The sequence below is a fragment of the Streptomyces sp. NPDC058001 genome (genome assembly GCF_042886315.1).
Classification (GTDB): Bacteria; Actinomycetota; Actinomycetes; order Streptomycetales; family Streptomycetaceae; genus Streptomyces.
Genome location: NZ_JBHVQT010000012.1, coordinates 151106 through 208279, shown reverse-complemented (window position 1 = coordinate 208279; position 57174 = coordinate 151106). Strand labels below are relative to the sequence as shown.

Here is a 57174-nt window from a genome sequence, read left to right as displayed (position 1 = left end):
CTGGAGCAGCCGGTGCATCGGATGCTCGGTCGCCAGGTCGTCGAAGATCTCCTGGGTGACCTTGCGCTGGCCCTCGGTGAGGGTGAACGGCAGTGTGGCGTCGAAGGCGTCCAGCATCCCGTCGGGCGTGGGGCGGCGGGCGGTGGCGGGGAGCTGGGTGTCGGCGAACCGGCGCCGGGCCAGGGCGACTTGGAGGACGAACGCCTCGTCCCACTTCAGCCGCGCGCGGGCGTCCTCGATGTCGGCCTTGGTGTGCGGACGGTGGATCTTCAGCAGCGCCTCGGGCAGCGGGACGAGCGCGCGCCCCTCGCGCAGGTTCGGCGGCAGCGGGTCGACGGCCTCCCGCGCGCTGGGCAGCACCGCGTCGACCGCTTTGGCGAGCTTCCAGGACTCCAGTTTGGCGGTGGCCGGATAGATCGGGATGAGCGCGCCGGCCCAGGAGTCCACGGCGCTCTCGGGGCTCTCGGCGCCCTCGGGGTCGTCGGGGCGGGTGCGCAGCAGTTCGTATGCCGGGTGGGCCAGTTGGAGTTTGCGGTTGAAGAGGGACACCTTGCCGGCGAACATCGCGCGGGTGCCGGGCAGCAGGTCCTTGTGCGGTTTGTGGACTCCTCGGCCGAAGAAGACGAGTTGGAGCCGGCCGCTGCCGTCGGTGATGACGACTTCGAGGCGCTGCCCACTGCCGCCGTTGAACCTCAGGACGCGGGCGGTCTCGACCTGGGCGACCACCGTGACGTGCTCGTCCAGCGGCAGTTCGGCGAGGCGGGTCAGCTCACCGCGCTCCGCGTACCGCCGGGGGTAGTGGTGCAGGAGGTCGCCGACGGTGTGCAGGTCGAGATGCTCGGCCATCACCTTCGCGGTGGCGGATCCGAGCACCTTCTTGAGCGGTTCTTCGAGCACGGGCACGAGATCCATTGCACACCACCGCACTGACATCGCCGCGTACGTCCCGGAAATCCGCTGGTCGGCGCGGGGGTCACTCCACGCCGATCAGCAGCAGCGCCGCGTGACGCCCACCCCGGTAGACCACCGTGTCGACCGCGAGATGGGCGTCCCGCACATGCCGCTCCAGCCGGTGGGCGACCGTGTCGGGCAGGTCGTCGCCGACGACGAGGGTGACCATCTCGCCCCCGGCGGCGAGCATCCGGTCCAGGACGGTGACGGCGGTCTCGGTCAGGGCGGCGTCCGCGAGCGTGCCCCGGTCCTCGCCGGAGGTGCCGATGACGGCCACGTCTCCGTCGATCAGGCCCAGTACGTCCCCGGCCTGGCAGACGCCCGCCGAAGTCCAGGACTGCCGCTCGGCGAGGGCCAGTTCGGCGTAGCGGGTGGCTCCGGCCGCCGAGGTCATCGCGACCACGTCCTCGTCGAAGCGGCGGTCGGGCTGGTGGACGGCGAGCGCGGCAATGCCCTGTACGGCGGACCGGGTCGGGATCAGCGCGACGCGCACCCCCTCGGTACGGGTCTGCTCGGCCGCAGCGGCGGCGGTGTGCCGCAGGTCGGCGTCGTTCGGCAGCAGTACCACCTCGCGCGCGTGGGCGCGCCGGACCGCCTGGACGAGTTCACCGCTGGCGGGCGGTTCCCCGGGGCGCGCGAGCACGGTGGTGGCGCCCGCCTCGGCGTACAGGGCGGCCAGACCCTCGCCGGGCACGACGGCCACAATGCCGCGCTGCGCCCGCTCGCCCGGCGGCCTGCCGTCACCGCCCAAAGGCGCCGTGTGCACGTCCCCGACGCCGAAGTGCGTGATCCGGATCCGGTACGGCCGGCCGGCCTCGACCCCGGCCTCCACGGCGGCGCCCGCGTCGTCGACATGGACATGGACGTTCCACAGCCCGTCCCCGCCGACCACGACAAGGGAGTCCCCCAGGGCGTCGAGCCGGGTCCGCAGCCGGTCGACGGCACGGTCGGCGGCCTCCAGGAGATAGATCACCTCGTACGCGGGCGCACCGGCCGCTCCTCCGGCCGCGGGCGCCGTCTCCCCACAGGGCTCGGGCACGCGCGCGTGGACCTCGTCCCCGGCGAAGTCACCCGCAAAGGCGCCCGCGAAGGCGCCCCGCGCGCGTACCGGCACCCCGGCCGTCGGCCGCTCCCCCGTGAACGTCTCCACGAGCGCCCCCAGCACCGCCACCAGGCCCCGCCCACCGGCGTCCACGACTCCGGCCCTGCCCAGGACCGCGAGCTGGCCGGGGGTGGCCTCCAGGGCCACCCGGGCGCCCGCGTAGGCGGCCCTGGAGACGGCCGCGCAGTCACCGTCGGCTGACGCGGCGGCGTCCCCGGCCGCGGTGGCCACGCTCAGCACGGTGCCCTCGACGGGGTGCGCCACCGCCTCGTACGCGGACTCGGCGGCCTGTCGCAGCGCGTGCCGCAGCGTCGTCGCGTCGCCGGCCGCGCCCTCCGCCGACAGCACCTGCGCCATCCCGCGCAGCAACTGCGCCAGGATCGTGCCGGAGTTCCCGCGCGCGCCGATGAGCGCGCCGTGCGCCATCGCGCGGACCGCCTCGGCGGCGGTCGGACGCTCGGGCTCGTGCCCCGCGAAGGCTGCCTCGACGGCCTGGACCGCCGACTCCAGGGTCAGATACAGATTGGTGCCGGTGTCCCCGTCGGCGACGGGATAGACATTGATCGCGTCGATCTCCTCGCGGGCCCTGCCCAGCGCCTCCAGGGCGAGTCCGCACCAGGCACGCACCGCGACGGCATCCAGGGTCTGCGGCACCCGCGCCTCCTCGGTCACTTCCCGACGATCACTCCCGATGACCACGCCTGGGTCAGCCGGACTGCGACGCAGCGTAGACCCCGCCCGGGGCCCGGCGGGAAGAGGGCCGAGGCCGGGGCAGGGGGCCGGATCAGCCATGGTAGTTTCGTTGTACGGACGCAGTCGTTGTATGCTGCTCCGGTTGCCCGATCCACATCGGGCCTTCCCCCTGGCACCGCCACTCGGATCATTGATTCCGGCATGCCGGGATCAACCGTAAGTGCATCTGAATGCATCTGAAGTCTTTGGAGTGACCCGTGGCTGCCAACTGCGACGTCTGCGGCAAGGGGCCGGGCTTCGGCAACAACATTTCGCACTCGCACCGCCGTACGTCCCGTCGCTGGAACCCGAACATCCAGCGCGTGCGTGCCGTGGTCGGTCGGACGCCGAAGCGGCTCAACGTCTGCACCTCGTGCATCAAGGCCGGCAAGGTCTCGCGCTGACGTAACGCTCAAGCGCGGCCACCCTTCCCGGTTGCTGCACAGCCGGTCCACCTCACGGTGGACCGGCTTTTTCACGTGCCCCCACCCAACGCTTCCGCGCGCCTACGCCCCCGCCCGGAACCGCCACCCGTGATCCACCGGCCCGATCCCGCGCCCCAGCGCGAATCCGGCCGCGATCGCCCCGGTCACGTACTCCTTCGCCGCCGTCACCGCCTCCGGTACCGGCAGGCCCTGTGCGAGTCCCGCCGCGACCGCGCTCGCGAGCGTGCAGCCCGTGCCGTGCGTGTGCCGGTTGTCCAGACGTGGCGCGCGCAGCCAGTGCTCCGCCGAGCCGTCCGTGAGGAGATCCACGGCGTCCCCGGCGAGATGCCCGCCCTTGATCAGCGCCCACCGCGGCCCGTACGCCAGAATCGCCGCCGCTGCCTCGCGCAGACCGTCCTCGGACGTGACCTCGACGCCGGTGAGTTGGGCGACCTCGTCCAGGTTGGGCGTGGCCACGGTCGCCGTCGGCAGCAGACGGGTACGGACCGCGTCGAGCGCGGACGTGGCGAGCAGTGGGTCGCCGTGCTTCGAGACACCGACGGGATCCACGACGATCGGCGCGTCCGTGCCCGCGAGCAGATCGGCGACGGTCTCCACGAGTTCGGCCGACGACAGCATGCCCGTCTTCACAGCTTGCACCCCGATGTCGTCGACGACACTGCGGTACTGGGCGCGCACCGCGTCGACGGGCAGCGCCCAAACTCCCTGGACGCCCAGGGAGTTCTGCGCGGTGACGGCGGTGAGCACACTCATCCCGTGCGTCCCGAGCGCCAGCATCGTCTTCAGGTCGGCCTGGATGCCCGCGCCGCCACCGGAGTCGGACCCCGCGACGGTCAACACCCGGGGCGGCGCGGTCGGTACGGAACCGGCCATGATCAGTCCTCGATGTCGCTGAAGTGGTCCCAGCCGCCCTTGTCGGTCCACGGCGCCCCGTCGACCGTCACCCGGGGCAGCGCCGACGGGTTGAGTACCTCACCGATGATCTTCCAGCGCGCGGGCAGCTTCACATCGGGCGGGAACGTCGCCACGATCGCGTGGTCCTCGCCGCCGGTGAGTACCCACTGGAGCGGGTCGACGCCGACGGCCTGCCCGATGTCGTTCATCTGCGAGGGCACGTCGACCGCGCCGGACCGGATGTCGATGCGGACCTTGCTCGCCTCGGCGATGTGCCCGAGGTCGGCGATCAGTCCGTCGCTGACATCGGTCATCGCGGTCGCTCCGAGCCCCGCGGCGGCGGGTCCCGCGTGGTACGGGGGCTCCGGCCTGCGGTGTGCCTCGACGAACGCGCGCGGCGAGCGGAACCCGCGGGAGAGCACCGCGTGTCCGGCCGCCGACCAGCCCAACCAGCCGGTGACGGCGACGACATCGCCGGGCTGCGCACCGGCCCGGGTGACCGGCTCGTGGTTGCGCAGATCGCCGAGCGCGGTGATCGCGACGGTGATGGTGTCGCCGCGTACGACATCGCCGCCGACGACGGCTGCGCCGGCCACCTGGCACTCGTCGCGCAACCCGTCCATCAGCTCGGACGGCCAGGTCGCGGGCAGTTCGGCGGGCACCACGAGCCCGAGCAGCAGCGCGGTCGGTACGGCGCCCATCGCGGCGATGTCCGCGAGGTTGGTCGCCGCCGCCTTGCGGCCCACGTCATAGGCGGTGGACCAGTCACGGCGGAAGTGCCGGCCTTCGAGCAGGATGTCCGTACTCGCGACGACCCGCCGGTCCGGCGCGCTCACCACCGCGGCGTCGTCGCCCGGCCCGAGCCGTACCGCCGGGGTGGTGGTGAGCCGGGAGGTGAGTTCCCTGATGAGCCCGAACTCCCCCAGCTCTCCCACGGTGCCCTTCATACGTGTGCTGCCCCTTCTGCCCCGGTCTGCCTGCCGGATATGGCCGCGCTTCCCTTGCGGTAGCGGGCCGTCCTTGTCGTCGGTACGGTCGACGTGACCGTCAACGTGTGTTGTCCGTACCACCCGGTGTGTACGCCACAGCACTCGCGGGTCTCCCCGCTGCGCGCGACGACGCGATACCGTGGCGTCTCTTCTCCCCACATGATCCTCGTGGCCGCCCTGGAGGTTCCGTGGTACAGGCGTACATTCTGATCCAGACGGAGGTCGGCAAAGCGTCGACCGTCGCCGATACGATCAGCAAGATCCCGGGGGTGATCCAGGCCGAGGACGTGACAGGACCGTATGACGTGATTGTCCGTGCCCAGGCCGACACCGTAGATGAGTTGGGCCGCATGGTGGTCGCCAAAGTCCAGCAGGTGGACGGCATCACCCGCACACTGACCTGCCCGGTCGTCCATCTGTAACCCCCGTCTACCCTTGGCCGATGAGCTTCTTCCGCCGTCGGCCCGTAACGTCGCTCGTCGGGCCGTCCGCCCTCGCCCTGCTGCTGATCACTGTCGCGGGCTGCTCCTCAACGGACGGCCCGGCGACGGCGGCGGTTCCCTCCCCGGACGGGAAGGTCACCCAGCTGTGCCGGAATCTGCACAAAGAGCTGCCGAAGCGGATCGACGGGCTCGCCAGGAAGGATCCGGCGCCCACGTCCGAACTCACCGCGGGGTGGGGTGATCCGGCGATCATACTGCGCTGCGGTATACCGAAACCCGCCAAGATGAGCGACCCCGAGGCCGACGGAATCACGGCGGACGACGTCGGCTGGCTCCTTGAGCGGCAGGACGACGGTTCGTTCCTCTTCACCACGACCCTGCGCCGCGCGTACGTCCAGGTGAGCCTGCCGAAGTCCCGTACGGACGGCGGCCTGAGTCCCCTCATCGACCTCGCGGCCCCCATCAAAAAGGCGATCCCCGAGGGAATCGCCGACTGAGTCGAGCACGCGCGCGGGGTGCGCCGCCGGGCGGGCAACACCCCCACGCGTGCGTGCGTGCCGCTAACGGAGCCCTGTGGGACGGTTCAGGGCCGCCTGGATGAGCCGGTCGACCAGTTCCTGATAGTCGACGCCGCTCTCCTGCCACATCCGCGGGTACATGGAGATCGGTGTGAAGCCGGGCATCGTGTTGATCTCGTTGATCACGAACCGGCCGTCGTCGGTGAGGAAGAAGTCCGCGCGCACCAGGCCCTCGCAGGACGCGGCCTCGAACGCGGCCACGGCGAGCGCCTGCACCTCGGCGGTCTCGTCGGCGGTGAGCGGCGCGGGCACGATCCCGGACGCCGAGTCGATGTACTTCGCCTCGAAGTCGTAGAAGTCATGGGCCTGGACCGGCGGGATCTCGGCGGGCAGGCTCGCGCGCGGCCCGTCCTCGAACTCCAGGACCCCGCACTCGATCTCCCGGCCGCGCAGCAGCGACTCGACGAGGATCTTGGGGTCGTGGCGCCGTGCCTCCTCGATCGCCTCGTCCAGGCCGTCGAAGGAGTCGACCTTGCTGATGCCCATCGAGGAGCCCGCGCGCGCGGGCTTGATGAACAGCGGCCAGCCGTGCTCGCCGGCGAACTCGGCGATCCGCTTACGGGCCGTGGCCTCGTCGCGCTCCCACTCACGGGCGCGGATCACGACATACGGGCCGACGGGCAGGCCGAAGGAGGTGAAGACGCGCTTCATGTACTCCTTGTCCTGGCCGACGGCCGACGCGAGCACTCCGGAGCCGACATACGGCGTCCCGGACAGCTCCAGGAGCCCCTGGAGGGTGCCGTCCTCACCGTAGGGGCCGTGCAGCACCGGGAAGACGACGTCGACCTCGCCGAGCGCCTTGGGCACCGCACCCGGTTCGGTGTAGACGACCTCGCGGCTGGACGGGTCGACGGACAGCACCACGCCGCCGTCGGACGACTCGGCGAGCTGCTCGACGCTCGGCACCCGGCGGTCGGTGATCTCCATCCGTTCCGGCTCGTCGGCGGTGAGCGCCCAGCGGCCGTCCCGGGTGATCCCGATCGGCAGCACGTCGTACTTGGTCCGGTCGATGGCACGCAGGACGGCACCGGCGGTGACGGTGGAGATGCCGTGCTCGGAACTGCGCCCGCCGAACACGACGGCCACGCGCGGCTTGCGGTGTCCAGGGCTCTGGGGTGAGGTGTCGCTGCTCATATCGCGTTGAGGGTACCTGCTGGTAGCCGCCTCGTCAGCGACGCTCGGGCTTGGCGCTGCGCGACATCAGTTCCTTCAGGGCGACGACCGGCGGCTTGCCCTCGTGGACGATGCCTACGACGGTTTCCGTGATCGGCATGTCGACACCGTGCCGGCGTGCCAGATCCAGTACGGACTCGCAGGACTTGACGCCTTCGGCGGTCTGCCGGGTGACCGCGATGGTCTCCTGAAGGGTCATGCCCTTGCCGAGGTTGGTGCCGAAGGTGTGGTTGCGCGAGAGGGGTGACGAGCAGGTCGCCACCAGGTCGCCCAGGCCCGCGAGTCCGGAGAAGGTCAGCGGGTCGGCGCCCATCACCAGACCGAGGCGGGTGGTCTCGGCGAGACCGCGGGTGATGAGGGAGCCCTTGGCGTTGTCGCCGAGGCCCATGCCGTCGGCGATGCCCACGGCGAGCCCGATGACGTTCTTGACGGCGCCGCCGAGTTCGCAGCCGACGACGTCGGTGTTGGTGTAGGGCCGGAAGTACGGGGTGTGGCAGGCGGTCTGGAGGCGCTGGGCGACCGATTCGTCACGGCAGGCGACAACGGCCGCGGCGGGCATCCTGGCGGCGATCTCGCGGGCGAGGTTGGGTCCGGTGACGACGGCGACGCGGTCGGGGTCGGCCTTGGTGACGTCCTCGACGACCTCGCTCATCCGCATGGTGGAGCCGAGTTCGACTCCCTTCATCAGGGAGACGAGGACCGTGTCGGGCGCGAGCAGCGGCGTCCAGGCGGCGAGATTGCCGCGCAGGGTCTGCGAGGGCACCGCGAGCACGGTGAAGTCGGCGTCGGCCGCGGCCTCGGCGGGGTCGGTGGTCGCCCGCAGATTCGCGGGGAGTTCAACGCCCGGGAGGTAGTCCGGGTTGGTACGCGTGGAGTTGACGGTGTCGGCGAGTTCGGCGCGGCGGCCCCACAGGGTGACGTCGCAGCCGGCGTCGGCGAGCACCATGCCGAAGGCCGTACCCCAGGATCCGGTGCCGAACACGGCCGCCTTGACGGAGTTGGTCACGTGCCGCCTTCCGATTCGTCACCGCTGCCGCGCGGGACGGTGGTGCTGCTGGGGATGGTGGTACCGGGCGTGGTGCTGGGCGTGCTGCTGGGGATGGTGGCGCGCGTGGTGCCGGAGAGATCGGACGGAGCTGTCACGTCCTGCTCGTTGGCCCCCGCCTTGCGCCGCTGTTCGATCCGCACCTGGCGCGGATCGTAGACGGTCGCCGGTGCCTGCTGGCCGCGCAGCACCTCCAGCTGCTCGGTGATCGCGGCCATGATGACCTCGGTGGCCTCCTTGAGGAGGTCGGGGGTCATCTCACGGTCGTAGAACCGCGAGAGGTCGACGGGCGGTCCGGCGAGCACCTGGTGCGTCTTGCGGGGCAGCACATGGGGCTTCTTGGCGTACGGCGGCAGCAGCAGGTTGGCGCCCCACTGGGCGACCGGGATGACCGGGCACTTGGTCTCCAGGGCGACCCGGGCCGCACCGGTCTTGCCGGTCATCGGCCACTGGTCGGGGTCGCGCGTGATGGTGCCCTCGGGGTAGAACGCGACGCACTCACCGCGCTCGACGGCCGCGATGGCGGCCCGGAACGCGCTCAGCGCGTCGGTGCTCTCGCGGTAGACGGGGATCTGTCCGGTGCCCCGCATCGCGGCACCGACGAAGCCCTTCCTGAATAGGCCGTCCTTGGCCAGAAAGCGCGGTACGCGCCCGGTGTTGTACTGGAAGTGGCCATAGGCAAGCGGATCCACATGTGAATTGTGGTTCACCACGGTGATAAAGCCACCGTCGGGCGGAATGTTCTCCATTCCGCGCCAGTCCCGCTTGATCAGAACCACCAGGGGCGGTTTGCACAGGACCGCCGCGAGGCGATACCAGAAGCCGATTCTGCGGCGGGACACGCGGACACCTTCCTCCAAGGACCTGGTCAGCCGCACAAGTGTCGCTCCAGGCCGCCTCTCTGTCGAGAACACCGTACGCCCGGGGCCGCGCGGTCACCTCCTGCCCGCGACGGGAATTCCGTCGGGCCGTGACGGAGCGGGGTCGACCGGCGGGTCACAATGGGCGCGGAGCGAAGGGACGGAGCGCTTGTGCAGTGGACCCTGGTCATCCCGCTGAAACCCTTGGTGCGGGCGAAGAGCAGGCTCTCGGACACCGCGGGCGACGCCGTGCGTCCGGCGCTGGCCCTCGCCTTCGCGCAGGACACGGTGGCCGCGGCGATGGCCTGTAGGGCGGTGCGGGATGTGGTGGTCGTCACGGACGACGCCGTCGCCCGGCGGGAGCTGGGCCTCATCGGCGCCCGGGTCGTGCCCGACACTCCGGCCGCCGGACTCAACGCCGCGCTGGCACACGGCGCCTCCTCGGTACGGGCCGACCACGCCGGTGCCCATGTCGCCGCGCTCAACGCCGATCTGCCCGCCCTGCGCCCCGCCGAATTGGGCCGGGTCCTGAACGCGGCGGCACAATTCCCGCGCGCTTTTCTGCCGGACGCCGCCGGAATCGGTACGACCCTGCTTTCGGCACGTTCCGGCAGTGAATTCCGGCCGTGTTTCGGTACGGATTCACGGGCCCGACATCTCGCGTCGGGCGCCGTGGAACTCACCGTGGACGGCGTCGGATCGGTGCGGCAGGACGTGGACACGGGCGACGATCTGCGGGCGGCGCTCGCCCTGGGAGTGGGCCCCCGCACCGCAGCGGCGGCGGCACGGCTCCTGATCGCGGACTGAGCGGCGTGAGGGCGGGCCGAGCGGTCGGCGCGTACAGGCCCTAGGGTGCAGTCATGCAGGCGACCGCGTACACGTACGACCCCGAAACCCGCAGTGGCAGTGTGCTCCTGGACGACGGGACGCCGGTGCCGTTCGACGGCCCGGCGTTCGACGCGGGCGGGCTGCGGCTGCTGCGGCCGGGGCAGCGGGTGCGGATCGAGGTGACCGGCGAGGGCGGGAACCGCCGGATCACGCTGGTGACGTTGCAGACGTTCTGAACCGGCCGCCGGGCGGCCGACAAAGCCCGGACACGCCGCGGGCCGGGCTCCCCGAGGGGAGTCCGGCCCGACGCGTGAGTGCCTGGTGCCCTGATGACTAACGGGCGGTGGCCTTCTTGGCGGTGGTCTTGCGGGCGGCCGACTTCTTGGCCGGCGCCTTCTTGGCGGTGGCCTTCTTGGCCGGCGCGGTCTTCTTGGCGGTGGCCTTCTTGGCGGTGGTCTTCTTCGCCGTGGCCTTCTTCGCCGTCGTCTTCTTGGCGGCGGTCTTGGACGCGGCGCGCGTGGCCGTCGTCTTCTTGGCCGTGACCTTCTTGGCGGTGACCTTCTTCGCCGTGACCTTCTTGGCGGCGACGCGCTTCGCCGCCGTCGTCTTGGCCGCCGTCGCCTTCTTGGCGGTGGCCTTCTTGGCCGCGGCCTTGGCAGTGGTCCGGGTCCCGCCCGTCAGGCTTCCCTTGGGGGCCTTCTTGACGGCCACCTCGCCACCCCGGGGCAGCTTCTTCGAGCCGCTCACCAGGTCCTTGAAGCCCTGGCCAGCGCGGAAACGGGGCACCGAGGTCTTCTTGACCCGGACGCGCTCCCCGGTCTGCGGGTTGCGGGCGTAGCGAGCAGGGCGGTCGACCTTCTCGAACGAGCCGAAGCCGGTGACCGAAACACGGTCCCCGGCGACAACTGCGCGCACGATGGCGTCGAGTACGGCGTCGACCGCCTCAGCGGCCTGCTGACGTCCGCCGACCTTGTCGGCAATCGTTTCTACGAGCTGCGCCTTGTTCACGTCTTCCCCTTCGGAGACATTGCCAGAACGAATGTGTTCAAGCTTTTTCGCACGTTAGGCAGATATATACCGCAAATCAAACACGAAACGGGCTAATCACCCTTGTGCCGCAACGAAGTCGACCGCGAGTCGACTTCGCCACTGCCCCGATACGGCGTGAAGCTCAGGCGTCTTCGGGGAATCGACCGTCGTCAACCCCGTCGAGTTCGTCCAGCTCCACGCTCAATCGCTCCAGACGCCTTGCCGCATCGGCGAGATCGTGCTTGGCCGCGGCCGTGATGACCAGCAGCTTCCGGGTCAGCGCCATCCGTACGCCCTCCGGGACTTGCAGTGTGCGCACCCTTGTGTGCGCTTCCTTGAGTTGGTCCGCGAACGCCCCGTAGAGCTGGAGTTGGTCGTCGCGATCCATGCACCGATTGTGCCATCTGGGGCGAGTTGTCGCCTCCGCAGGGGGCAACTGCCCAGCTCCGGGCCGTTTTCCGGGAGTGTCGGGGGCTCATCCCACAAGGCGTCTTTCGGCCTCTTCTCACCTTGCACTCAAGGGAGTTGGGATGCCATCCGGCGCGCCCGGGGTGGTGCGCGGGCGCGAAAAAGAGCGCACATGGATGTACCCCCAACCGTGGCACGGATGGGGGTACATCGGGGTCGGGCGGAGCGGTCAGACCTGCACGGTGCGCGGCTTGTAGGAGGGCCGGCGGGACTCGTACGCGGTGATGTCCGCCTCGTTCTGGAGGGTGATGCTGATGTCGTCCAGGCCGTTCAGCAGCCGCCAGCGGGAGTTCTCGTCCAGCTCGAAGGGCGCGGTGACGCCCTGGGCGCGGACTTCGCGGTCCTGGAGGTCGACGGTGATCTCGGCCGTCGGGCCGTCCTCGACCAGATCCCACAGGGCGTCCACGACCTTCTGGTCGAGCACCACGGTGAGCAGGCCGTTCTTCAGCGAGTTACCGCGGAAGATATCGGCGAAGCGGGACGAGATGACCGTCTTGAAGCCGTAGTTCTGGAGGGCCCAGACGGCGTGCTCGCGCGAGGATCCCGTACCGAAGTCGGGGCCCGCGACCAGGACGGTGGCGCCCTGCCGCTCGGGGCGGTTGAGGACGAACTCAGGGTCCTTGCGCCATGCCTCGAAGAGGCCGTCCTCGAACCCGTCCCGGGTGACCTTCTTCAGCCAGTGGGCGGGGATGATCTGGTCGGTGTCCACATTGCCGCGGCGCAGCGGTACGGCCCGGCCGGTGTGCGTGGTGAAGGCTTCCATGTCTCTCAGACTCCTGCGGGCGTGGCGGCGTCGGCCTCGGACAGATCGGCCGGGGAGGCCAGATGCCCCAGGACCGCGGTGGCGGCGGCGACCTGCGGGGACACCAGGTGGGTCCGGCCGCCCTTGCCCTGCCGTCCCTCGAAGTTGCGGTTGGAGGTGGAGGCGGAGCGCTCCTTGGGGGCGAGTTGGTCGGGGTTCATGCCCAGACACATGGAACAGCCCGCGTGCCGCCACTCGGCGCCGGCCTCCTTGAAGACCTTGTCCAGGCCCTCGTCGACGGCCTGGAGACCGACCCGCGCTGAGCCGGGCACGACCAGCATCCGTACGCCGTCGGCGACTTTGCGGCCCTCGACGATCGAGGCCGCCGCGCGCAGGTCCTCGATACGGCCGTTGGTGCAGGAACCTACGAAGACGGTGTCCACCTTGATGTCCCGCAGCGGCTGTCCGGCGGTCAACCCCATGTATTCCAGGGCCTTTTCGGCGGCGAGCCGCTCCGAAGCGTCCTCGTACGAAGCGGGGTCGGGGACGTTCGTCGACAGGGGCGCGCCCTGGCCCGGGTTGGTGCCCCAGGTGACGAACGGCGCCAGCGCGCTCGCGTCGATGACGACCTCGGCGTCGAAGACCGCGTCCTCGTCCGTCTTCAGCGTCTTCCAGTACGCGACCGCCGCGTCCCAGTCCTCGCCCCGCGGCGCGTGGGCGCGGCCCTCGATGTAGTCGAAGGTGGTGCGGTCGGGGGCGATCATGCCCGCGCGGGCGCCGGCCTCGATGGACATGTTGCAGATGGTCATGCGGGCCTCCATCGAGAGCTTCTCGATGGCCGGGCCGCGGTATTCCAGGATGTAGCCCTGGCCGCCGCCGGTGCCGATCCTGGCGATGATCGCCAGGATCAGGTCCTTGGCGGTGACGCCGTCGGGCAACTCGCCCTCGACCGTGATGGCCATGGTGCGCGGGCGGGCCAGCGGCAGCGTCTGGGTGGCGAGGACGTGCTCGACCTGCGAGGTGCCGATACCGAAAGCCAGCGCGCCGAACGCGCCGTGCGTCGAGGTGTGCGAGTCGCCGCAGACCACCGTCGTACCGGGCTGGGTGAGGCCGAGCTGGGGGCCCACGACATGGACGACGCCCTGCTCGATGTCGCCGAGCGGATGCAGCCTGACCCCGAAGTCGGCGCAGTTCTTGCGCAGGGTCTCCAACTGGACGCGCGACACCGGGTCGGCGATCGGCTTGTCGATGTCGAGGGTGGGGGTGTTGTGGTCTTCCGTGGCGATGGTCAGATCGAGCCGGCGCACCCCTCGGCCGTTCTGACGGAGCCCGTCGAACGCCTGGGGGCTGGTCACCTCGTGCAGCAGGTGAAGATCGATGAAGAGGAGATCGGGTTCGCCTTCGGCGCGCCGGACGACATGGTCGTCCCAGACCTTCTCCGCGAGTGTCCTACCCATCGCTTTCCCTTCGGTCGGCTTCTTCTTGAGCCGACCCAACTAGAGATGTGTGCGCCGTCATCCGTACCCCTCGTACCGGACGTCGTCCGCCGGGCCCGCTGGTCGTGGGGGCCGCGTGTATGTACAGGGTGACAAGTTCCCTGGAAAATTGAACTTGCGTTTCACAGAGTGAGACGCGAATATCGTTGCATGGACAACTCTAGCGGCGTCGGCGTTCTCGACAAGGCTGCTCTGGTACTGAGCGCCCTGGAGTCCGGTCCGGCCACCCTCGCCGGGCTGGTCGCGGCGACCGGGCTCGCACGGCCCACGGCCCATCGTCTCGCGGTGGCCCTTGAGCATCACCGGATGGTGGCTCGAGACATGCAGGGCCGCTTCATTCTGGGCCCGCGCCTCGCCGAGCTGGCCGCCGCCGCCGGCGAGGACCGGCTCCTCGCGACGGCGGGCCCGGTGCTCACGCATCTGCGGGATGTGACGGGTGAGAGCGCGCAGCTCTATCGCCGCCAGGGGGACATGCGGATCTGTGTGGCCGCCGCCGAGCGGTTGTCCGGGCTGCGGGACACCGTGCCGGTGGGGTCGACGCTGACCATGAAGGCCGGTTCGTCGGCGCAGATCCTGATGGCGTGGGAGGAGCCGGAGCGGTTGCACCGGGGACTTCAGGGAGCGCGCTTCACCGCCACGGCGCTTTCGGGGGTGCGGAGGCGGGGCTGGGCCCAGTCCATCGGGGAGCGGGAGCCGGGCGTCGCGTCCGTTTCGGCGCCGGTACGGGGGCCTTCCAACCGGGTGGTCGCCGCGGTGTCCGTGTCCGGACCGATCGAGCGGCTTACTCGGCATCCTGGGCGGATGCATGCGCAGGCTGTCATCGATGCCGCTTCTCGTCTTTCCGAGGCTCTGCGTCGGACTGGTTGACGGTTCCTTTTGGGGAGCCGGTACATGGGGCTGTGCCCACCCGTTCCGCCCTGCGGAACGCCTGCCCACAGCGGGGTGGGCGGGGTGGGGCGACTGCCCACAGCGGGGGTGGGGGTGGATTTATGCCGTGAGTCGGTCTGCTGCTCGGTCGCCTCGGTGTCCCACCGGGATCGTGCCGTATGCCCTGCCCAGGCCGTAGTTCGGCATGTGGACGTAGATGTTTTCGTAGTTGCCTTCGGGGATCACGTAGGTCTCGTGCCAGATGCCCGTGTGGCGGTTGCCTTTGCGGGTGTGGCGGTTGAAGGCTGCCCAGGCCGGGCGGTGCTCCTTGGTGGGGTCGGAGGCGTAGGCGAAGAGCTTGTCCTGGTTCTCCCAGTACTGGATGACGCCGAAGTCGCGTGGGCCGCCGAGTGTCAGACGGAAGCCGCGCAGGCCCGCCTCCCGGTCGCGGGACAGTTCCCGCAGCATGCGCGGCATGGCCAGCAGTACGGGCAGCCAACTCCACGGCGCCCAGAAGTGGTTGATCCGCATACCGATGAGGAAGACGACGACGTCACCCTCGACGTCGGCCGTCATCCGACCCCGCGTGGATGTGTTGCCCATGACCGGTCCCCCTTGAGACGATGGACACGAGTGTTGGATAGTGACGCTATCCCTCTTGGATAGTGTCACTCACCAAGAAAGGGCGCAAGCGGAGATGCGACTTGCCGAGCTGAGTGAGCGCAGCGGGGTCTCGACGGCCACGATCAAGTACTACCTGCGGGAGAAGCTGCTGCCGCCGGGCCGCCGGGTCAGTGCCACACAGGCCGAGTACGACGAGGCGCATCTGCGGCGGCTGCGGCTGGTGCGGGCGATGATCCAGGTCGGCAGGATCCCGGTGGCGCGGGCCCGCGAGGTCCTGGCCGCTGTCGACGACGACTCGCTGGATCACCATGTGCGGATGGGCGCGGCGGTGTGGTCGCTCCCCCACCATCCGGACGCGGCGGCGCCGGCGGACCCGGACGATCCGGTGACGGAGGCGGCGCGCGCGGAGGCGGCGGCGCTGGTGGCGAAGGTCGGCTGGACGTTCGCCGGTGAGCAGGGCGATCAGTCGCCCGCGTACCGGATGCTGGTCGGGGCGCTGACGGAGCTGGCGCGGCTCGGATATCCGTGGGACGTCGCGCACTTGACGCCGTACGCGCGGCTCGCGGAGCGGCTCGCGGTGGCCGATCTGGACATGGTGCAGGCGTACGGGTCGGCCGAGGAGCAGGTGGAGGCGGCGGTGGCGCTGACGGTGCTGTACGAGCCGGTGCTGCTGAGTCTGCGGCGGCTCGCGGACGCGGAGGAGTCCAACCGGCGTGTCGGCGGCGGAAGTTGAGCCCCGCAGCACGTCCAGGGCCACGGAAAAGACCCTCCCCGTATGGGGAGGGTCTTGACTTGTACCCCCGACCGGATTCGAACCGGCGCTACCGCCTTGAGAGGGCGGCGTGCTAGGCCGCTACACAACGGGGGCCTCACGGATACGAGATCCGCAGTTGCAGATAAGCTCTGCGAGCTGGCCTACCAGGACTCGAACCTAGAATGACGGTACCAGAAACCGTAGTGTTGCCAATTACACCATAGGCCAAAGTGGTTTAGACCATTACGGCCTAGACCATCTCGTACCCCCGACCGGATTCGAACCGGCGCTACTGCCGTGAGAGGGCAGCGTGCTAGGCCGCTACACAACGGGGGCCTTGGCGATCCCACCCGGCTCGTCGCCGGGTGATGTCACCGCTGGATCAACGGGAGCGACCCGAACTGATCTCGCGGGATGGATCTGTACCCCCGACCGGATTCGAACCGGCGCTACTGCCGTGAGAGGGCAGCGTGCTAGGCCGCTACACAACGGGGGCTTTGCAGATAAGCTCTGCGAGCTGGCCTACCAGGACTCGAACCTAGACTAACTGAACCAGAATCAGTCGTGCTGCCAATTACACCATAGGCCACCACAACGCAACCCCCTGCGGGGATTTTGTTTGGTATGACGCCTCCCGGCCGGACCTCTCGGCCCTTCTCGGGCGGCGCAGGAAGAACATTACCCGAAGGTGGACGGCGCTCCAAAACGGGTATCGGCGCGCAGCAGCGCGGGGAGTTCGGCCAGCGAGGAGATCCTGCGGAGTCCGGCGGGGGCGCCGTCGGCCCGTTGTCCGCGGTCGAGCCAGACCGAGAAGAGGCCGGCCGCCTCGGCGCCCGCCCCGTCGATCTCCGGGTGATCACCGACGTACGCCACGTCCCGCGGCGGCAGGCCCAGGGCGTCGCAGGCGGCGTGGAAGGCTTCGGCGGACGGCTTGGAGACCCCGAGTTCGGCGGCGCACAGGACGGTCTCGAAGCGGTCGCGCACCCCGAGGATGCGCAGCTTGCGGTCCTGGTTGTGGAGGCTGGAGTTGGACAGCACTCCGTGCCGGTGGCTGTCGGCGAGGGTGTCGAGGGCGGGCAGGACGTCCGGGAAGAGCGCCCAGCCCTCCTCGTAGTGGGCGATGTACCGGTGGAACCAGGCGTCGGCCTCGGGGTCCGTGAGGGGCTGGTCGAGGAAGGCGCGTACGCGGTCGCGGCGCTGGTCCTCGAAGGTGGCCTCGCCGGCCGCGAAGCGGGCCCACTGGACGTCGGTGATCTCGCGCCACAGCAGCAGGGCCCGCTCGGCGGTGCCGTACCGGTCGAGCAGGCCCTCGGCCGCCAGATGCAGCCGCATGCCCCTGCGGTCGGCCGTGGTGTAGTCGAAGAGGGTGTCGTCGACGTCCCACACCACGGCCTGAATGCTCATGCCACGACCGTACCCGGAGGTCCGGCGCCCTCGCCTCCCCCGGCGGACGGCCGCGCGCTTCAGCCCGCGAGCTTGGCGAGTGCCAGGTCGATACGGGCGAGGGTGCGGTCCTTGCCCAGGATCTCCAGGGACTCGAAGAGCGGGAGACCGACCGTGCGGCCGGTGACCGCGACGCGGACCGGGGCCTGGGCCTTGCCGAGCTTGAGTCCGTGCTCCTCACCTGCGGCGAGTACGGCCGCCTTGAGGGACTCGGCGCTGTTCCAGTCCGCCGTCTCCAGCTTGCCGCGGGCGGTGCGCAGCAGGTCGGCCGCGCCCTCCTTCATCGCCTTCTGCCAGGACGCCTCGTCCTCGACGGGCTCCTTGAGGAACAGGAAGTCGACGTTGGCGGTGATGTCCGACAGGACGGTCAGCCGGGTCTGGGCGTAGGGCGCGATGGCCTCCCAGGCGGACGGGTCGAAGTCCTCGGGCGCCCAGTTCGCGTGCGGGGCCTTCAGCCAGGGCTCGCACGCCTCGGTGAAGGTCTTCACGTCGAGCAGGCGGATGTGGTCGGCGTTGATCGCCTCGGCCTTCTTGAGGTCGAAGCGGGCCGGGTTGGCGTTGACGTCGGCGATGTCGAAGCGCTCGACCATCTCAGGCATGGTGAAGACGTCCTGGTCGGCCGAGAAGGACCAGCCGAGCAGCGAGAGGTAGTTGAGCAGGCCCTCGGGCAGGAAGCCGCGCTCGCGGTAGAGGTTGAGGGACGACTGCGGGTCGCGCTTGGACAGCTTCTTGTTGCCCTCGCCCATGACGTAGGGCAGATGACCGAACTGGGGCACCGCCTTGGCGAGGTCCAGCTCGATCAGGGCCTTGTAGAGCGCGATCTGGCGCGGGGTCGAGGAGAGCAGGTCCTCGCCGCGCAGGATGTGCGTGATCTCCATCAGGGCGTCGTCGACGGGGTTGACCAGGGTGTACAGCGGGGCGCCGTTGGCGCGCACGATGCCGTAGTCCGGGACGTTGTCCGGGGTGAAGGTCAGCTCTCCGCGTACGAGGTCCGTGAAGGTGATCGTCTCGTCGGGCATCCGGAAGCGGACGATGTGGATCCGGCCCTCGGCCTCGTAGGCGGCCCTCTGCTCGGCGGTGAGGTCGCGGCAGTGGCCGTCGTACCCGGAGGGGCGGCCCGCGGCACGGGCGGCGTCGCGGCGGGCGTCCAGTTCCTCGGTGGTGCAGTAGCAGGGGTACGCGTATCCGCCGGCGAGGAGCCGGTCGGCGACGTCGCGGTAGATGTCCATCCGCTGGGACTGCCGGTAGGGGCCGTGCGGGCCGCCCTCGCCGCGGCCGGTCGCGGTGTCGAACGCCGCGGGGCCCTCGTCCCAGTCGAGCCCGAGCCAGCGCAGCGAGTCGAGCAGCTGCTCGTAGGACTCCTCGGAGTCGCGGGCCGCGTCGGTGTCCTCGATACGGAAGACGAGGGTGCCCTGGTGGTGGCGGGCGTACGCCCAGTTGAACAGGGCGGTGCGGACCAGTCCCACATGGGGGTTGCCGGTCGGCGAGGGACAGAAACGGACGCGGACGTTCGCGTTAGTCACGCTTGATCACCTTGTTGGTGAGAGTGCCGATGCCTTCGATGGTGACGGCGACCTCGTCGCCGACGTTGAGCGGGCCGACCCCTGCCGGGGTGCCCGTGAGGATCACGTCGCCGGGGAGCAGCGTCATGGCCTCGGTGATGTTCACGATCAGATCCTCGATGGAGTGGATCATCTCGCTGGTGCGGCCGAGTTGGCGTTGCTGCCCGTTGACGGTGCACTGGATGGTCAGGTCCGACGGTTCGAGGTCGGTCTCCACCCAGGGGCCGAGGGGGCACGCGGTGTCGAAGCCCTTGGCGCGGGCCCACTGCTTCTCGGCCTTCTGCACGTCGCGTGCGGTGACGTCGTTGGCGCAGGTGTAGCCGAGGATGACCTCACGGGCGCGCTCGCGCGGCACCTCGCGGCACATCCGGCCGATGACCACGGCCAGTTCGGCCTCGTAGTGGACCTCCTGCGAGAACGACGGGTAGGCGATGGCGTCGCCGGAGCCGATCACGGAGGTCGACGGCTTGAAGAAGGCGAAGGGGGTGTCCGGGACCTCGTTGCCCAGTTCCTTCGCGTGCGCCGCGTAGTTGCGGCCGTAGGCCACGACCTTGTTGGGCAGCACCGGGGGTAGCAGGCGGACCTTGCTGAGGGGAACCTTGGTGCCGGAGAGTTCGAAGTCGGCGAAGGGGATGCCCTTGATGATGTCGAGGACGAGGCCCTCGGTCGACCCGGGAGGGCTGTCACCCTCGACCGCGCCGAAGGCGACATTGCCGTCGATGGAGAACCTGGCGATCCGCACGGTGTGGCTGCGCCCCTCTTCAGATATATGGCTGAGGTCTGACCTCCAGGCTATCGCCGTCCAGCGGGGACGCCGTGCGGCAGGCTTGACCGGGCGCCTGCGGCGGGCTTGAGCGGTGGCCTGCGGCGGGCTTAACCGGGGTACCTCTCGCCTGCGGCGGGATGAGCCGTGGGCGCCAGCGCCTGCGGCGGGCTTGAACAGCAACACGGGCGCCTGCGGCGGGCTGGAGCGGCGGCACACGCGCCCGCAGCGGGCTCGCCTGGCATGGGCGCCTGCAGCGGGCTTGAGCAGCGGCATACGGGCGCCTGCGGCGAGCTGACCGACGGCACGAGCGCCAGCGGCGAACTGGGGCGCCGCATGAGCGCCTGCGGCGGGCTTGAGCAGCGGGATACGGGCGCCTGCGGCGGGCTGACCGGCCACACCATCACCAACGCCATACGGCGCGGCTGACCGGCGGCGGGCGGCGACTCTGCCGCCGGACACTCCGTGTCGGGGCTGAGACCCAGATCTCTCCGTGAGCCGCTGCGACCCAGGTCCCACGACGAGCCGAACAGACCATGTCCCGCCGTGAACCGCTGAGGTCCAAGTCCCATCACGAGTCGCTGAGGTCCAGGTCCGACCACGAGCCGTTGCGATCCAAGTCCCGTCATGAGCCGGACAGACCCCGGTCCCGCCGTGGGCCCCTGCGGGCTGCGGGCTGTTCGGGCCTAGAGCGGAGCGGCTGCCGTGTTTTCCGGGGTTTCCATCAGGATGGTTCGGCGGGGGTTCGCCGTGCGGTTCGGGAGTTCTGTGGTGTGGTCCGGCAGCTCCGCGCCGGTCTCCAGCGCCCCGGCGTCCTCCAGGTGCGCGAGGGTGGTGCGGCGGGGGTTGGCTATGTTGCGGAACATTCCTGACGTCACGGTCGTCTTCATGGTGAGGTGCGGAACCTGTCGTTACGGGCGTCGAGGCCGCCAAGAACCGGCTCGCGGACGCGGGTTGTCGTTTTTGCCATCCTTGTAAAGCGACAGGCTAGACAAGCAATTCCCTGGCAAAGGCAGGAAGACTCGGGGATCGGCATGTGAGTTTGCTCACGAAGGAGGGGACAAAGCTGGCAATTCGGCCCGCGTGCGTCGACCCGTGAAACGGACATGCCTCGCTGAAGCAACCATTCCGCTCCCGATCATGGCGACTGGGGCACCCCGCACGCGCTTGAGGAACGTCGACAAAGGTCCGGTATGTACGAGAAGGCTTTCTACGTCTCGTGACACGATCCTTACAACGCGTCACCGAGGTCACAGGCTGGCACATGGGCCTTGTTGGAGATCCGGCACTGTGCTGGAATTCCCGGGACCGCCGCGGGATCGAAACCGGCGCGCAGAGGCGCAACGCAGCGCCGAGTGGCGGCGGGAAAGGGGGAACAGCGCCGGTCACTCACGACCACCACAGGGGCGCGGCTGCGCCCTGTTGACGCCGACACCGTCCCGCCGTACGCGGAGGGGCGCCTGGTCCAGAGGTTGCGACGCTAGTGCAGGGACGTTTCAAGAGGGATGGCAGCGCTGCGGCGGAGCCGGAGCCGCGCGGCGGGACCGACCGCGGCTCCTCGCCCCAGCACGCCCAGAACCCCGGACCCGTATCTTCCGGCTCCCCCGGTGACCGTGGTGACGGCGCTCCGCGCCCGTCCGGCCCGGGTGTGAGCACACCTCCGCCACCCAAGGCGAAGCCGAAGACGCCGACCGGCCCCGGCTCGCGAATAATGCTGCGGAACTGGCGTATCTCCACCCGCCTGGTCTCGCTCCTCGCGCTCCCCGTGGTGGCGGCGACCACACTCGGCGCGCTGCGCATCAACCAGTCCATGGACGACATCCAGCAGCTCGACAACATGAAGCTGCTGACGGACATGACCAAGCAGGCGACCGAGCTGGCCGTGGCGCTCCAGGACGAGCGGGACAAGTCCGCCGGTCCGCTGGCGCACGGTGCCAAGTTCGACGACTTCGACGTCAAGGGTCCGCGCGACCGGACCGACCGGGCCCGCCAGTCCTTCCTCGAAGGCACCCAGGAGATCGACGACGCCGGTGACCGCGAGGGCATCCTCGGCGTGCGCACCAGCATCCTCACGATCTCCGGCCAGCTCGCCAACCTCAAGGGCATCCGCGAGGAGGCGTACCGGGACCCGTCGTCCTCCTCACAGACGGTCGACGCCTACAGCCAGCTGATCGAGCAACTGCTCGCGCTCTCGCAGGACATGGCGCAGGCGACCAGCAACCCGGAGATGATCCAGCGCACCCGCGCCCTGGCGGCCTTCTCGTCCGCCAAGGAGTACGCGTCCGTGCAGCGCGCGGTCATCGCGGCGGCCCTCCCGCCGAACAACACGGAGGTCGGCAAGCTCTCGGAGACCGACCGGCGGTACGCGCTCAACGCGTTCGGCAAGGAAGACGCGCAACTCGGCAGCTTCAAGGGCATCTACGGGACCGGCGCCGCCGAACTGCTCAAGCCGATCGACGACGGCAACCCGACGATCAAGGACGCGTCGAATTACGCGCAGCGGGTGCTGATGCAGGAAAACGGGATGAAGACCCGTGAAAAGCGCTCGTACAAGGACTGGATCGACGCGGACTCCACCAAGATCCAGGCGATGTCCACGATCGAGCTGACGCTTCTCAACGAGATGGAGCAGAAGGCCCGCGAGCTGCGCAACGAGTCCGAGCGCGGCGCGATCATCAGCGGTGCCCTGATCCTGGTCGTGCTCGGTGTCTCGCTCGTCGGCGCCTTCGTGGTGGCCCGCTCCATGATCCGCTCGCTGCGGCGCCTCCAGGACACGGCCACCAAGGTCGCCCAGGACCGGCTGCCCGAGCTGGTCAAGCAGCTCTCCGAGACGGACCCGCAGGACGTCGACACCTCCGTCGAGTCGGTCGGTGTGCACTCCCGGGACGAGATCGGCCAGGTCGCCGCGGCCTTCGACGACGTGCACCGCGAGGCGGTCCGGCTGGCCGCCGAGCAGGCGCTGCTGCGAGGCAACGTCAACGCGATGTTCACCAACCTGTCCCGCCGTTCGCAGGGCCTCATCCAGCGTCAGCTGTCGCTCATCTCCGAACTGGAGTCCCGCGAGGCCGACCCGGACCAGCTCTCCTCGCTGTTCAAGCTCGACCACCTCGCGACCCGTATGCGCCGTAACGGCGAGAACCTTCTCGTCCTCGCCGGTGAGGAGCCGGGCCGCCGGTGGACCCGTCCGGTCCCGCTGGTCGACGTGCTGCGCGCCGCCGCGTCCGAGGTGGAGCAGTACGAACGCATCGAGCTGTCCGCCGTGCCGTCGACCGAGGTCGCGGGCCGGGTCGTCAACGACCTCGTGCACCTGCTCGCCGAGCTGCTTGAGAACGCCACCTCGTTCTCGTCGCCGCAGACCAAGGTGAAGGTCACCGGTCACGCCCTGCCGGACGGCCGGGTCCTGATCGAGATCCACGACACCGGTATCGGCCTCTCGCCCGAGGACCTCGCGGCGATCAACGAGCGTCTCGCGTCGCCGCCGACCGTGGACGTGTCGGTCTCCCGCCGCATGGGTCTGTTCGTGGTCGGCCGTCTGTCGCAGCGCCACGGCATCCGTATCCAGCTGCGCCCGTCCGACTCGGGCGGTACGACCGCGCTGGTCATGCTGCCCGTCGATGTCGCCCAGGGCGGCAAGAAGATCCCCGGCAAGCCCGGTGGTCCCGGCGTTCCGACCGTCGGTCCGCCCGCCGCGCAGGTCGCGGCCGGTGCCTCGGCGGCGCGCCGCGGGGTCGGTGCCGGCGCTCCCGGCAACCCGGCGGTGGGCGGCGCGCCCGCGCCCGCCGGACGGCTCGGTGCCGGAGCCACGGGCCCCCGTGCCGCGCTGCCCAGCAGGGACGGCGGCCAGGGCCGGCAGGGCGGTGGCTTCGGCGGTCCGCCCGCTCCCCCGACCGCGCAGGGCCGGCCCGCTCCGGCGGGTGCCGGTGCCTTCGGGCAGGGTCCGGCGGGTCCGGGTGGCTTCCAGTCCACGGGCACCGGAATGACCGGCGCCGGACGCCCCGGCGGGTACGACAGTGCCCAGGGCGGTCGCCCGACGGCGGGTGGCAACGACTTCCGGCCCACCCAGGGTCCGGGTCAAGGGCAGGGTCAGGGCGGTCCCGGTGCGCCGGGGCGTCCGGACGGCTCCGGTGACCGGGGTCGCAGGCCGCAGCTGCCGCCGCGCGGTGGTCCGCGCGCCGAGCTGCCCGGCGGCAACCAGCAGCCCCGGCTGCCCAGTTGGAGCGACGACAACGCGCAGCCGCCGGTGCCGCGCAACCCGATGGACGCCCCGCGCGGCCATGAGGAGCCGGACTCCACACAGCAGTTCCCGGCCTTCGACGAGCGTCAGGGTCCCGGCTCCACCTCGGAGTTCGCGCGGCCCGACTACAACGCGCCCCGCCCGGGTTCCGGCGCGGGTCGCCCCCCTGGCCAGGGCCTCGGCCAGGGCTACAACCAGAACTCCGGGTACGGCGCGGGTCCGAACACGGGCCCCAACGCGGGCCAGAACACCGGGCAGTTCGTCCGCTCGGACGTGTTCGGCGGCCCTGAGCCGTCCCCGCCCGGCGCCGGGCAGTTCGCGATGCCCGGGTACGACAACCGGCCGCCGGAGCGCCAGGACGCCTCGTCCACGGGTCAGTTCGAGCGGCCCCCGGTCAACGGCAACCTGCCCCAGGGCGGTCCGGGCCAGGGTGGTCAGGGCCAGAACCAAGGCGGCCAGGGCCAGTCCGCTCCGGGTCAGGGCGCGTGGGACACCGGCTACCAGCCGCGTGCGCCGCTGCACGGGCCCGGTGGCAATCCCGGTCCCGGACAGCCGCCGCGGACCCAGGTGCCGGATGCCCTGCCGCCGGCCGGGCCCGGCGACGGACGCACCCCGCTGTTCGACACGCTGGAGACGGACTGGTTCCGTGGCCAGCACGGCGAGCGCGCCCCCGAGCAGACCGACCCGTCGCCCGCGCAGGCCGCGCAGCAGCCTCCGCAGGCCCCCGCCCCCGAGCAGAACCGCTCTCCCCTGCCGCCCCGTCCGACCACGCCCGCTCCGGCGGCGCAGGGCGGTACGAACGGCGCGGGAGGCACCGGCTCGTGGCGGACCTCACCCAACGACGAACTCGTCCGGCAGGCCGAGCGTGTGCGTCAGCCCTCGGCGGGCGGCGTCACCACCTCGGGACTGCCGCGACGGGTGCCGCGCGCGAACCTCGTCGCCGGCACGGCTCAGCAACAACAGCACCAGACCGGTCCGCAGGTCTCGCGTGCGCCCGACGACGTACGCGGGCGGCTGACCAATCTCCGCAGGGGCATCCAGCAGGGTCGGCAGGCCGGCAACGGCCCGTCGACCGGCAGCTATCCCCGCCCCACTCACCAACAGGAGCGTTAGTTGAGCCCGATGAGCCAGGCGGCACAGAACCTGAACTGGTTGATCACCAACTTCGTGGACAACACCCCGGGGGTGTCCCACACGGTGGTGGTCTCCGCCGACGGACTCCTACTGGCGATGTCCGAAGGCTTCCCGCGTGACCGCGCCGACCAACTCGCCGCGGTCGCGTCCGGCCTGACGTCACTGACCGCGGGCGCGTCCCGCATCTTCGAGGGCGGCACCGTCAACCAGACGGTGGTGGAGATGGAGCGCGGCTTCCTCTTCATCATGTCGGTCTCGGACGGCTCGTCGCTGGCCGTGCTCGCGCACCCCGAGTGCGACATCGGCCTCGTCGGCTACGAGATGGCACTCCTCGTCGACCGCGCGGGTGCGGTGCTCACACCGGACCTGCGCGCCGAACTCCAGGGAAGCCTGCTCCACTGACCCACTCGCCGATGCACCGCCTGACCGCCGTTCTTGTCGTAGATCCCTTCTTACTCCGAAAACCGCAGACACTGAACCGCCTTACACAGAACCTCCTCACCCAGAACCGTCCTGCACAGAACCACCTCACACCGACCGTGCGCACCATCTCACCGTCCGGCCGCCACATATCGATTCCCCCCACCGGCTCTGTCAGACGGCACGCAGACCCCTTGCTGTCCCGCCCGGAGGATTCATGACCCCGCCCACCGCCTCTCACGATCCGTACGGAGCCTCTCACCACGCGCCGTACGGGCAGGAGGGCGACCAGCCGCTGGTGCGTCCGTACGCGATGACCGGCGGCCGGACCCGGCCGCGGTATCAACTGGCCATCGAAGCTCTGGTGAGCACGACCGCCGACCCGGCCCAGCTCATGGGGTTGCTCCCGGAGCACCAGCGCATCTGCCACCTGTGCCGCGAGGTGAAGTCGGTGGCGGAGGTGTCGGCGCTGCTGTCGATGCCTCTCGGGGTGGCCCGGATCCTGGTCGCCGACCTGGCGGAGGCCGGGCTCGTCGCCATCCACCAGCCCGGCGGCGACGAGAATGCCGGCGGTCAGCCGGCCGTGACACTGCTCGAAAGGGTGCTCAGTGGACTTCGCAAGCTCTGACGGAGGCGGGCGCTCGACGACCTCCGCGAAGATCGTGGTGGCCGGCGGTTTCGGCGTGGGCAAGACCACGTTCGTCGGCGCGGTCTCGGAGATCAACCCTCTGCGTACCGAGGCGGTCATGACATCGGCGTCGGCCGGTATCGACGACCTGACTCACACCGGGGACAAGACCACCACCACGGTGGCCATGGACTTCGGCCGTATCACCCTGGACCAGGACCTCATCCTCTACCTGTTCGGCACCCCCGGACAGGACCGGTTCTGGTTCATGTGGGACGACCTGGTACGCGGCGCCATCGGCGCCGTCGTCCTCGTCGACACCCGCCGACTCGCCGACTGCTTCCCCGCCGTCGACTACTTCGAGAACTCCGGACTGCCCTTCGTCATCGCCCTCAACGGCTTCGACGGACATCAGCCCTACACACCCGACGAGGTGCGTGAGGCCCTGCAGATCGGTCCGGACGCCCCGATCATCACGACGGACGCCCGACACCGTGCGGATGCGAAGAGTGCGCTGATCACGCTGGTCGAGCACGCCCTCATGGCACGGCTGCGGTAGTACCAAACATGCCTCGGTGTACGGCAGTTGTCGTATCCGAACTGGAACCGGCTGTGTCGTTTGACACGGCCGGTGACAGTGTTCATAACATTTCGACAGAGAATTGTGGCGCGTTAGCAACGCGTCGCGGTCGTCCGGTGCCGCTGCGCCACAAGAGCCCCGCCATTTGGCGGGGCTCGCTCTTTATGACCGTTTTATCTGGGCCATCACGGACGCGAAACAATCGCTTCCGACTGTTTGGAACAGCACTGCCTGACGTGCTGGAATGCGCTGAACTGCCCAGTAGGTAGGGGCAGCCTGGAGACAATGCGGCACAACGAACGATTGGTGCCGACGCCGAGAGGTTGTTGGTCGAGTGAGGCGAAGCAAGAGCAGTCCCGAGCCGTCGGCGCGGGGCAACTTCACCCCGCCGCCCCGTGCGGCGGCGTCACCCTCGAACGTGTCCGGACCCGAGCCGGTCACGATCCCCTCGCCGAGAGGTGGACGCTTCTCACCGCGCAACTGGCGCGTGCCGACCAGGCTGAACGCGATCCTGCTGATCCCCGTGGTGGTCGGTCTGGTCATGGGCGGCTTCCAGGTCAAGGGCTCGATAGACACCTGGCGCGAGGCCGAGGACGCGGAGAGCACCGCCGTCCTGGTGCAGGCTTCCCTGACCTACGCCAACGCCCTCATAGACGAGCGGGACGTCACCGCGGCGCCGCTGCTCCAGGGCAAGAAGGACGACCCGGCGGTCGTCAAGGCCCGTGAGGCGACCGACAAGGCCGCCGAGGCGTTCGACACCGCGGCCCGCGGCATGCCGGACAAGCCGGGCCTTCAGCGGCGTCTGGAGGGCTTCCGCAAGGTCGAGCCGGACCTCGCGGACCTCCGCGCCGCCGCGTACACGACGAAGCTCGACGGAGTGAAGACCGAAGAGGGCTACGTCGGCGTCCAGCACCCGCTGATGGAATTCGCCAACGAACTCGGCCTCGGCACCGGAAACATCACCAGCTACGGCCGTACCGTGTACGCCGTGTCGCTGTCCAAGGCGGCGCTCTCCCTGGAGCGGTCCGTCGGGATGCACCTGCTGATCAAGCCGGGGCCCGACGCGTCGAGCCTGGCCCGGCAGCGCGTCGCGCTCAGCTCGTACGCGTATCTGGAGAACATCGCCGTACAGGAGTACGTCGGCGGTGGCACCCCCTCCGACGTGGCCAAGCTCGACCAGCTCACCAAGAAGATCCAGGCCGACGGCGCCGCGCAGGCCAAGGCGGCGGCGGACGCCGCGGAGGCGCAGGGCGAGACCTATGTGCCGCCGCCGGCCACCACGGACATGATCGCCAAGATGTCCGCACTGCCGAGCACGCAGCCGAGCGCCCGGGTCGCCCTGGCCCAGGAGGGCATCACGCCCGAGAACTGGTGGGCGGTCAACACCCTCAAGTTCAACGGCTACCGCACCCTGGAGTCCGGCCTCGCGGACAAGGCCGTGAGCGAGGCCGGGGACATCGCGAACACCGCGAAGCGGGACACCTTCATCACCGGTGCGATCGTCGTCGTGGCGCTGCTCGCCGCCTTCATCCTGGCCGGGCTCATGGCCCGCCAGATGAGCCGTTCGATGCGCCAGTTGCGTAACGCCGCCTTCGGGGTCGCCGAGCAGCGGCTGCCGATGCTGGTCGACCAGCTCTCGCGCACCGAGCCGGGCCGGGTCGACACCCGGGTGCAGCCCATCCCGATCACCTCCACGGACGAGATCGGCGAGGTCGCCCGCGCCTTCGACCAGGTCCACCGCGAGGCCGTCCGGCTCGCCGCCGAGCAGGCCATGCTGCGGGGCAACATCAACGCGATCTTCACCAATCTGTCCCGCCGCAACCAGTCGCTCATCGAGGGCCAGCTGACCCTGATCACCGACCTGGAGAACAACGAGGCCGAGCCGGACCAGTTGGAGAACCTGTTCCGCCTGGACCACCTCGCGACCCGGATGCGCCGCAACGGCGAGAACCTCCTCGTCCTCGCCGGTGAGGAGCCGGGCCGCCGCTGGGACCAGCCGGTGCCCCTGGTCGACGTCCTGCGCGCCGCGTCCTCCGAGGTGGAGCAGTACGAGCGCGTCGAGCTGTCCGGTGTCCCGGAGGCGGAGATCCACGGCCGCGCGGTGACCGACCTCGTGCATCTGCTCTCCGAGCTGCTGGAGAACGCGACCACGTTCTCGTCGCCGCAGACCAAGGTCCGGGTCACCGCGACCCGGCTGCCCGACGGCCGGATCATGATCGAGATCCACGACAAGGGCATCGGCCTGACCGCCGAGGACTTCGCGGACATCAACCACAAGCTGGCCAACCCGCCGACCGTGGACGCCGCGATCTCCCAGCGCATGGGCCTGTTCGTGGTGGGCCGCCTCGCCGACCGGCACGGCATCCGGGTCCAGCTGCGGCCCTCGGGCGAGCAGGCGGGCACGACCTCGCTGGTCATGCTCCCGGATGTGATCACGCACGGCGGCGGTGGCGAGCAGCAGCTCCCCGACGACGACCTGTCGGCGCTCTCGGAGTTCGCGGTCACGCAGATCGTCCCGGAGCAGGGCGGCTACGCGTCGGCGCCGATGCGGACGGCCGCGGAACTCGGCTTCGACGACAGCCGTTACGGCGAAGTCCCCGACGACATAAGGGAACTGGACCCGGTGGGCCGCTCCCTGATGCGCGAGGAGCGCCGCGCGGCCCTGGAGGCCCACAGCGGCACCGAGGACGAGCAGGGGTTGTACGGCGACGGCACCGGCCAGGACGTGGCGGCCGGCTACGCCGATCCGCAGAGCGCGTACCAGCAGCCGGCGTACGACGGGCAGGTCGGCTACGACGAGCCGCAGCCGGGCGGGTACGAGGTCGCGGGGCAGGACGCCTACGACGGTACGCAGCAGACGACTTACGCCGAGGCGTCCCGGGCCGGCTACGACGACCCGTTCTTCCAGTCCTCCAACAGCTATCAGGAACCTGCCTATACGGAGGCTCCCGAGCAGGATCTCCCCGGCATCCCCCAGGAGCCGTACGGCGGTTACGACGCCCAGCCCCACCAGGACGAGTGGCAGCCGCAGGAGGGTTACGCGGAGTCGTTCCCGACCGAGTACGAACAGAATCCGGAATCTGTACGGTCCGCTGACGCCACCGACCAGGACCGCGTAGGCTTCGACCGTCAGGGTCCCGCGCCCAGCTCCGGGCATTCGCTGACCGACGCCGGTCTCCCACGCCGTGGCTCCACCGCCGGCGACGGGGGCGCCCCGGCCGGCGGTCAGCAGTGGCCGGCGGACACCGTCCAGGACGACAGCGGTCAGCAGAGTGCGGAGCAGGACCCGCCGCCCACTGCCGACGGCAACGGCGTCCCGGACTGGCGCTCGGCCAACGACCAGCGGTGGCAGCGCGCCGAGCAGCTCCGTAAGCCCAAGGCGGGCGGGGTCACCTCGTCCGGACTGCCGCGGCGGGTGCCCCGGGCGAATCTCGTCGAGGGCACCGCGGAACAGACCCCGCAGGGCGGCCCTTCGGTCTCCCGCGCTCCTGAGGACGTCCGGGGCAGGCTGAGCAATCTGCGCCGGGGAGTCCAGCGGGGGCGTGACAAGGCAGGAAGTGACCAGAACCAGAACGGCCAGGCCACTGGGAATCACCACAGTGGTCCTGGAAGCACCTACAACCAGGAGCGTTAGTGTGAGCCCGATGAGCCAGGCGGCACAGAACCTGAACTGGTTGATCACCAACTTCGTGGACAACACCCCCGGGGTGTCGCACACGGTGGTGGTCTCCGCCGACGGACTCCTTCTGGCGATGTCCGAAGGCTTCCCGCGTGACCGCGCCGACCAACTCGCCGCCGTCGCTTCCGGCTTGACCTCACTGACCGCGGGCGCGTCGCGCATCTTCGAGGGCGGCAGTGTGAATCAGACCGTTGTGGAGATGGAACGGGGATTCCTGTTCATCATGTCCGTATCCGACGGCTCCTCCCTCGCGGTTCTCGCACATCCCGAGGCGGACATCGGTCTCGTGGGGTACGAGATGGCACTTCTCGTCGACCGCGCGGGCACCGTCCTGACCCCGGACCTCCGTGCGGAGCTTCAGGGAAGCCTTCTCAACTAGCAGACCGCGGTGCGTTTTCGCGCCGTGTGGCCGTAAGGTTTCGGAACGGCTCCACAGCGATGGGTGCTCGGCACAGTCGGAGGAGGAAGAAGTGGCAACACCCCCGGACGGTTCATCAGGCTCCTGGCCCTACGGTCAGGGTCAGGGCGACAACGGACAGAACCGCTACAACTTCCCCTCCACACCAGGTCACCGTCGACCGCAGTACCCACAGCAGCCGAGCCCGTACGACCAGCCGCACACTCCACGGATCCAGCCCGTGCAGCCGCAGCGGCGCTCCCCCGAACCGGCGCCCGCCGGTTCGGCCAGCAATCCCCTGGTGCGCCCGTACGCGATGACGGGCGGTCGCACCAGGCCGCGGTACCAGCTCGCCATCGAGGCGCTGGTACACACCACCGCACAGCCGCACCAGCTTCAGGGCCAGTTGCCCGAGCACCAGCGGATCTGCAATCTGTGCCGGGAGATCAAGTCGGTGGCCGAGATCTCGGCTCTGCTGACCATCCCTCTCGGTGTGGCCAGGATCCTCGTCGCCGACTTGGCGGAGGCGGGCCTGGTCGCCATCCATCAGCCCGGCGGTGACGAGACCGCCGGCGGCCAGCCAGACGTGACATTGCTCGAAAGGGTGCTCAGTGGACTTCGCAAGCTCTAGCGGCGGATCCGCCCGGTCGACCACCAGCGCGAAGATCGTGGTGGCGGGGGGCTTCGGCGTGGGCAAGACCACGTTTGTAGGCGCGGTCTCGGAGATCAACCCTCTGCGTACCGAGGCGGTCATGACATCGGCGTCGGCCGGTATCGACGACCTGACTCACACCGGGGACAAGACCACCACCACGGTGGCCATGGACTTCGGACGTATCACCCTGGACCAGGACCTCATCCTCTACCTGTTCGGCACCCCCGGACAGGACCGGTTCTGGTTCATGTGGGACGACCTGGTACGCGGCGCCATCGGCGCCGTCGTCCTCGTCGACACCCGCCGACTCGCCGACTGCTTCCCCGCCGTCGACTACTTCGAAAACTCCGGACTTCCTTTCGTGGTCGCGCTCAACGGCTTCGACGGCAGCCAGCCGTACACCCCGGACGAGGTCCGTGAGGCTCTACAGATCGGCCCCGACGCCCCGATCATCATCACGGACGCCCGGCACCGCGCCGACGCCAAGTCCACGCTGATCACCCTGGTGGAACACGCCCTGATGGCCCGCCTCCGCTAGGGACGTCCGGTACGCAGAAAGGTCCCGCCTCCTCCATCGAGGGGACGGGACCTTTTTCCGTGTACCGGTACGGGCCTCAGCGCCAGCTGTGCGGGGCGCGGAAGCCCGGTTCGCGCTCCAGGCGGCGCCAGCCCGCCTTCGTGCGGCCCCGGTGGGGCGCCGCGGGCTCGGGGCGGGCGGCGGCGCGCGCCAGCAGCACCGCGGTGATGGCCGCCACCTCCTCGGGCTCGGCGTGGCCCTTCTCGACCCGGAGGACGTCGTCCGATGAGGCGGGAGTGGGAGTGCTCATGAGTCAGGGTCTCCGTCACGAAGAGGGGAGGAGGTCCGCAGGGTCACTGCGGCGGATTTCCGTGCTTGCGCGAGGGCAGATCGGCATGCTTGGTGCGCAGCATCGCCAGCGAGCGGATGAGGATCTCACGGGTCTCGGCGGGATCGATGACGTCGTCCACCAGACCGCGCTCGGCCGCGTAGTAGGGGTGCATCAGCTCGGACTTGTACTCCTTGACCATGCGCGTACGCATCGCCTCGGAGTCGGGGGCCTCGGCGATCTGCCGGCGGAAGATGACGTTGGCGGCGCCTTCGGCGCCCATCACCGCGATCTCGTTGGTCGGCCAGGCGTAGGTGAGGTCGGCCCCGATCGACTGGGAGTCCATGACGATGTAGGCACCTCCGTACGCCTTACGGAGGATCAGCGAGATCCTCGGCACGGTGGCGTTGCAGTAGGCGTAGAGCAGCTTCGCGCCGTGCCGGATGATCCCGCCGTGCTCCTGGTCGACGCCCGGAAGGAAGCCGGGGACATCCAGCAGCGTGACGATCGGGATATTGAAAGCGTCGCACATCTGGACAAAGCGCGCAGCCTTCTCACTGGCCTCGATGTCCAGGACCCCGGCGAGGCTCTGCGGCTGGTTGGCGACGATGCCGACCACCTGGCCGTCGAGGCGGGCCAGGGCGCAGATGATGTTGCGGGCCCAGCGCTCGTGGACCTCCAAGTGGTCGCCGTCGTCGACGAGTTCCTCGATGACCTTGGCCATGTCGTAGGGCCGGTTGCCGTCGGCGGGCACCAGGTCGAGCAGGATGTCCGAGCGGCGGTCCGCGGGGTCCTCGGAGGTGACGTGCGGCGGGTTCTCGCGGTTGTTCTGCGGCAACATCGAGAGCAGGTACCGCACTTCGGCGATGCAGGTCTCCTCGTCGTCGTACGCGAAGTGCGCGACGCCCGAGGTCTCGGCGTGCACATCGGCGCCGCCGAGGCCGTTCTGGGTGATCTCCTCGCCGGTGACCGCCTTGACCACGTCGGGCCCGGTGATGAACATCTGCGAGGTCTCGCGGACCATGAACACGAAGTCCGTGAGCGCCGGCGAGTACGCCGCGCCGCCCGCGCACGGACCCAGCATCACCGAGATCTGCGGGATGACGCCGGACGCCCTGGTGTTGCGCTGGAAGATGCCGCCGTAGCCCGCGAGGGCGCTGACGCCTTCCTGGATACGGGCGCCGGCGCCGTCGTTGAGGGAGACCAGTGGGGCACCGGCCGCGATGGCCATGTCCATGATCTTGTGGATCTTGGTGGCGTGCGCCTCACCGAGCGCGCCGCCGAAGATCCGGAAGTCGTGCGCGTAGACGAAGACGGTGCGGCCCTCGACCGTGCCCCAGCCGGTGATGACACCGTCGGTGTACGGCTTCTTGGACTCCAGGCCGAATCCGGTGGCGCGGTGCCGGCGCAGCTGCTCGACCTCGTTGAACGAGCCCGGGTCGAGAAGCAGCTCGATACGCTCCCGCGAGGTCAGCTTGCCCTTGGCGTGCTGCGCCTCGGTCGCCTTCTCGCTGGGCCCCCGCAGTGCCAGCTCACGGATCGCGTGCAGCTCGGCCACGCGCCCGCGCGCGTCGGTGGGCTCGTCCCCCGCGGAACCGGGGGACCCCGGGTTGCCCGCCGAGTCGGTCTCGTCCAAAACGGTCATGTAGCGACCTTACGAAGTCCACCCAGGAAAACGGGCCGTCGACTCCGTACAGTCTCCGGCCCGTTTTCCTGGTAGCCCCGAACAGAACCACTCCGCCATGCAGCCGAACCGACTGCTCAGAGGCCATGCGGCTTGTGGGGTCCGCACAAAGCGATCACCGCACGACGAGAACGGGTCAGAGGAGAGTCACCTCACACCGGTGGCTCGCGCAGGCCGTGCCGGGGGTGATGCGCAGCCGCAGCTCACGGCGGGTGGAGAGTACCTCGACGGACGGGTCATGGGCGACGACCCGGCGTACCGGACGGCGCCAGACGATCTCCAGGGGCTGCCCGGTCCTGGGCGGTTCGGCGACGTGCAGGGTAGCGGTACGGCCCCGGCGGCGCACCAGGACGCTCGCGGGAGCCGTTGAGGTGAGCGGGCCCGCCGTACCGGCCTGCCAGAAGTTCGCCGCGGTCACGCCGAGCGAGTGAACGGCCACGGCCTGGGCGCGGGCGTCGTTGGCGAGGACCGACAGCCAGTGCCGGTCGGCGGCGCGGGCCGCGACGGCCCGGCGCGATGCCCCGGGCAGCACGAGATAGGCGTACGTGGCGTCGGTGGGGTCGGTGCCGTGGTCGAGCCAGAGGGTCTGCCAGCGGCGGGTGCGGCGCTCGGTGGAGCTGGTGGTGTTGATGTCGGACCAGGCGCCGGTGCGGTCCTCGCGCAGGGTGCGCAGCGCGGCGCCGCCGGGCAGCACCCAGCCGCCGTGTCCTTCGAGGTGGGCCCAGCCGGGGCGGGCGCGGCCGTCCATGACGAAGGCCGGGGCGCCGTTCTCGCCGAGGTTGCGATTTTCCACGACCGTCTCGACGGGGACCCCGTCGGTGGCGGTGATCCCGGCGCCGAGGCAGATCACGGCGTCGTCCGCGAAGAACCAGGACTTACGGGCCTGGAGTGTGGAGTCGAGGCCCTTGAGGTGCTGTCCGACGGCCGCGAACTCGCCGTCGGTGGTGCCGCCGACCCACCGCACGGCGGGTTTGGGTTCGCCCCACTCGCCGCCCGCGCGGTCGGCGAGCCGCTTGGTCGAGACGGTGGTGCCGGGCAGCCGGTACCAGTCGACGGTGGGCCAGAACCAGTCCGTGTACTGGTCGCTCGGGCGTCCTGAGGGCCACCAGTAGAGCATTCCGGCGCCGGTGTGCCAGCCGCGCGGGTTCTCGCCGTTGCCGCACTCGTAGGCGGAGATCCGCTCCGACGCCATGGACAGCCCGGCGGTGAAGGCGGGTCTGCGGTGCACGGCGCGGTCCATCGCGGCGAACAGCTGGTGCCCGACGGGTTCGGGCGCGGCCGGGACCGTCGAGGCGGCGACCGCGTGCAGCCGGGACAGGTCGCCGACGCCGAACTGGTCGCCGGTGAGGATCGGGGTGACGGTGTCCCGTTCGATCCAGCCCTTGATCCTGCCGTACCAGCGGTCCCGTTCGGCGGGGCTCGCGCCGCCCGCGAGGAGGGCCATGGCGGCGATGATGCCCTGGCCGTGGAAGTGGTCGCCGCGCATCACCTTGCGGTCGTCGTTCTTGAGGTAACCCCGGCTGATGGCACGGCCGTTGACGCTGTCCATCGCCAGGCCGTCGACGATGAGCGGGGCATAGGCGTGTTCGACGCTGTCGAGGATGATCTGCTTGCCCGGGTCGGTGACCTCCCAGGTGGACCCGGCGAGCAGCGCGAAGAGCCGGCCGAGTCCGTCGAGCATGACCTGTCCGTAGGTGCCGGAGTAGGCGACCCAGGTGTGCTGGATGAACGAGCCGTCGGCGTACAGGCCGTCGCCCGATGTGACGTACGGGAAGACGGGTGAGAGCGCGTCGCGGGCGAGGGCGATCTTCTCGGGGGCGCGGCCGTTGATGCCGCGCAGGGCGACCGAGCGGCAGAGGTCGACCCGGTTGGCGCCGGTCGAGGTGCCGGAGTAGTCGCGCAGCATGGCGTCGGGGATGAAGTGGTCGACGGCGGCGCAGGCGGCATCCCGCTGTGCGGGGGTGAGCGCGTCGTACAGGGCCGCGACGATGTCCATGAGGAGGCGGGGGCTGCCGATCTGCCACTCCCACCAGTTGCCGTAGCGCGTGGTGGAGGGGTTGTAGACGGCGGCGCCGATGTGGTCGACGCCGCGCAGGATGTCGGCGAGAAGTCCGGCGTCGCCGGTGGATCCGGTGCCGTCCTGGACGTACGCCTGGGTCATCGTCCACAGCCTGCTGTAGCTCTGGGTGATGCCGCTCGGCGGGTCGAAGGGGTACTGGGGCCACAGGGAGCGGGCGGCGGGCGCCATGGTGGAGCGGAAGCCGCGTGCGAGGTCGCCGGTGGCCTTCAGGCGGGACGCGTACGGTTCGGCGCTCGCGTCGTAGCCGGTGCCGAGGGCGAGGTCGAGCCAGCGGGCGCGGAGGGCGTCGTATGCGTCACCGGCATCGGCGGCTCGGGACGCGGGGACGGAGGCGTTGGTGGACGCGCTTTCTGCGGCCGATGCGGCGGGCGCGAGCGCGAAGGGGGCTCCGGAGGCGGTCAGCGAGGCGGCGAGAAGGAAGGTGCGACGCGATGGAGTCATGGACATGCCCTATCAGCCGGGAGAAAGCGCTGTCTACGGTGCGGGCACCTTGGCCCCGCCGATGAGCGGGGCCATGGTGCGACACGTGGAGCGGGGTCGGCTCCGTCCGGGCGGTGGGTCAACTCCCGCAGTGGAAGCGGGCGTTGCCCCAGTCGGCGTGGTCATTGCCGTTGCCGTCACCGCCGTCGCCGACCACCAGGTCGACATACCGGGCGCCCGCGGTGTCGGCGCTCAGCGACCACGCGGGGTCGGTGGCCTTGAGCACGGGCGACCTGACCTTCTCGGTGCCGTCGGCGAGGACGCTGAACTGGACGCTGCCGCGCGTCGTCTGGACGTCGTCGACACCGACCTCGGCGGTGAAGGAGGCGCACCGGCCGCCGAGGTAGTAGCGGATCTTCGCGGGCGCGTGGGTGCCGAGTCCCTTCGGGTAGGTCACTCCCCCGATCCGGAGCGGACCGCCGTCGCCGGTGCCGGTCTCACCGTTGGAGAGGTCGCGTTCGACCGGGCCCCAGCCGTTCTCGCTGTCGGTCCAGTCGAGGTCGCTCGCCCAGGCGTCGGCGGTGGGCGGCGGCGGAAGGGTCCGTACCGAGGTGTCGGCGGTGAGGGTGCGGGCGCTCCCGCCCGCCGTGTACGTCGCCTTGGCGCCGAGCGTGTACGCGCGGTACGGGGCGTCCACCGGCGGGGTCACCTGCCAGGTGGCGGTGGCCTTGGCGCGGGGTGCGACCGGGTCGAGGGTCACGGGTCCGGCGGGCTCGGCCGTCCAGCCGTCGGGCAGGTCGAGCCGGACCGTGAGGTCCTTCGCGTCTGTCGACTCGTAGTTGGTGACGGTGGCCGTGACCTCGTTCTGCGCGCCGGGTTCCAGGGTCGGGGCCTTGGCGGCGACGGCGAGCGTGCCGCAGGCGGGCCGCTCGGCGGCGGGGCCGAGGTCGGTGACCGTGAAGTCGTCGAGGACGAAGTCGGCCTGGTCGGGGGCGTCGTCGCGCATCCGCAGACCCACCCAGGTGTCGCCGCAGCCCGCGGTGACCGTCTCGGTGAAGTGCCCGGTGGTGCGCCGCTGCCCGATCGCGGTGCGCCGGGTCTCGACGGACTGCGGCGCCCCGTCCGCGAGTTGGTCGTATCCGGTGACCCATGCGAAGGCGCCGGAGTGGCTTGCCTGGTAGTCGTAGGCGACGCGGTAGGCGTGCCCGGCCTTCAGCGGAACGGTGGCCGGGGTGGTGCGGTAGACGAGGCCGTTGTTGCCCTCGTGCGTCTTCAGCGACTGGCCGCCGCCGAGGACGTCGTCCACGAGCTTCCCGTTCCAGCCGGCCTGGGTGTACGGGGCGTGCTTCTGGGAGATGCTGGTGCGCGGGTCGGTGACGCCACCGCCGGCGCCCTTCACGAAGGGGCCCCAGCCCTGGTCGACGTCCTCGAAGTCCTCGGAGACGAGGGTGCCGGGAGCCTGCGCCGGGTCGTTGCGCACCACGCGGACATCGTCCACCCGGACCCGTGCGGCCGACCCCGCCGCCGCCTCGACCCGCAGGGTCGCGCGGCCGTCCTTCGGTGCGGTGAAGGTGACCTTGGCGCGCTGCATGTAGGTGCCGTGCCAGTCGCTCGCGGCGACCGTGTTCTTCAGCGTGGAGCGCTCGACGGTCACGGACGCGCCGCCCGCCGACAGGGTGGTACGGCGCTCCTTGCCGGGTTCGACCTCCAGCCAGGCGGAGGCGGTGTACCGCTTGCCGGGCGTGAGACCGGTGAGGCGCTGCTCGACGGCGGCCTGCGAACTCCCGCTCAGCGCGGCGCTGTTGCGGCCGTTGCCGTCGGTGTACCGGGCGACCGTGCCGGTGGTGCGCCAGTCGCCGAGCCGGGCGTCGTTGAAGCCGGGGTCCTGGACGGGGGTGCCCTCGCCCCAGGCGGCGTCGGCGGCCTTCGGGGTGCGGCCCACCGGGTAGAGGACGTAGGGCTGTCCGGCCTCGGCGGTCAGGGTGACCTTGCCGTCCTTGGCCCGCACGGTGCCGGTCTTCACCCGCCCGTTGTCGGTGAGCCGGTAGACGGTGTACGAGGTGCCGGGCACCGCCCAACTCGTCGTACCGCCGGACTTGTTGTAGTGGTACAGCTTCTTGCCGTCGTCCCAGGGCAGCAGGTAGTCCGTGCCGTCCAGGACCTTTCTGCCGTGGTCGTAGAAGGTGCGGCGGCCGTCCTCGACGGTGCCGCGGACCTCGCCCGTGAAGGTGATGTCGTCGCCGTTCCAGCGGGTGATCCGCTCGTGCTGGAGGTACTTGGCGGGCAGGTCGCGCTGCCAGATCGTGTCGTAGAAGGCGTTCCAGTCGTTCTCGCCGGTCCAGCCCTCGAAGTCGTCGAGGGCGGTCTGGCCGAGGACGGGGTCGTTGTTCCAGACGTCCTTCTCGCCGTTGCGGATGAAGCGGATGATCTTCGAGTTGAGGCCCTTGGCGGTGGGGCCGCCGTAGTCGAGGTCGTTGGCCCAGTGCGACCAGAGGGACTGGCGCTCGAACTTGTCCGCCCACTCGGTGGCCAGACCCCAGCCCTGCTCGCGTATGACGTCGGCGGTCTGCTCGGCGATCCAGCCGTGCGTGTAGTACACGTCGACGTAGATCATGGACAGGTTCGGGTCGGTCTCGTCCCGCAACTCCTTGAAGCGGCGGGCGAGTTGACCGCTGTTCAGATCGCGGCGCTGGTCGATGTAGTAGCTCTGGTTGAGCCAGTCCCAGCCGGGCTTGGACTTGTCGACCAACTGCTCGCTGAAGTTCTTGGCCTCCGGGTACGCCTCGGTGGCGTTGACGTGCACGCCGAAGGTCGCACCCCACTTCTTGCCGTTCCTCAGCAGCTTGTTGAGGTCGGTGAGGCCGCCGGCCCGCTGGTTGATGTTGCCGCCGTAGTCGGGGTGGGCCGAGTCGTGGCCCTCGGACGCGTACCCCTTGAGCAGCGCGAACTGGCCGAGTCCATCGGTGGCGAGGGAGATCCGCTTGACGTCGTCCAGGGTGCGCAGGAAGGGGTGCGTGGCCTGGCTGGCGAAGTTGAACGGGATATGGCTGATCACCCGGTCCGGTGTCTCGTCGGAGCCCTGGGCCTTGACGCCGATGGTGCGGAAGGCGACGGCGCCGTCCTGCCAGTCGACCTTTCCGTCACCGTTGGCGTCGGGCGTGACGACGACCTTCGCCCAGGGCAGCGCGTCGCCCTTGGCGGGCGCGGGGGCCCCTTCGCCGCGGTAGGTCCACTGGCCCGACCAGACCCCGACCCGGGTCGAGCCGTCGGCCTCCTTACGGGCCTGGTGCCAGAGCCGGGCGGCGTCCCCGCCGGTGGCCCCGCTCGGCTTGTCGTAGCTGGAGTTGGACTCGACGGCGGCGGCCAGCGTGCCGGTGTTGACCAGCGCGTAGGACGCGCCGACCGGTGCGGCGTCGGCCGGGGTCGCCCCGGTGACCTCGCCGAAGACGTCGGCGGTACGGGTCGAGTCGTCGTCGATCCGGGTGAACGCCGTCCGGGCGCCCCCGTCCGCGCTGCCGACCGACACCAGGTCGTGCCCGGGGATGTCGAGGGTGCCGACGCGGAAGGCGGCGGTGTCGCGGACGGCGGTCACCTTGAAGGTGGTGGCCCGCCCGGACACGGACAGGGTGGCGTCGATCTCGACCCCGGGCAGATCGGGAAAGCCCAGCGTGTACGCGGCCGTGGCCCCCCGGATCTCGGGGGCGCCGGTCAGTCGGACGGCATGGGCCGTGCCGTTCAACGTGACCTCGGTGACGGGACGCGTCGAGCCGAGGAGCCGGGCGCCGGTGGCCCGGTCGGTGTACGCGAGGACGCGCGGGAAGTCGTCGGCGACGGTGACGGTGAGCCGGGACGACGCGATGTCGGCACCGGCGGCCTGAGCGGCGACGGCGGCCGATGGGGTGGGGGCGGCGCCGGTGGCGGGAAGTGCGGGGCCCGCCAGGGCGAACACGACGGACGAAGCGGCGGCAGTGACGCACGCGGCACGGAATCTTCGCGACATGGAGACCTGGGTATCGGCGCCACAACCACGGGGTCAACGGACGGGGTCCCGATGGACGGCGGCAGTCCAAGTACCGCTTTCGTTAAGTCCAAGCGACCCGCCGGCGAACGGCCGGGCACCCCTGGCATGGGGTACCCGACCGTGAGCCGTCGGTCGACCGTGACTAACAGCCGCCGCAGTTGTAGTACGTCACGTCCCAGTGGTTGCCCTCGTCCGCGTACACGTTGCCGGATCCGGACTGCCACTGCGGGGAGCCGTCACCGCGTACACCGATGTAAGTGAACGTGTTCTTGATGTAGTTGGTGACACAGGTGTTCTTGCCGTAGTCGAGCTTGTAGCCGTTCCAGTGCGAGTAGGTACCGCTGGCGTGACCCGTCTCGGTGCCTCCGGTGATGTTGAGGGCGCATCCGGTGGCCCGCTTCAGGGTCTGGGCGCCCTGGGCGGAGGTGAGGTTGAGCTGGTCGAAGGAGGTACAGGTCGCGACATTGCGGTTCGAGCAACCGCCGGACGACGACCAGGTGATACCGACCTGGCTGAACATCGACGTCGCGGTGGCATGGGTGATCTTCGTGGCGGCGAACGCGTCGCCCGCACTGCTCAGGACGCCGAATCCCGGCGCCAGGAAAGCGCCGGTGACCAGAGCTAGCGTGGTGACGACGGAACGGAGCTTCGGACGGTGCTTCATGTGGGGGTTCCTCCCTGCTGATGACCGTGCTGTGGGGTGGGACAGCCGAGACCGTGCGAGACCGGACACGGCTGATGACCGTGCCGGCCCTGGTGCGGCGGTGCAGGTGGAGCAAGGAGATGGTGCCCGAGGTCTACGCGCGTCCGCCAGAGGGCGTACACGACCATCCCGTACGGATGGAAATGATCACCGCGAAGTAACCGCCGCGACACGTCCCGTTCGATGTTGAAACTTGAACGGAATGGGACTATGGTCAACGTCATTGAAGTTTCAACAGCTTCGGCGGAGCCGGGGCTCGTCCCCAAGGAGCAGTCATGGGAATCTTCGGCCGCAAGAACGACAACCCCGACGCGGGCCCGGCGGCGGCGACCGCGGTCAGTCCGGATCTCGCGGCCCTGACCGGCGATTACACGCTCGACCCGGCGCACAGCTCGATCGGCTTCGTGGCCCGGCACGCGATGGTGACCAACGTCAGGGGCAGCTTCCTCCAGTTCGAGGGCACCCTGCGGCTGGACGGCGCGGACCCGTCGAAGTCGACCGCCTCGATCGACGTGACGATGGACAGCATCGAGACCGGCTCGTCCGACCGGGACACGCATCTGAAGAGCTCGGACTTCTTCGACACCGAGAAGTACCCGAAGATGACTTTCCGTTCCACTGCGGCCGAGGCGCTCGGCGGCGACGACTACCGCATCACCGGCGACCTCTCGGTCCTCGGTACGACCAAGCCGATCACGATCGACCTGGAGTTCAACGGCGCCGCGAAGGACCCCTTCGGCAACGAGCGCGTCGGCTTCGAGGGCAAGACCGAGCTGATCCGTTCGGAGTGGGGCCTGACCTGGAACGCCGCCCTGGAGACCGGTGGCGTCCTTGTCTCGGACAAGATCAAGCTCGTCTTCGACATCTCGGCGATCAAGACCGTCGCCGCCTGAGCCGAAGCCGGCACCGGGGACGGGTACCCACCGGCGACGGTGCCTGCCCGTCCCCCGGCCACCGGAATCCCGGCCACCGCAAGCCTGGCCACCGGAATCCCGGTCGGCGCAGGCCCGGTCAGCGGAAGCCCGGTCGGCGGAGGGAACTCAGCGGCTCAGAAGCCGCCGCCGAAGTCCCCTCCCCCGCCGAAGTCGCCACCGCCACCGAAGTCCCCGCCGCCACCGAACCCGCCGCCGAAGTCGCCCGGGTCGAAGTCGGCGCCCGAGACATCACCGCCGTCGTATCCGGCGCCCGCTCCGAAGTCGCCGTATCCGGAGCCGTAGTCGGCCGCATAGGCGGGGCTCGCCATCATGCTGCCGAGCATCGTGCCGACGAGCAGGCCGGGGAGCAGTCCGCCGCCGAAGTAGCCGCCCGCCCAGGGCCCGTAGGCCGGACCCGCCTCGTAGTACGGGCGGCGGCCCGTCTCCGTGTCGACCTCGCGGACCATCGGGTCCGCGCCGTCCCGCAGCCGTGCCTCGTCCGCCGCGCACACCGGCACCTCACGCGGGGCGCCCGTCGGCGGCGCCCACTCCGCGTCCGTCACGGCCGGGCCGTGCCGCGGGTCGAAGAAGCAGGGCGGGCGCCGCTCGGGCAGCGCGCGCCCCTCGCGCCGTGCGGCGAGCTGTGCCAGCGAGAAACGGCCGTCCTCCAGGGCCTGGGTGACCCCTCGTACGTCCTCCGGCCGCTGCGCGGAGCCCATGGCCGACTTCGCGTTCTCGTACGCGTCCAGGGCCCGCTCGTAGTCGCCGCGCATCGCGTCGTCCGCGCCCTGTTCGGCGGGGTGGAAGTCGAGCCGGTCCAGTTCCTCGCCGAAGGCGGTGATGTCCTCGTCGACGACGACCCGCAGCTTCTCCAGGGCCGCGCGCTGCTCCTCCTCGCGCCGCCGGGTGTTGCGGCGCGACACGGCGTACGCGCCCGCCCCGCCGATGACGACGACCGCGCCGACGCCGATCAGCGCCCCGGTCGGGAAGGACGACCCCGTATCCGAAGCCGAGCCGCCCCAGGACGCGGGCGCCGAACCGTGGGCGGTACGCACGGCCCGGTCCACGAAGTCGCCGAGCTGGGTGGCCGTGACGGTCTCGCCCTGGACGCTGGTCACCAGATTGCGTACGGCGGTCTGCGGCATCACGGCCCTGTCCGCGCGGGCGTCGAATCCGGAGCCGAGACGAACGCCGTAGACGCCCGTGATGCCGGTGTCGGTGCGCAGGTCACCGAACAGGTTCTGGGTGGGGAAGCCCTGCGGGAGTACGGCGACGAAGACCGGTTTGTCCGCGTCCTTGATCTTCTTGGCCAGGGCGTTGGCCTCGGCCGCCGGGAGCTGGGCGGAGGCCGCCGGGTCGACGTAGACGGGGTTCTTGCGGAGCGCGTCCCCGATCGTGCCGATGTCGGTCGCGGTCACGGAACCGGTGGCCGCCGCGGCGGGCGGCGCGGTCAGGGGCAGTGCCACCATCGCGGCGGCGGCCAGGAGGAACGCCGGACCCCGTAGCACCCGGAGCCCTCTGTGCGGTGCGGCCTTCATGCCTTCGACGCTACCTGAAGCCCTCGCGGAATGACCTGGCACAGAACTGCGCGCGGAACACGCGGAGCGCGAAGAGACAGCCCGTCCCGGGTCCGCACCTTGCCCGGGACGGGCTGTCTCGCTCGGGGGGCCCTCGGTCAGGACCCGGTACTCAGCCGGCCGTACTCAGGCGGCTGTATTCAGCCCGCTCCACTCAGCCCGCCACCGCCCGGTACGCGGCAGTCAGCTTCACCACCGCGTCCTTGTAGTGACCGGTGAGCAGCAGGTGGTCGGCGTCCGCGAAGGGCTTCGCGACCGCCGCCGTCATGGTCGGCCCGGCCGTCTGCCCGGCCTTCTGCTGGACCAGGAGCCGCGCCTGCGTGACCGCCTCACGCCCGGCCCGCTCGGAGTGCGCCTTCTCGGCGACCGAGGCCGCGAGCTGGAGCAGCTTCAGGGTCAGCTCGCCGCCCTGCGGCACCCGCGTCTTCGTGGTCAGCCCCCAGCCGTACGGGAACTGCGGGTCGTACGAGGAGTCGCCGACGTTGATCGGGAGCTGGGCCTGCGACTTCGGCCAGGTGACCGGGGACTGCCCGGTGAAGGGCAGCTTGCCGTAGACGACGTCCGCGACGCCGTCGCCCTCGGTGCCCGGCAGCCAGGAGGCCACCAGCGCGTCGATGTCGCCGAGCCGGTCGCCGATGAGCTGGGGGCGCCCGGAGACGATGAGCACCGCGCACTTCATGGCCGCGCACACCGTGTCCACGGCGGCCTTGTCGGCCGCGCTCAGCTCCAGGTCGTGGCCGTTGCCGACATCGCCGATGCCCTCGGCGTAGGGGGTCTCGCCGACGACCACGACACCCACGTCGTAGCCGTCCGTGGCGGCCGAGGCGTCCTTGCTGTAGGTGATGTCGGCGCCGGGTGCGGCCTTCTTCAGCCCCTGGAGGATCGTGGTGCCGTCGGTGGTCTTCCCGGACGCGCCCTGCCAGGTGATGGTCCAGCCGCCGGTCTGGTTGCCGATGTCGTCGGCGTTGGACCCGGCGACATACACCTTCTGGGACGGCTTCAGCGGGAGGACACCGCCCGCGTTCTTCAGCAGGACCTGCGACTCGGCGGCTGCCTGCCGGGCGACGGCGCGGTGTTCCGCCGAACCGATCTTGTTCTGGAGCGAGGTGGCTGCTTTTCCGACGTATCGCTTCTCGAAGAGCCCGAGCTTGAACTTCTGGGTGAGGATCCGCGCCACGGCGTCGTCGATCCGCCGCGTGCTGATCCGGCCCGCCCCGACCTCGTCGGTGAGCGTCGAGTGGAAGGTGCGGTACTCGGTCGGGACCATGATCATGTCGAGTCCGGCGTTGATCGAGGTCCGCACGTCGGACGCGTAGTCGCCGGGGATCTGGTCGATGGCCTGCCAGTCGCTGATGACGAAGCCGTCGAAGCCCATCCGGTCCTTGAGGACGCCGTTGATCATCTCGGCGTCGGCGTGCATCTTCACCGGGCCCTTGTCGTCGCCGATGATGTCGAGCGACGAGTAGGACGGCATGACGGTGCCGACGCCCCGCTTGACCGCCTCCTCGAACGGCGCGAGGTGCACGGCCTCCAGCTCCTGCCGGGTGACCCGGGTGACGCCCTGGTCGATGGTGTACGAGCCGGTGGTCGAGGAGCCGTATGCGGTGCCGCCGTCGCCGACATAGTGCTTGGCGGTGGCGAGCACCTTGTCGTTGCGGGCGAGGTCCTTGCCGCTGGGGTGGCCCTGGAAGCCCTGGACGACGGTCTCCAGCGAGTCGACCAGCGCCGGGTCCTCACCGAAGGACTCGTACGAGCGGCCCCAGCGCTCGTCACGCGTCACGCACAGGCAGGGCGCGAAGTCCCAGGGAATGCCGGTGGCGCGTACCTCGGCGGCGGTGACGGCGCCCGTCTTCTCGGCGAGCGCGGGGTCGCGGGTGGCGCCGATGCCGATGTTGTGCGGCATGACGGTGGCGCCGACCAGGTTGTTGTGACCGTGCACCGCGTCCACGCCGTAGATCAGCGGGATCTGGAAGCGGGTCGCCTGGGCGCGCAACTGGAAGCCGTCGATCATCTTGGACCAGGCGGCGGGCGTGTTCGGGTTGGGCACGGAGCCGCCGCCGGAGAGCAGTGAGCCGAGGTCGTAGGAGGCGATGTCGCCCGGGGTCTTGAGGGCGTTGCGCTCGGCCTGGGTCATCTGACCGGCCTTCTCGGCCAGGGACATCCGCGACAGCAGATCGGCGACCCGCTTCTTCACGGGCAGCTTCGGGTCGAGATACGGCAGTCCGTGCGCGTCGATGACGACCTGCGGGTTCTCGGCGGGCGGCTTGGCGCCGGTGACGGTCAGCTTCAGCGGGATCGTCTGCGCGGACTCGGCCGCCTTGTCACGGAGCGTCCGTACGGGGACGGTGCGTGAGGTGCCGGACGCGGTGCCCGCGGGGAAGGTGACCTCGCCGCTGACCGGGGTGTAGTCCTTGCCGGCCTCGGCGGTGCCGCCCTCGGTGGTGTAGGCGACGGTGACCGGCTCTTCGAGGGGGACGGTCCCGGTGGTGGCGACGGAGATCTTGACGTCGGCCGTCGCGCCCTCCTTGACCGGGTACACGGCCGCGTCGGTGAGGACGTTGGCCTTGAGGGACGGGTCGGCCTTGCCGTACAGCTCGACGTTGTCCATGGCGAAGGCGCCGGGGGCGCCGGTGGGGAGGGTGAGCGCGTAGCCCCACATCTCGGTCAGGCCGAGGATGTGGTCGATGCCGCCGACCGGCTGGTAGTCGGTGCGGTACTCGAAGTCGCCGAACGGGATCTCGACCTGGTGCCAGCCCTCCCAGTCGTCCGTGAAGGAGGTCGTCCACAGCTCGGACGCCTCGCCGTGGACGCCGCCGTCCTTGATCTCGAAGTTGATCTTCTTGCCCGAACCGGGCGGCAGGGGCGCGGTGTTCTGGCCGTACCACCAGAAGCGGATGCCCTTGGACGCCGACCAGTCGTGGGCCGGCTCGTTCGCTGCGAAGTCGTGCGAGAAGCCGCCGTAGCCGCTGATGTCATAGGTGCCGGAGAGCACCTTGGCGCCCTCGGGGGCGTCGGCGCGGTCCTCCAACTTCAGCGTGGGCGGGTCGTCGGCGTCGCCGCCCCAGGTGAAGATCCCCTCAGCGGGCTGGCCGCCGAAGGGCACCTCGCCCTCGAAGCGGTCGACGGCGACCGGCGCGGGGTCGTCGGCTCCGGTCGCCGGTCCGGCGGCGGCGAACGGCAGCAGACCGGCGAGGAGCCCGGCGGCGACGAGCAGGGCGGTACGCCGTCTTCCGGTCCCCTCCGGACGGCGGGGGGCAACTCTTCGCATGGGTGTCCCTTCGAGCGGGGCGGCTCTCAACCCTCACTGAACTCTCATGACTTAGATCAGGGCGTGAGTTAACTGGTGCGCATCGTGGCCCGTCAAGACTTCACGTCAGATCCGGTACACAGCCAACGTTCCGGCGGTGGAACGCCTTTGTGCGTTCAGCTTATGAAGTCCGCCCCTCTTGACGAGTGCGCCACGTCGTCATTTACTCACGCCTCGCACGCCCCCTCACCCCCCATCAGAAGGGCGGCGCTCGATGAGAACCCCCACGAGAGCGGGCCGGATCACCCGGTCACTGCTCGCCGGATTTCTGGTCGCCGGCGGTCTGACCGGCGCGTTGTCCGGTCCCGCGCACGCGGCCGGCGAACAGGTCACGGCCTGGCTCACGACGACGGACGACAGCGGCGGACGCCATGTCGTACGGGGTCTTGAGGCCCAGGCGCCGTTCGGTTTCCAGCCGAACAGCGGCGGCAGTGGCGAGAACATCTCGGTCGACGAGAACACCCGGTACCAGACCTTCACGGGCGGCGGCGCGTCCTTCACGGACACGGCGGCGTGGCTGATGAACAGCAGCGGCGCGCTGACGCAGGCGACGCGGGACGCGACGATGCGCAAGCTGTTCTCGCCGACGGACGGCATCGGACTGTCGTTCCTGCGCAATCCGATGGGCGGCTCGGACCTCGCCCGGTTCGGCTACACGTACGACGACATCCCGGCCGGGCAGACCGATCCCAATCTGAACCAGTTCTCGATCGCACACGATCTGGCGGACGTCGTCCCGCTGACGAAACAGGCCAGGTCGCTCAATCCGGCGCTCACCGTGATGGCGTCGCCGTGGACCGCGCCCGCCTGGATGAAGGACAACGGACAGCTCAACGGCGGCTGGCTGAAGGCCGAGAACTACGGGGCATACGCGTCGTACTTCGTGAAGTACGTGCAGGCGTACCAGGCGCAGGGCGTGCCGATCGCCTATGTGACCGCGCAGAACGAGCCGACGTGCTGTGCCGGCTATCCGTCGATGAGCTGGAACGGCTCCGGGCTCGCCTACTTCACCAAGAGCGAGCTGCTGCCGAAGCTCCAGGCGGCGGGCCTGTCCACGAAGGTCCTGGCACACGACTGGAACTGGGACACCTACGACGCCTACGCGGCGCAGACCGTGGACGACGCGGCGGTACGGTCGCATCCGAACTTCGGTGGGATCGCGTGGCACGGGTACGGCGGTGACGTGGCGAAGCAGACCACGGTGCACAACCAGTATCCGCAGCTCGACGCCTTCGGTACCGAGCACTCGGGCGGCACCTGGATCGCCAACCAGCAGCGCGAGGACATGAGCAACATCATCGACTACACCCGTAACTGGGCGAAGTCGGTGACCAAGTGGTCGCTGGCCGTGGACCAGAACAGGGGCCCGCACAACGGCGGTTGCGGCACCTGCGACGGGTTCATCACCGTCCACAACGGCGATGCGCGGCACGGGCAGGTCGACTGCACGATCGAGTACTACACGATGGGCCATCTGACGAAGTTCGTCCGGCCGGGCGCCCAGCGCATCGCGTCGACGGCGAGCACATCGGTGCCGAACGTCGCCTGGCGCAACACGGACGGTTCCAAGGCCCTGATCGCGTACAACGACTCCACGTCGGCGAAGACGGTGACGATCAACTGGGGCGCGCAGCACGCCACATACTCGCTGCCGGGCAAGACGTCCGCGACGTTCACCTGGTCGGGTACGCAGTCGGGCGGCGCGGAGACCTCGGGCGCCTTCACCGGGCTCGCGGGCAAGTGCCTGGACGTGGCGGGCGGTTCATCGGCGAACGGTACGGCGGTACAGCTCTGGGACTGCAACGGTTCCACGGCGCAGCGCTGGACCGTGAAGGCCGACGGCTCGATCCAGGCGCTCGGCAAGTGCCTGGACGTCACCGCGGCGGCCACCACGGACGGCGCGAAGATCCAGCTGTACGACTGCAACGGGACCGGAGCCCAGCGCTGGACGTACAACGCCTCGACGGGCGACGTGGTCAACGCGGCGGCGAACAAGTGCCTGGACGTCACGGACAACTCGTCGGCGAACGGGGCGAGAGCCCAGATCTGGTCGTGCACGGGCGCGGCGAACCAGAAGTGGCGCTTGCAGTGACCCGCCCACCGGCGGCGCCCCGACAGGTCCGGGCCGATACGGCCTGACCGGTCCGGGCGCGGCCGGTGGAGTACTACTCGGTCGGGTCGGTCGGCTCGACGCCCGCGCGGAGCAGGCCGTAGGTGTACGCGTCCTCCAGGGCCTGCCAGGACGCGGCGATGACGTTGTCGGCGACGCCCACCGTGGACCACTCGTCGGTGCCGTCGCCCGTGGAGATCAGCACACGGGTCGTGGAGCTGGTGCCGTGCTTGCCCTCCAGGATGCGGACCTTGTAGTCGACGAGTTCGAATTTGGCGAGCTGCGGGTGCAGCCGCTCCAGGGCCACGCGCAGGGCCCGGTCGAGGGCGTTGACCGGGCCGTTGCCCTCGGCCGTGGCGACGATGCGCTCGCCCTTGGCCCAGATTTTGACGGTGGCCTCGTTGGCGTGGGTGCCGTCGGGGCGGTCCTCGGTGATCGCCCGCCAGGACTCGGTACGGAAGTACCGGATCGCGCGGCCCTCGGCCTCCTCGCGCAGCAGCAGCTCGAAGGAGGCGTCGGCCGCCTCGTACGTGTAGCCCTTCAGCTCGCGTTCCTTGACGCGGGCCACCACCCGGCCGACCAGTTCGCGGTCGCCGCCGAGGTCGATGCCGAGTTCCTTGCCCTTCAGCTCGATCGAGGCCCGGCCCGCCATGTCGGAGACCAGCATCCGGATCCGGTTGCCGACCTGCTCCGGGTCGATGTGCTGGTACAGATCCGGGTCGACCTTGATCGCCGACGCGTGCAGCCCGGCCTTGTGCGCGAACGCCGACACACCGACGTACGGCTGGTGCGTGGACGGGGTGAGGTTGACGACCTCGGCGATGGCGTGCGAGACACGGGTCATCTCGCGGAGCTTCCCCTGGGGCAGCACCGTCTTGCCGTACTTCAGCTCCAGGGCCGCGACGACGGGGAACAGGTTGGCGTTGCCGACGCGCTCGCCGTAGCCGTTGGCCGTGCACTGCACATGGGTGGCGCCCGCGTCCACGGCGGCCAGCGTGTTGGCGACCGCGCAGCCCGTGTCGTCCTGGGCGTGGATCCCGAGCCGGGCGCCGGTGTCCGCGAGGACCGTGGACACGATGGCCTGGATCTGCGCGGGCAGCATGCCCCCGTTGGTGTCACAGAGCACGACCACATCGGCCCCGGCCTCGCTCGCCGCCCGGACCACGGCCTTCGCGTACTCCGGGTTGGCGCGGTAGCCGTCGAAGAAGTGCTCGCAGTCGACGAAGACCCGCCGGCCCTGCTCGCGCAGGAAGGAGACGGTGTCGCTGACCATCGCCAGGTTCTCGTCCAGCGTCGTGCGCAGTGCCAGTTCCACATGCCGGTCGTGGGACTTCGCGACCAGCGTGATCACCGGGGCGCCGGACGTGAGCAGCGCCTTGACCTGCGGGTCGTCGGCGGCCTTCGCGCCGGCTCTGCGGGTGGCGCCGAACGCGACGAGCTGGGCGTGCCGGAACGTGATCTCCTGCTGGGCGCGGGCGAAGAACTCGGTGTCCCGCGGGTTGGCCCCCGGCCAGCCGCCCTCGATGAAGCCCACGCCGAAGTCGTCCAGGTGACGTGCGATGGTCAGCTTGTCCGCGACGGTGAGGTTGATGCCCTCGCGCTGGGCGCCGTCGCGCAGCGTCGTGTCGAAGACGTGGAAACTGTCGTCTGTGGCCTGACTGCTCATGTCTGGGTGCTTCCTGTCGGATGAGTGGCTCCGGAATTCATGGCTCCACTTGCCCCCATCATCGCGCGCGGTCCGTCTCCGGCCGGGTTGAGGTCCGGGAAACGAAAAAACCCCTCGCGGGTGCGAGAGGTCTGCGCGCGGGTCTGGGGCACGGTGCCGCTGCCGCGGGTTTTCCGCGGTCGGCGGTCACTGCGGACCGGCGCGCCTGCTGCCGATAATCATGGCGAACGATGGCACATGGGCATCCTGCCATAGACCAGGGAATTAGCGTGGGGTGGTCTCACGGGTTGGACATTGGCTCAGGTTGTCGTTTCGGGTGCCGTCTCCTTGGGGCTGTGCCCACGCGTCCCGCCCTGCGGGACGCCTGCCCACAGCAGGGGTGGCGCGTTCTCCGGGATCGCTTTCAGGTCCAGATCCCTCGTCTCCCTCATCGTGATGTAGACCACCAAGGAGACCGCCGCGCAGCCTGCTACGTACCAGTAGAAGCCTGATTCGATGCCCGTGTTCTTGAACCAGAGGGCGACGTATTCGGCTGTGCCGCCGAAGAGGGCGTTGGCGATGGCGTACGGGAGGGCTACGCCGAGGGCGCGGATGCCGGTCGGGAAGAGTTCCGCCTTCACACAGGCGTTGATCGACGTGTAGCCGGTGATCACGACGAGGGCCAGCAGGGACAGGCCGAAAGCGGGCCAGAAGGAGCCCGCGTGCTTCAGGAGGGTCAGGATCGGCACGGTCAGGAGGGTCGAGCCGATCGCGAAGGTGATCAGCAGGGGGCGGCGCCCGATCCGGTCGGACAGCATGCCCGCGAGCGGCTGGAGGCAGGCGAAGACGGTCAGCGCGCAGAACGAGACCAGGGTCGCGGTCTCCTTGGAGAGCCCGGCGGAATTGGAGAGGTACTTCGTCAGGTAGGTCGTGTACGTGTAGTACGCGAGCGTGCCGCCCATGGTGAGGGCGATGACGAGGAACGCCTCCCGCTTGTGCCGCAGGAGCGCCTTGATCGTGCCCTTCTCCTCGCCGGCCGCGAGGCCCGAGTCGGCGGACTCCTCGTACACCTCCGTCTCCAGCATGGTGCGGCGGAGGTAGAAGACCACGGCGGCGCCGAGGGCGCCCACGATGAACGGGATGCGCCAGCCCCAGCTGTGCAGGGCGTCGTCGGAGAGGGTGCGCTGGAGCACGATCAGCAGGCCCAGGCCGAGGATCTGGCCCACGGTCATCGACACGTACTGGAAGCTGGAGGCGAAGCCGCGGCGCTTGGGGTCGGACGCCTCGGTGAGGTAGGTGGCGCTGGCGGCGTACTCGCCGCCGACCGAGAGGCCCTGGAGCATCCGGGCGATCAGGAGGACGACGGCTCCCCCGTAGCCCGCGACGGCGTAGGTCGGCGCGGCGGCGATAAGGACGGCGGACGCCGACATCAGGGTGACGGTGAGGGTCAGCGCCGCCTTGCGGCCCTTGCGGTCACCGACCCGGCCGAGCAGCCAGCCGCCGACCGGCCGCATGAAGAACCCGACGGCGAAGATGCCGGCGGTGTTCATCAGCTGGGCGGTGGGGTTCCCGCTCGGGAAGAAGGAGCCCGCGAAGTAGGTGGCGAAGCTCGCGTACACGAACCAGTCGAACCACTCGACCATGTTGCCGGCGGAGCCGACCCAGATCTTCTTCCACTGCTCTCGTCCCATGACCGGCCACCGTGCCGGAACGATCACCACCGCGACAAGGACGCCGCACGCAACGATCAGGCGTACTTACGTGCTTTGTGGTCATGGCCGTCATCGCTGTGGGCGCGGGCGCGGGGTCAGCGAACCGTCCAGGAACTCCCGTACGTGCGTGAGGATCTGGGCCCGGTCGGTGCCGCGCAGGCCGATCGCGACATGGATGCTGAAGCCGTCGAGGAGGGCGCGCAGCCGGGCTGCGAACCGGTCCGGTTCGACCGGAGGGAACTCGCCACTCGTCACCCCTTCGGTGAGGAGGGCGACGAGGTCCCGGTGCCAGGCGCCCTCGATACGGGCCTGCCGGTCGCGGCCGTCCTCGTCGGCGTTGAGGGAGCGGTTCCAGACCTCCAGCCAGAGGGTCCAGTGCGGGTCTCGGTGGCCGTCGGGGACATACAGGTCGACATAGGCGTCGAGGCGTTCGCGTGCGGTGCCGGGGCCCGCGAGGAGGTGTTCGCGTGCGGTGCCGAGCCGGCCCTCGCTCCACTCCAGGGTGCGCAGCAGCAGTTCGTCCTTGGTGCGGAAGTAGTAGAGGAGATGGCCGCTGCTCATGTCGACCTCGCGGCCGAGCGCGGCCATGGTCAGCTTCTCCAGGCCCCGGTCCGCGATCATCGCCATGGCGGCGGCGAGTACGTCCTCGCGCGGTGGCGCGTGCTTGCGGGCACGGGCGCTACCGGCCATGCGTTCCTCCCTGGTCCCGGGGTTTCCGTGCTGGTGTGCCGTGCCGCTCGGGTGCTGTGGCGTCACACCCGTGGCTGCTGCTGGGTGATGCAGTGGATGCCGCCGCCGCCCGCGAAGATCGTACGGGCGTCGACCAGGGTCACGGTCCTGGCCGGGAACAGCCGTCGGAAGATACCGGCGGCCTCCTCGTCGCGGGGGTCGTCGAAGGAGCACAGGACGACGCCGTCGTTGCAGAGGTAGTGGTTGATGTAGGAGTGATCGAGCCAGCCGTCGTCGTCGGCGAGGACGGTCGGGGCGGGGATCTCCACGATCTCCAGGGCCCGGCCGCGCGCGTCGGTACGGCCCCTGAGCAGGCCGGCGATCTCCCGGGTCAGCTCGTGGTCGGGGTGGGCCGGATCGGGCTGGGCGTGCACCATGACGACACCGGGCGCGGCGAACGCGGCGACGATGTCGACATGGCCCCGGGTGCCGAACTCGCCGTAGTCACCGGTCAGTCCGCGCGGCAGCCAGATCGCCTCGGTGGTGCCGATCCGGGCGTGGATCTCGGCCTCGACCCGCTCGCGCGTCCAGCCCGGGTTACGGTCCGGGTCGAGCTGCACGGTGTCGGTGAGCAGGACGGTGCCCTCGCCGTCGACATGGAGGCCACCGCCCTCGTTGACCAAGGGTGAGGAGTGGACCGGCACACCCGCGAGGTCGGCGACCTGCCGGGCGATCTTCGCGTCGTGCTCCCAGCGGGCCCACTCCTGGGCGCCCCAGCCGTTGAACGTCCAGTCCACGGCGGCCAGTTCCCGACCGTCGTGCACGAAGGTGGGCCCGATGTCCCGCATCCACGCGTCGTCCAGGTCCCGCTCCACGATGTCGATACCGGGTCCGAGCAGGTCACGGGCCGTGCCGCCCTGTCCGGTCCCGGCGATCACGGTCACCGGTTCGAAGCGGCGTACGGCACGGGCGACGGCGGCCCAGGCGGTCCGGGCCTCGGCCAGCTCCCCGTCGTCGGCGAAGGTGGGGTTGGGGCCGGGCCATGCCATCCAGGTGCGCTCGTGCGGGGTCCACTCGGCGGGCATACGGAAGGTCTTGGCGGTCATTTCGGTCCCGGCGGTCATGGCGCTCATGGCGGTCCTCAGAGGAAGTACAGGCGGTTCAGGGACACGGAGTCGGCGGGTTCGGAGCGGACCGGGTCGCCGTCGAGGGTGACCAGGCCGGTGCGTCCGTCGACGTCCACGGAGCCCGTACGGGAGTTCAGGCGCAGGTCGGCGGGGCCGATGCCACGGGTGTCGCGGACGGCGACCCGGCGGCGGCGGGTCGGCATCAGGTCGTCGCCCAGTCCGGCGGCGGCTCCCGCGACGAAAGCCACGGAGAGGTCGGCGGCCGTCGCGCCGTGCGCCCCGAACAGGGGGCCCAGGACGAGGGGTTCGCAGGTGTCGGTGGCCGCGTTCGGGTCCCCGACGACCCCGTACGCGGGGAAGCCCGCCTTGAGGACGAGCTGCGGTTTGGCGCCGAAGTACTGGGGGCGCCAGAGCACCAGGTCGGCGAGTTTGCCGACCTCGATCGAGCCGACCTCGTGGGACAGTCCGTGCGCGATGGCCGGGTTGACGGTGAGCTTGGCGATGTAGCGCAGTACGCGCGCGTTGTCGTCGTCCGGTCCGTCGCCGTCCATCGGGCCCAGCTCGGCCTTCATCTTCCCGGCCAGCGCGAAGGTACGGCGGACGGTCTCGCCCGCGCGGCCCATGCCCTGTGCGTCGGACGAGGTGATGCCGATGGCACCCAGGTCGTGCAGGACGTCCTCGGCGCCCATCGTCCCGGCGCGGATACGGTCGCGGGCCATCGCCGCGTCGCCGGGCAGATCGGTCTTCAGGTCGTGGACGGAGACGATCATGCCGTAGTGCTCGGCGACGGCGTCCCGGCCGAACGGCAGCGTGGGGTTGGTGGACGACCCGATGACGTTCGGTACGCCCGCCATCTTCAGGACGTTCGGTACGTGTCCGCCGCCGCAGCCCTCGATGTGGAACGCGTGGATGGTGCGGCCTTCGAGGACGCGGAGGGTGTCCTCGACGGAGAGGCATTCGTTCAACCCGTCGCTGTGCAGGGCCACTTGTACGTCGTACTCCTCGGCGACGCGCAGCGCGGTGTCCAGGGCGCGGGTGTGGGCGCCCATGTCCTCGTGCACCTTGAACCCGCAGGCACCGCCCTCGGCGAGCGCTTCGACCAGGGGCGCCGGGTCCGACGACGAACCCCGCGCCAGGAAGCCGATGTTGACGGGCCACGCGTCGAAGGAGTTGAACGCGTGCCGCAGCGCCCACGGCGAGTTGACGCCGACGCCCCAGACCGGGCCGAACTCCTGGCCGATGATCGTGGTGACACCGGAGGCGAGGGACGCCTCCATGATGCGCGGCGACAGCAGATGGACATGGGTGTCGACGGCTCCGGCGGTGGCGATCAGGCCCTCACCGGAGACAATCGTGGTGCCGGTGCCGACGACGACGTCCACACCGTCGAGGGTGTCGGGGTTGCCGGCCCGGCCGATCCCGGCGATCCGGCCCTCGCGGATGCCGATGGACACCTTGCGGATGCCCTGCACGGCGTCGATGACGACGACATTGCTGATGACGATGTCGCAGGTGTCGCGGACGGCGGCGGCCTTCAGATGCAGCCCGTCGCGGGCGGTCTTGCCGAACCCGGCCAGGAATTCGTCGCCGGGCTTCTGACTGTCGGACTCGACGCGGACGGTGAGTCCGGAGTCGCCGAGGCGGATACGGTCGCCGGCGCGGGGGCCGTGCACGGAGGCGTACGCGTACGGGTCCATCAGTGGACCTCCGCGCCGAGATAGCCGCAGGCCACCGCGCGCCGCAGGGCCTCTTCCTTCGCGCCGGGCGCGTCCAGCGGACCGTCCACGAGTCCGGCGAAGCCGATCGCGACCCGGTCGCCGCCGATGGGCAGCAGTCCGGCGTCGGCGCGTTCGCCGGGGCCGAAGCGGAGGGATGAGCCCGCGGGGACGGCGAGGCGCTTGCCGTAGGCGGCGGCGCGGTCGAAGTCGAGGCGGGGGTTGGCCTCGAAGAAGTGGAAGTGCGAGGTGACGGAGACCGGGACGGTGGCGGTATTGGTGACGGTCACCGTGACGACGGCCTCCGGTTCGGCGTGCGCGGGGCCGGGGAGCAGCGCCCCGGGTGCCGCCGAGCCGAGCGTGCCGCCGGCGAGCGGATCAGTGACAACGGCGAGCCGCGAACCGTCATCGAAAACGGCCTCGACATGCACCTCGGTCACGACATCGGCGACACCGGGCAGCACATCGTCGGGCCCGAGGACCGCACGCCCCCGCTCGATGGCCTCGGCCAGCCGAGCACCGTCCCTGGCCGCCTCACACACGGCGTCGGCGATCAGAGCGGTGGCCTCCGGCACGTTGAGCCGAAGTCCCCGCGCCCGCCGGGCCCGCGCCAACTCGGCAGCCCCGAACAACAACAACCGATCCCGCTCGGTGGGGGTCAGCCGCACGGGTCACCCCTCTCGTTGGAGCACTACTCTAACCATAGTTTTAGAGCAGCACTCAAACGGTAGGCGGTGGAGAGCTGGGGCCGCGACAGACCCGCCGATCCGCGCCGTCGCGCGGGAGAAACGGCCCCACCGGGCCAGACCGCCTCGCCGCCCGCAGGGCACATCCACCTGCCCACCCGGCACCCGCAGGGCATTTTGTCCGCACCCCGGCAGGGGACTTCTCTTCTCCGCCGCGACGGCGCGACCCGGCGGTGCCGAACCCATCGCACCCCGCCAGGGGAACCGCCCGCCCGCAGGGCATTCTTCCTCCGCCGCGATGGCGAACACCCCGACGACGCAACCCTGCGGTGCCCAACCGCCCCCGCCCGCAGGGGTTTGCAAGCCGCCCGCAGGGCACATCTCCACTCCGCCGCAACAGCGAACAACCACCACGGCCGCAACCCAGCGGTCCCCAACCACCC

General features: G+C 70.2%; 48 protein-coding genes and 5 tRNA genes (1 of these 53 running past the window's edge). 19 read left to right on the top strand and 34 right to left on the bottom strand.

What is annotated here, in order from left to right; all coding sequences use genetic code 11:
• Together recG and ACFVT5_RS29415 are read right to left on the bottom strand one after the other, a co-directional pair.
• Window positions 1-912, bottom strand: the 5' portion of a protein-coding gene (gene recG / locus ACFVT5_RS29420; protein ID WP_389894211.1) for an ATP-dependent DNA helicase RecG. It extends 1380 nt beyond the left edge of the window; 912 of the gene's 2292 nt are visible here — the first part of the coding sequence; the start codon lies at window positions 910-912; its stop codon lies off the left edge, out of view.
• 61 nt (window positions 913-973) lie between these two features.
• Window positions 974-2725, bottom strand: a complete 1752-nt coding sequence (locus ACFVT5_RS29415; RefSeq protein WP_389894209.1) for a DAK2 domain-containing protein — start codon at window positions 2723-2725, stop codon at window positions 974-976.
• 278 nt (window positions 2726-3003) lie between these two features.
• Between ACFVT5_RS29415 and rpmB the strand changes: the two genes are divergently transcribed.
• Window positions 3004-3189, top strand: a complete 186-nt coding sequence (rpmB, locus tag ACFVT5_RS29410) for a 50S ribosomal protein L28 (RefSeq protein WP_003957616.1) — start codon at window positions 3004-3006, stop codon at window positions 3187-3189.
• Window positions 3190-3291: 102 nt separating this feature from the next.
• Here the strand turns inward: rpmB and thiD are convergent, their stop codons facing one another.
• Window positions 3292-4104 carry a bifunctional hydroxymethylpyrimidine kinase/phosphomethylpyrimidine kinase gene (gene thiD / locus ACFVT5_RS29405; protein WP_389894207.1) on the bottom strand — a complete coding sequence of 271 codons (813 nt, stop codon included), beginning with the start codon at window positions 4102-4104 and terminating at the stop codon, window positions 3292-3294.
• A gap of 2 nt (window positions 4105-4106) precedes the next feature.
• Window positions 4107-5072: a thiamine-phosphate kinase gene (locus ACFVT5_RS29400; RefSeq protein WP_389894205.1), complete on the bottom strand. Its 966-nt coding sequence runs from the start codon at window positions 5070-5072 to the stop codon at window positions 4107-4109.
• 230 nt (window positions 5073-5302) lie between these two features.
• Here ACFVT5_RS29400 and ACFVT5_RS29395 point away from each other — a divergent pair, with 230 nt between their 5' ends.
• Window positions 5303-5536 carry an Lrp/AsnC family transcriptional regulator gene (locus ACFVT5_RS29395; RefSeq protein ID WP_017947604.1) on the top strand — a complete coding sequence of 78 codons (234 nt, stop codon included), beginning with the start codon at window positions 5303-5305 and terminating at the stop codon, window positions 5534-5536.
• Window positions 5537-5556: 20 nt separating this feature from the next.
• A complete protein-coding gene (locus ACFVT5_RS29390; protein ID WP_389894203.1) occupies window positions 5557-6054 on the top strand; it encodes a DUF3515 domain-containing protein in 498 nt (165 codons plus the stop codon).
• 63 nt (window positions 6055-6117) lie between these two features.
• Here the strand turns inward: ACFVT5_RS29390 and ACFVT5_RS29385 are convergent, their stop codons facing one another.
• Genes ACFVT5_RS29385 through ACFVT5_RS29375 form a run of 3 tightly spaced genes read right to left on the bottom strand, consistent with a single transcriptional unit; the run spans window position 6118 to window position 9195 of the window.
• Window positions 6118-7269 (bottom strand): D-alanine--D-alanine ligase family protein, encoded by a 1152-nt coding sequence (locus ACFVT5_RS29385; RefSeq protein WP_389894201.1) that lies wholly within the window; start codon window positions 7267-7269, stop codon window positions 6118-6120.
• 34 nt (window positions 7270-7303) lie between these two features.
• Entirely contained in the window at window positions 7304-8314 is a 1011-nt protein-coding gene (locus ACFVT5_RS29380) for an NAD(P)H-dependent glycerol-3-phosphate dehydrogenase (protein WP_389894199.1), read from the bottom strand.
• Window positions 8311-9195, bottom strand: a complete 885-nt coding sequence (locus ACFVT5_RS29375; protein WP_389894197.1) for a lysophospholipid acyltransferase family protein — start codon at window positions 9193-9195, stop codon at window positions 8311-8313. Before ACFVT5_RS29375 ends, ACFVT5_RS29380 begins: the two co-directional genes overlap by 4 nt.
• Window positions 9196-9384: 189 nt before the next feature.
• Here ACFVT5_RS29375 and cofC point away from each other — a divergent pair, with 189 nt between their 5' ends.
• Together cofC and ACFVT5_RS29365 are read left to right on the top strand one after the other, a co-directional pair.
• Window positions 9385-10020, top strand: coding sequence for a 2-phospho-L-lactate guanylyltransferase (cofC, locus tag ACFVT5_RS29370; protein WP_389894195.1), 636 nt, complete (start codon window positions 9385-9387; stop codon window positions 10018-10020).
• A gap of 53 nt (window positions 10021-10073) precedes the next feature.
• Window positions 10074-10277, top strand: coding sequence for a hypothetical protein (locus ACFVT5_RS29365; protein WP_389894193.1), 204 nt, complete (start codon window positions 10074-10076; stop codon window positions 10275-10277).
• A 97-nt stretch (window positions 10278-10374) separates the two neighbouring features.
• On the opposite strand, the gene ACFVT5_RS29360 is transcribed toward ACFVT5_RS29365, so the two are convergent.
• From ACFVT5_RS29360 to leuC, 4 genes are all read right to left on the bottom strand, one after another.
• Complete coding sequence (locus ACFVT5_RS29360) at window positions 10375-11049, bottom strand: HU family DNA-binding protein (protein WP_389894191.1); 675 nt, start codon at window positions 11047-11049, stop codon at window positions 10375-10377.
• A 163-nt stretch (window positions 11050-11212) separates the two neighbouring features.
• Entirely contained in the window at window positions 11213-11458 is a 246-nt protein-coding gene (locus ACFVT5_RS29355) for a hypothetical protein (protein WP_389894189.1), read from the bottom strand.
• A 249-nt stretch (window positions 11459-11707) separates the two neighbouring features.
• Window positions 11708-12301 carry a 3-isopropylmalate dehydratase small subunit gene (gene leuD, locus ACFVT5_RS29350; protein ID WP_389894187.1) on the bottom strand — a complete coding sequence of 198 codons (594 nt, stop codon included), beginning with the start codon at window positions 12299-12301 and terminating at the stop codon, window positions 11708-11710.
• Window positions 12302-12306: 5 nt separating this feature from the next.
• Window positions 12307-13737, bottom strand: a complete 1431-nt coding sequence (gene leuC / locus ACFVT5_RS29345) for a 3-isopropylmalate dehydratase large subunit (protein ID WP_389894185.1) — start codon at window positions 13735-13737, stop codon at window positions 12307-12309.
• A gap of 189 nt (window positions 13738-13926) precedes the next feature.
• Between leuC and ndgR the strand changes: the two genes are divergently transcribed.
• The gene (gene ndgR / locus ACFVT5_RS29340) at window positions 13927-14643 is read left to right on the top strand and encodes an IclR family transcriptional regulator NdgR (protein WP_381344720.1); all 717 of its coding nucleotides are present in this window, start codon (window positions 13927-13929) and stop codon (window positions 14641-14643) included.
• 120 nt (window positions 14644-14763) lie between these two features.
• Here the strand turns inward: ndgR and ACFVT5_RS29335 are convergent, their stop codons facing one another.
• On the bottom strand, window positions 14764-15246 hold the full coding sequence (locus ACFVT5_RS29335; protein WP_389894183.1) for a DUF4188 domain-containing protein: 483 nt from the start codon (window positions 15244-15246) through the stop codon (window positions 14764-14766).
• Between the two features lie 94 nt (window positions 15247-15340).
• On the opposite strand from ACFVT5_RS29335, the gene ACFVT5_RS29330 reads away from it, so the two are divergent.
• Entirely contained in the window at window positions 15341-16000 is a 660-nt protein-coding gene (locus ACFVT5_RS29330; RefSeq protein ID WP_389894181.1) for a MerR family transcriptional regulator, read from the top strand.
• Between the two features lie 62 nt (window positions 16001-16062).
• On the opposite strand, the gene ACFVT5_RS29325 is transcribed toward ACFVT5_RS29330, so the two are convergent.
• From ACFVT5_RS29325 to ACFVT5_RS29290, 8 genes are all read right to left on the bottom strand, one after another.
• Window positions 16063-16135 (bottom strand) — tRNA-Glu (locus ACFVT5_RS29325).
• Between the two features lie 42 nt (window positions 16136-16177).
• A tRNA-Gln gene (locus tag ACFVT5_RS29320) sits at window positions 16178-16249 on the bottom strand.
• A gap of 35 nt (window positions 16250-16284) precedes the next feature.
• Window positions 16285-16357 (bottom strand) — tRNA-Glu (locus ACFVT5_RS29315).
• An 87-nt stretch (window positions 16358-16444) separates the two neighbouring features.
• Window positions 16445-16517 (bottom strand) — tRNA-Glu (locus ACFVT5_RS29310).
• Between the two features lie 21 nt (window positions 16518-16538).
• Window positions 16539-16610: transfer RNA gene (locus ACFVT5_RS29305), tRNA-Gln, on the bottom strand.
• 89 nt (window positions 16611-16699) lie between these two features.
• Entirely contained in the window at window positions 16700-17425 is a 726-nt protein-coding gene (locus tag ACFVT5_RS29300) for an HAD family hydrolase (protein ID WP_389894179.1), read from the bottom strand.
• 59 nt (window positions 17426-17484) lie between these two features.
• Window positions 17485-18987, bottom strand: a complete 1503-nt coding sequence (gene gltX / locus ACFVT5_RS29295) for a glutamate--tRNA ligase (protein WP_389894177.1) — start codon at window positions 18985-18987, stop codon at window positions 17485-17487.
• A complete protein-coding gene (locus ACFVT5_RS29290; protein ID WP_389894175.1) occupies window positions 18980-19768 on the bottom strand; it encodes a fumarylacetoacetate hydrolase family protein in 789 nt (262 codons plus the stop codon). Before ACFVT5_RS29290 ends, gltX begins: the two co-directional genes overlap by 8 nt.
• Before the next feature lie 168 nt (window positions 19769-19936).
• Here ACFVT5_RS29290 and ACFVT5_RS29285 point away from each other — a divergent pair, with 168 nt between their 5' ends.
• Entirely contained in the window at window positions 19937-20218 is a 282-nt protein-coding gene (locus ACFVT5_RS29285) for a hypothetical protein (RefSeq protein WP_389894173.1), read from the top strand.
• Between the two features lie 257 nt (window positions 20219-20475).
• Here ACFVT5_RS29285 and ACFVT5_RS29280 read toward each other — a convergent pair whose 3' ends face one another.
• Window positions 20476-20679 carry a hypothetical protein gene (locus ACFVT5_RS29280; RefSeq protein WP_389894172.1) on the bottom strand — a complete coding sequence of 68 codons (204 nt, stop codon included), beginning with the start codon at window positions 20677-20679 and terminating at the stop codon, window positions 20476-20478.
• Between the two features lie 593 nt (window positions 20680-21272).
• Between ACFVT5_RS29280 and ACFVT5_RS29275 the strand changes: the two genes are divergently transcribed.
• From ACFVT5_RS29275 to ACFVT5_RS29240, 8 genes are all read left to right on the top strand, one after another.
• Window positions 21273-25136 carry a nitrate- and nitrite sensing domain-containing protein gene (locus tag ACFVT5_RS29275; protein WP_389894170.1) on the top strand — a complete coding sequence of 1288 codons (3864 nt, stop codon included), beginning with the start codon at window positions 21273-21275 and terminating at the stop codon, window positions 25134-25136.
• 9 nt (window positions 25137-25145) lie between these two features.
• Entirely contained in the window at window positions 25146-25559 is a 414-nt protein-coding gene (locus ACFVT5_RS29270; protein ID WP_363149602.1) for a roadblock/LC7 domain-containing protein, read from the top strand.
• A gap of 235 nt (window positions 25560-25794) precedes the next feature.
• Complete coding sequence (locus ACFVT5_RS29265) at window positions 25795-26205, top strand: DUF742 domain-containing protein (protein WP_389894168.1); 411 nt, start codon at window positions 25795-25797, stop codon at window positions 26203-26205.
• Window positions 26186-26764 (top strand): ATP/GTP-binding protein, encoded by a 579-nt coding sequence (locus tag ACFVT5_RS29260; protein ID WP_389894166.1) that lies wholly within the window; start codon window positions 26186-26188, stop codon window positions 26762-26764. The genes ACFVT5_RS29265 and ACFVT5_RS29260 overlap by 20 nt, the downstream gene beginning before the upstream one ends.
• 355 nt (window positions 26765-27119) lie before the next feature.
• Window positions 27120-30419, top strand: coding sequence for a nitrate- and nitrite sensing domain-containing protein (locus ACFVT5_RS29255; protein WP_389894164.1), 3300 nt, complete (start codon window positions 27120-27122; stop codon window positions 30417-30419).
• Between the two features lie 10 nt (window positions 30420-30429).
• A complete protein-coding gene (locus ACFVT5_RS29250) occupies window positions 30430-30843 on the top strand; it encodes a roadblock/LC7 domain-containing protein (protein ID WP_283970195.1) in 414 nt (137 codons plus the stop codon).
• A 91-nt stretch (window positions 30844-30934) separates the two neighbouring features.
• Window positions 30935-31492: a DUF742 domain-containing protein gene (locus tag ACFVT5_RS29245; RefSeq protein WP_389894162.1), complete on the top strand. Its 558-nt coding sequence runs from the start codon at window positions 30935-30937 to the stop codon at window positions 31490-31492.
• Window positions 31473-32054 (top strand): ATP/GTP-binding protein, encoded by a 582-nt coding sequence (locus ACFVT5_RS29240; RefSeq protein ID WP_389894160.1) that lies wholly within the window; start codon window positions 31473-31475, stop codon window positions 32052-32054. Before ACFVT5_RS29245 ends, ACFVT5_RS29240 begins: the two co-directional genes overlap by 20 nt.
• A 76-nt stretch (window positions 32055-32130) precedes the next feature.
• On the opposite strand, the gene ACFVT5_RS29235 is transcribed toward ACFVT5_RS29240, so the two are convergent.
• The 5 genes from ACFVT5_RS29235 to ACFVT5_RS29215 form a co-directional block, all read right to left on the bottom strand.
• Entirely contained in the window at window positions 32131-32343 is a 213-nt protein-coding gene (locus tag ACFVT5_RS29235; protein ID WP_389894158.1) for an acyl-CoA carboxylase subunit epsilon, read from the bottom strand.
• Window positions 32344-32386: 43 nt separating this feature from the next.
• Window positions 32387-34006 carry an acyl-CoA carboxylase subunit beta gene (locus ACFVT5_RS29230; RefSeq protein ID WP_389894156.1) on the bottom strand — a complete coding sequence of 540 codons (1620 nt, stop codon included), beginning with the start codon at window positions 34004-34006 and terminating at the stop codon, window positions 32387-32389.
• Between the two features lie 175 nt (window positions 34007-34181).
• Window positions 34182-36566 carry a polysaccharide lyase 8 family protein gene (locus ACFVT5_RS29225; protein WP_389894154.1) on the bottom strand — a complete coding sequence of 795 codons (2385 nt, stop codon included), beginning with the start codon at window positions 36564-36566 and terminating at the stop codon, window positions 34182-34184.
• A gap of 118 nt (window positions 36567-36684) precedes the next feature.
• Window positions 36685-40545 carry an endo-alpha-N-acetylgalactosaminidase family protein gene (locus ACFVT5_RS29220; RefSeq protein ID WP_389894152.1) on the bottom strand — a complete coding sequence of 1287 codons (3861 nt, stop codon included), beginning with the start codon at window positions 40543-40545 and terminating at the stop codon, window positions 36685-36687.
• 163 nt (window positions 40546-40708) lie between these two features.
• The gene (locus ACFVT5_RS29215) at window positions 40709-41230 is read right to left on the bottom strand and encodes a hypothetical protein (RefSeq protein WP_389894150.1); all 522 of its coding nucleotides are present in this window, start codon (window positions 41228-41230) and stop codon (window positions 40709-40711) included.
• Between the two features lie 53 nt (window positions 41231-41283).
• Between ACFVT5_RS29215 and ACFVT5_RS29210 the strand changes: the two genes are divergently transcribed.
• Together ACFVT5_RS29210 and ACFVT5_RS29205 are read left to right on the top strand one after the other, a co-directional pair.
• Window positions 41284-41430, top strand: a complete 147-nt coding sequence (locus tag ACFVT5_RS29210) for a hypothetical protein (protein WP_389894148.1) — start codon at window positions 41284-41286, stop codon at window positions 41428-41430.
• 114 nt (window positions 41431-41544) lie between these two features.
• The gene (locus ACFVT5_RS29205) at window positions 41545-42162 is read left to right on the top strand and encodes a YceI family protein (RefSeq protein WP_389894146.1); all 618 of its coding nucleotides are present in this window, start codon (window positions 41545-41547) and stop codon (window positions 42160-42162) included.
• Between the two features lie 155 nt (window positions 42163-42317).
• On the opposite strand, the gene ACFVT5_RS29200 is transcribed toward ACFVT5_RS29205, so the two are convergent.
• A complete protein-coding gene (locus tag ACFVT5_RS29200) occupies window positions 42318-43721 on the bottom strand; it encodes a hypothetical protein (protein WP_389894144.1) in 1404 nt (467 codons plus the stop codon).
• A 193-nt stretch (window positions 43722-43914) separates the two neighbouring features.
• The gene (locus ACFVT5_RS29195) at window positions 43915-47028 is read right to left on the bottom strand and encodes a glycoside hydrolase family 3 N-terminal domain-containing protein (protein WP_389894142.1); all 3114 of its coding nucleotides are present in this window, start codon (window positions 47026-47028) and stop codon (window positions 43915-43917) included.
• A 253-nt stretch (window positions 47029-47281) separates the two neighbouring features.
• Here ACFVT5_RS29195 and ACFVT5_RS29190 point away from each other — a divergent pair, with 253 nt between their 5' ends.
• Window positions 47282-49159 (top strand): ricin-type beta-trefoil lectin domain protein, encoded by a 1878-nt coding sequence (locus tag ACFVT5_RS29190; RefSeq protein WP_389894140.1) that lies wholly within the window; start codon window positions 47282-47284, stop codon window positions 49157-49159.
• A 73-nt stretch (window positions 49160-49232) separates the two neighbouring features.
• Here the strand turns inward: ACFVT5_RS29190 and cimA are convergent, their stop codons facing one another.
• The 6 genes from cimA to ureA form a co-directional block, all read right to left on the bottom strand.
• Complete coding sequence (gene cimA / locus ACFVT5_RS29185; protein WP_389894138.1) at window positions 49233-50843, bottom strand: citramalate synthase; 1611 nt, start codon at window positions 50841-50843, stop codon at window positions 49233-49235.
• A gap of 299 nt (window positions 50844-51142) precedes the next feature.
• A complete protein-coding gene (locus ACFVT5_RS29180; RefSeq protein WP_389894136.1) occupies window positions 51143-52513 on the bottom strand; it encodes an MFS transporter in 1371 nt (456 codons plus the stop codon).
• Between the two features lie 90 nt (window positions 52514-52603).
• A complete protein-coding gene (locus ACFVT5_RS29175; protein ID WP_389894134.1) occupies window positions 52604-53224 on the bottom strand; it encodes a TetR/AcrR family transcriptional regulator in 621 nt (206 codons plus the stop codon).
• Window positions 53225-53286: 62 nt separating this feature from the next.
• On the bottom strand, window positions 53287-54336 hold the full coding sequence (locus tag ACFVT5_RS29170) for an agmatine/peptidylarginine deiminase (protein ID WP_389894132.1): 1050 nt from the start codon (window positions 54334-54336) through the stop codon (window positions 53287-53289).
• Between the two features lie 8 nt (window positions 54337-54344).
• A complete protein-coding gene (locus ACFVT5_RS29165; protein WP_389894130.1) occupies window positions 54345-56027 on the bottom strand; it encodes an urease subunit alpha in 1683 nt (560 codons plus the stop codon).
• A complete protein-coding gene (ureA, locus tag ACFVT5_RS29160; RefSeq protein WP_389894128.1) occupies window positions 56027-56713 on the bottom strand; it encodes an urease subunit gamma in 687 nt (228 codons plus the stop codon). The genes ACFVT5_RS29165 and ureA overlap by 1 nt, the downstream gene beginning before the upstream one ends.
• Window positions 56714-57174: the final 461 nt, after the last annotated feature.

Bases quoted from the DNA above. Each gene is read 5' to 3' on its own strand.
- ACFVT5_RS29390 (WP_389894203.1), top strand. From the start codon at position 5,557: ATGAGCTTCTTCCGCCGTCGGCCCGTAACGTCGCTCGTCGGGCCGTCC.
- leuD (WP_389894187.1), bottom strand. From the start codon at position 12,301: ATGGAAGCCTTCACCACGCACACCGGCCGGGCCGTACCGCTGCGCCGC.
- ACFVT5_RS29175 (WP_389894134.1), bottom strand. From the start codon at position 53,224: ATGGCCGGTAGCGCCCGTGCCCGCAAGCACGCGCCACCGCGCGAGGAC.
- ACFVT5_RS29180 (WP_389894136.1), bottom strand. From the start codon at position 52,513: ATGGGACGAGAGCAGTGGAAGAAGATCTGGGTCGGCTCCGCCGGCAAC.
- ACFVT5_RS29225 (WP_389894154.1), bottom strand. From the start codon at position 36,566: ATGACTCCATCGCGTCGCACCTTCCTTCTCGCCGCCTCGCTGACCGCC.
- ACFVT5_RS29230 (WP_389894156.1), bottom strand. From the start codon at position 34,006: ATGACCGTTTTGGACGAGACCGACTCGGCGGGCAACCCGGGGTCCCCC.
- ACFVT5_RS29270 (WP_363149602.1), top strand. From the start codon at position 25,146: ATGAGCCAGGCGGCACAGAACCTGAACTGGTTGATCACCAACTTCGTG.
- ACFVT5_RS29300 (WP_389894179.1), bottom strand. From the start codon at position 17,425: ATGAGCATTCAGGCCGTGGTGTGGGACGTCGACGACACCCTCTTCGAC.
- ACFVT5_RS29335 (WP_389894183.1), bottom strand. From the start codon at position 15,246: ATGGGCAACACATCCACGCGGGGTCGGATGACGGCCGACGTCGAGGGT.
- ACFVT5_RS29365 (WP_389894193.1), top strand. From the start codon at position 10,074: ATGCAGGCGACCGCGTACACGTACGACCCCGAAACCCGCAGTGGCAGT.
- ACFVT5_RS29400 (WP_389894205.1), bottom strand. From the start codon at position 5,072: ATGAAGGGCACCGTGGGAGAGCTGGGGGAGTTCGGGCTCATCAGGGAA.
- ACFVT5_RS29205 (WP_389894146.1), top strand. From the start codon at position 41,545: ATGGGAATCTTCGGCCGCAAGAACGACAACCCCGACGCGGGCCCGGCG.
- ndgR (WP_381344720.1), top strand. From the start codon at position 13,927: ATGGACAACTCTAGCGGCGTCGGCGTTCTCGACAAGGCTGCTCTGGTA.
- ACFVT5_RS29355 (WP_389894189.1), bottom strand. From the start codon at position 11,458: ATGGATCGCGACGACCAACTCCAGCTCTACGGGGCGTTCGCGGACCAA.
- ACFVT5_RS29385 (WP_389894201.1), bottom strand. From the start codon at position 7,269: ATGAGCAGCGACACCTCACCCCAGAGCCCTGGACACCGCAAGCCGCGC.
- ACFVT5_RS29280 (WP_389894172.1), bottom strand. From the start codon at position 20,679: ATGAAGACGACCGTGACGTCAGGAATGTTCCGCAACATAGCCAACCCC.
- ACFVT5_RS29265 (WP_389894168.1), top strand. From the start codon at position 25,795: ATGACCCCGCCCACCGCCTCTCACGATCCGTACGGAGCCTCTCACCAC.
- ACFVT5_RS29215 (WP_389894150.1), bottom strand. From the start codon at position 41,230: ATGAAGCACCGTCCGAAGCTCCGTTCCGTCGTCACCACGCTAGCTCTG.
- leuC (WP_389894185.1), bottom strand. From the start codon at position 13,737: ATGGGTAGGACACTCGCGGAGAAGGTCTGGGACGACCATGTCGTCCGG.
- ACFVT5_RS29330 (WP_389894181.1), top strand. From the start codon at position 15,341: ATGCGACTTGCCGAGCTGAGTGAGCGCAGCGGGGTCTCGACGGCCACG.
- ACFVT5_RS29250 (WP_283970195.1), top strand. From the start codon at position 30,430: ATGAGCCAGGCGGCACAGAACCTGAACTGGTTGATCACCAACTTCGTG.
- cimA (WP_389894138.1), bottom strand. From the start codon at position 50,843: ATGAGCAGTCAGGCCACAGACGACAGTTTCCACGTCTTCGACACGACG.
- ACFVT5_RS29220 (WP_389894152.1), bottom strand. From the start codon at position 40,545: ATGTCGCGAAGATTCCGTGCCGCGTGCGTCACTGCCGCCGCTTCGTCC.
- thiD (WP_389894207.1), bottom strand. From the start codon at position 4,104: ATGGCCGGTTCCGTACCGACCGCGCCGCCCCGGGTGTTGACCGTCGCG.
- ACFVT5_RS29195 (WP_389894142.1), bottom strand. From the start codon at position 47,028: ATGCGAAGAGTTGCCCCCCGCCGTCCGGAGGGGACCGGAAGACGGCGT.
- ACFVT5_RS29170 (WP_389894132.1), bottom strand. From the start codon at position 54,336: ATGAGCGCCATGACCGCCGGGACCGAAATGACCGCCAAGACCTTCCGT.
- ACFVT5_RS29200 (WP_389894144.1), bottom strand. From the start codon at position 43,721: ATGAAGGCCGCACCGCACAGAGGGCTCCGGGTGCTACGGGGTCCGGCG.
- ACFVT5_RS29190 (WP_389894140.1), top strand. From the start codon at position 47,282: ATGAGAACCCCCACGAGAGCGGGCCGGATCACCCGGTCACTGCTCGCC.
- ACFVT5_RS29165 (WP_389894130.1), bottom strand. From the start codon at position 56,027: ATGGACCCGTACGCGTACGCCTCCGTGCACGGCCCCCGCGCCGGCGAC.
- ACFVT5_RS29235 (WP_389894158.1), bottom strand. From the start codon at position 32,343: ATGAGCACTCCCACTCCCGCCTCATCGGACGACGTCCTCCGGGTCGAG.